The organism is Paracoccus methylovorus, from assembly GCF_016919705.1.
GTDB classification, from domain to species: Bacteria; Pseudomonadota; Alphaproteobacteria; order Rhodobacterales; family Rhodobacteraceae; genus Paracoccus; species Paracoccus methylovorus.
The window spans coordinates 726,112-780,436 of sequence record NZ_CP070371.1; the positions used below are offsets into that span (position 1 = coordinate 726,112).

The following is a 54,325-nucleotide window of genomic DNA, read 5'->3' on the forward strand; positions in this document are numbered from 1 at the left end:
CGCGGTCGTAGTCCGAGGTGGTTTCCTCGATCTGCTGGCGGATCTGCGAAACGCGGGCTTCGATCTCGGCTTTTTCACCGGAACCATCGACGATGGTGGTGTTGTCCTTGTTGATCGAGATCTTCTTGGCGCGGCCGAGCATGTCGATGGTGACATTCTCCAGCTTCATGCCCAGATCTTCCGAGATGACCTGACCACCGGTCAGGATCGCGATGTCCTGCAGCATGGCCTTGCGGCGGTCGCCGAAGCCCGGAGCCTTGACGGCGGCGATTTTCAGGCCGCCACGCAGCTTGTTCACGACCAGGGTGGCCAGGGCTTCGCCCTCGACGTCCTCGGCGATGATCAGCAGCGGTTTTTGCGACTGGATGACCGATTCCAGCAGCGGAACCATCGGCTGCAGCGACGAGAGTTTTTTCTCGTGCAGCAGGATGTAGGCGTCTTCCAGTTCCGCGATCATCTTGTCGGCGTTGGTCACGAAATAGGGCGAGAGATAGCCGCGGTCGAACTGCATGCCTTCGACGACTTCGACTTCGGTCTCCATGCCTTTGTTTTCTTCGACGGTGATGACACCCTCGTTGCCGACGCGCTGCATGGCTTCGGCGATCTGCTGGCCGATGAAGGCTTCGCCGTTGGCCGAGATGGTGCCGACCTGCGCCACTTCCGAGCTGTCGCTGACCGGACGGGCGGCGGCCTTGATCGACTCGACCACTTTCGCGGTGGCGATGTCGATGCCGCGCTTCAGATCCATCGGGTTCATGCCGGCGGCGACGGCTTTCAGGCCCTCGCGCACGATGGCCTGGGCCAGCACGGTCGCGGTGGTGGTGCCGTCACCGGCTTCGTCATTGGTGCGCGAAGCGACTTCGCGAACCATTTGGGCGCCCATGTTTTCGAACTTGTCGGAGAGTTCGATTTCCTTGGCGACCGTGACACCGTCCTTGGTGATGCGCGGCGCGCCAAAGGATTTGTCGATCACCACGTTGCGGCCTTTCGGGCCCAGCGTCACTTTGACGGCATCGGCGAGAATGTTCACGCCTTTCAGCATGCGGTCGCGGGCGTCGCTGTTGAACTTGACTTCTTTCGCAGCCATTTGCTCTGCTCCTTGAATGGGTTATCGGAAGGGGACGATCAGGCGATGATGCCCAGAATGTCGCTTTCCTTCATGATCAGCAGCTCTTCGCCGTCGACCGTAACTTCGGTGCCCGACCATTTGCCGAACAGCACACGATCGCCGGCCTTGACCGCGGGTGCGATCAGTTCGCCCGAATCCTTGCGCGCGCCTTCGCCCACAGAGACGATTTCGCCTTCGGCGGGTTTTTCTTTTGCGCTGTCGGGGATGATCAGGCCGCCCTTGGTCTTTTCGTCCGATTGGACGCGACGGACCAGAACGCGGTCATGCAGCGGTGTGAAAGCCATTGTAGAACACTCCGGTGTTTCAGGTTGCAGTGTTGCAGCTGTTGGCACTCGACATTGATGAGTGCCAATGCAGCCCATCTAGGCGCAGGCCGGCTGCCTGTCAACGGTCTGCAATCAGGAAATTTTGCCGTGAAATCTGCTTGACTGGCTTTCTGCGCCGCGGCTACGCCGGAATAAAGCAGTGGGGGCGGATGTGATGGTGGAACGGCGTCTGAAGGCCCTTGTCATTGCCGAGGCGGCAAATCCCGAGTGGGTCTCGGTTCCGCTGGTGGGCTGGTCGCTGGCCCATGCGCTGCGCGAGGTGGCGGATGTGCATATCGTGACCCAGGTTCGCAATCGCGAAGCCATCCTGCGCGCCGGTCTGGTTGAGGGGCGCGACTTCACGGCCATCGACAGCGAAAAGCTGGCGGCGCCGATGTGGCGGGCAGCGGAAAAGCTCAGCATGGGCAAGGGCGTTGGCTGGACCATGAAGACCGCCATCACCACCCTTGGATACGGTTATTTCGAACGGCTGGTCTGGCGCGCCTTCGGTCCTGCAATTCGTGCCGGGGAATACGACATCGTGCATCGCGTGACGCCTTTGACGCCAACTGCGAACAGCCTGCTTGCGCCGCGTTGCGCCCGGGCCGGCGTGCCCTTCGTGCTGGGTCCGCTGAACGGCGGCGTGCCATGGCCCAAGGGTTTCGACAGCGAGCGGCGGCGGGAAAAGGAATGGCTGTCCTATATCCGCGGGGCCTATAAGGCGCTGCCGGGTCGCGGCGCGATGCTGCGCCATGCCTCGGCCATCATCTGCGGCTCGTTGCATACCTTGGGCGAAATCCCGCAGCAATATCGCGACAAGACCGTCTGGCTGCCGGAAAACGCCATCGATCCGGCTCGCTTCAGCCTGACCGCACCTCAGCCCGGCACCCTGCCTCTGCGCGGCTGCTTTATCGGGCGGCTCGTGCCCTACAAGGGGGCGGACATGGCGATCGAGGCGGCGTTGCCCTTGCTGCGCGCCGGGCAGATGGTGCTGGATATCATCGGCGACGGTCCGCAGGCCGAGGCGCTGCGTGCGTTGGTCGACCACGAGGACGTGGCGCAAGCTGTGCGTTTCCATGGCTGGCTGCCGCATGAACAGGTGCAGGTCACCGCCGCGCAGGCGCAGCTTTTGGTGTTCCCCTCGGTGCGGGAATTCGGCGGCGGCGTGGTGTTGGAGGCGATGGCGCTTGGCGTGGTCCCGGTGATCGCCGATTACGCCGGACCCGGCGAGTTGGTTGATGACACGACCGGCTTTCGCATTCCCATGGGCTGTCGGGCCGATCTGGTGGCGGGGCTGCGCACCCGGCTGCAGGCCATTGCCGCCGATCCCACTGTCCTGCCGGGCATCGCGGCGGCCGCGCAGGCCCGCGTCATGCACGATTTCACCTGGGCCGCCAAGGCCGCGCAGGTCGAGCGCATCTGGCGGGCGGTGCTTGCCCGGAAGCCCTTGCCGCAGGAACTGCCGTTGCCGCGCTAGGCTGGCGCGCTGCGCAGCCTCGTGCCATGCTGGCGCCATGTCGAAGTCGGAACCGAATATATGCGCCTCAAGCCTTTCCTGACCGCCATTTTTGCCGCCATGTTTCTGGCCTTGCCCGCGGCGGCGCAGGAATGCGTGGGAAAGAACCTGTTCGACAGCATGCCCCCGGCTCGGTTGGCCGAACTGCGCGCGGCGGCCGAGGGCGTGCCCTATCGTCACGGCCTGTTCTGGCGCGCAGAAAAGGGCGAGCAGCACATCACGCTGATCGGCACCTATCATTTTGCCGATCTGCGCCACGCCCTGACCATGGACCGTTTCGGCCCCCAGATCGACGCCGCAGCCACGCTGTTGGTCGAGGCCGGCCCCGAGGAAGAGGCGCGCCTGACCCAGGCCATGACCTCGGACCCGACCTTGCTGGTGGATCCCGAAGGCCCGACCTTGCCCGAGCGGTTTACCGATGACGAATGGAAATCGCTTTCCTCGGCGCTGGAGGCACGCGGCCTGCCGGTGGTGATCGCCAGCCGTCTGCGGCCGTGGTATGTCGCCGTGATGCTGGGGGTCTCGCCCTGCATGATGCAAGTCATCAAAGAGCGTGGAGACGCCGGCGGGCTAGACCACTTCCTTGTCGAACGCGCCGAAGCTGCCGGGGTGCCGGTGCAGGCGCTGGAGCCCTGGGATACCGTCTTTACCCTGTTCGAGGGCATGACCCCAAAAGAAGAAGAGGACATGATCCGCGCCGCCATGCCGGCCGCCGAATATGCGGACGATTACGCGGTGACACTGGCGGATGCGTATTTCGCCGGCGATAGCTGGCTGATCTGGGAATTCGGCCGCTTCGACGCCTATGATAATTCCGGCCTGACCCGAGCCGAGGTCGATGAACAGATGCGGCTGGCGCAGGAAAAGCTGATGGATCAGCGGAACAAAAACTGGATCAAGCCGCTTGAGCAGGCAGCGGCCGAGGCGGCCGGGCAGGGCAAGGGTGTGGTCGCGGGCTTTGGCGCACTGCACCTGCCGGGCACCAGCGGCGTGTTGCGATTGCTGGAAAACAGGGGCTGGACCATCAGCCCGATCACGGTGGAGGGGATAGGCGATGGCGGATGAGCTTTGGCGCGAAGAGCGCGAATTCTGGCTGGCAGGGGTGGCCGAGGCAGCGCGCAAGCTTGACGGTTCCTGCCTGATGGCCTTTGCGTCCAAGGGGATCATGGACCGTGCCGCGGTGGTCTCTGCGCTGCAATCGGTCCCGCGTTGGCAAGAGGTCACCATGGCCGAGCGTGTCAGCATCGAAACCGACGATGTCTGCGTGCTGGCCTATCACGCCACGGCCCGCCGTGCGGGGGCTGAAACCTATCGTGCGCTCTGCACCACGACATGGATCCGCCGCGCCGGCGACTGGCGCATCCTGCAACACCAGCAAACCCCGGTCTGACGCCCGACCTTGCTGCCGGCTGCGCGCCCGTTCTGTCGGGCCGTGCAGTTATGTTTGCGCGCCGGCCCGGTGCGGTGCGGCAGCTTCGGCAGGATGTTGCGAAACCGTAGAAAGTCGCGCGATTGCGCAGGCGCGGGCGACGCAGGATTGATAGACATTGCCGGGCCGCGCCCCTATAAGGCCGGCGAAATTTCCGCCCAAACTTCAGGGGATCCCCATGATCAAGGTTTTCGGCCACAAGGCACCCGACACCGATTCGACCGGCTCGCCCATCATCTGGGCCTGGTATCTTTCCGAAGTGCGCAAGACCCCGGCCAAAGCCGTCCTGCAGGGCGAGCCGAATACCGAGGCCGGCTGGATGCTGGCGAAATGGGGCATCGACAAGCCCGAAATCATCTCGGACGTGGCTGCGGGTGACCAATGCGTGGTGGTGGACACCAATAACCCGGCCGAATTGCCCGCCTCGTTGGGCGAGGCCGATGTGATCGAGATCATCGACCACCACCTGTTGGCCGGCGGTATCAAGACACGCCTGCCGATCAACATCACCATTCGCCCGCTGGCCTGCACCGCGACGATCATGCACGACCTGATCGGCAACGACGATCTGGCCCGTGCGCCCCGTGCCGTCAAAGGCGCGATGCTGACCTGCATCCTGTCGGACACGCTGGAATTCCGCAGCCCGACCACCACGCCGCACGACCGTTTCGTCGCCGAAAAGCTTGCCAAGGATCTGGGCGTCTCGATCCCCGACTATGCGGCCGAGATGTTCGCGGCCAAGTCGGACGTGTCGTCATTCTCTGACGAGGCGCTTTTGCGCATGGACAGCAAGGAATACGAACTGGCCGGCAGGCAGTTGCGGGTTTCGGTGCTGGAGACGACCGCGCCTCAGGTGCTGCTGGATCGCAAGGACGCGCTTATGGCCGCGATGCCCGCCGTTGCCGCTGCCGATGGCGCCGAAGAGGTCCTGCTGTTCATCGTCGATATCCTGAACGAAGAAGCCACCCTTCTGGTGCCCAACGATTTCGTCAGGCAGGTCGCCGAGAAAAGCTTTGGTGCCAATGTCGCTGGCGACACCGTGGTTCTGCCCGGCATCATGTCGCGCAAAAAGCAGATCATCCCGGCTTTGGCCGTCTGACCCGAAGGGCATTCTATGACGCAGATCATCCGCTCGCTCGACGAGATCGCACTGAACTACGACGTCCTGTTCTGTGATCTGTGGGGTTGCCTGCATAATGGCGTGGAGGCTTTTCCGGCCGCCGTCGCCGCTTTGCAGGGCTTTCGTGCGAAAGGCGGGCGGGTGGTGCTGTTGACCAATGCCCCGCGGCCGCGAAAATACGTGGCCGGGCAGCTCGATCACATGGGGGTGCCGCGCGATGCGTGGGACGCCATTGTCAGCTCGGGCGATGCGGCGCAGGATGCGATGTTTGCAGGCGCCGTCGGGCGTCGCGTCTGGGCCATCGCCCAGCCCAAGGACGAAGGATTCTTTGCCGATATCCCCGAAGAATGGCGCGACGCCCCGCCGATTACCCGCGTGACCTTGGACGAAGCCGAGGGCATCGTCTGCTGCGGCCTTTTCGACGATCTGACCGAGGTTCCCGAGGATTACCGCGCCCGGCTGATGCTGGCCCGGCAGCGCGAGCTCAAGCTGCTTTGCGCCAACCCCGACGTGGTGGTCGATATGGGCGAAAAGCGGCTCTACTGCGCCGGCGCGCTGGCCGAGCTTTACGAGGATCTGGGCGGCGAATCGCTGTACTTCGGCAAGCCGCATCCGCCGATATATGATCTGGCGCGGCGCCGGCTGGGATTGGAGGACAACGCCCGCATCCTGGCCATCGGCGACGGCATCGCAACCGATATCTCGGGTGCGGCGGGCGAGGGGCTGGATGCGCTGTTCGTCACCGGGGGCCTTGGCTTTGACCAGTTCGGCCACGATGTCGAAAACCCCGATCCTGCGCGGTTGAATGAGTGGCTGGCGCTGCGCTCTCAGAACCCAGCCTATAGCATCGGCCGGCTGCGCTGAACGGTTCGGTAACAATCAGTCTTTTTGGTTAGCTCCTGCGTTATTTTGTTGCTTGATAGGGCTTTTGCTGCTATGCGGCATAAAGCCACTCAACGGGAGCATTGAATGATGCTGGACAACCTTCCGCGCGGCACGATCGTCATCGAGGATCTGGAGGTCGGGATGATGCGCTACCTGCAGAAGGTAGTGACCGACGAGGATATCCAGATGTTCGCCCAGGTCTCGACCGACCGTAACCCGGTGCATCTGGACGATGCTTATGCGCAGGACACGATTTTCGAAGGTCGTATCGCCCATGGCATGCTGACCGCCGGGCTGATCTCGGCCGTGATCGGAGAGCAGCTTCCCGGCCATGGCACGGTCTATCTGGGCCAGACGTTGAAATTCATGGCCCCCGTGCGGCCCGGCGACATGGTGCGCGCCGAGGTTGCGGTCGAGACGATCGACCATGCAAAGCGCCGTGTGACCCTTGCAACCCGCTGCCTCGTCGGCGATACGGTCGTCCTGAAAGGCGAGGCGGTCGTTCTGGCGCCAAGCCGTAAATTCGACTGACAGGGCCGGCCGCCGGCCCATCGGGGGCCCTATTGCGCATCCATCACGACTGGAAAGCCTTGCCGCTCGACGCCCGCGGGGCAACCGTCGCCATGGGCAATTTCGATGGCGTGCATCTTGGCCATCGCTCGGTGATCGACACGGCGCGCGCCGCTTGCAAAGCACCGTTGGGGGTTATCACCTTTGAGCCGCATCCGCGCGAATTCTTTGCCCCGGATGCGCCCCCCTTCCGGCTGATGAATGTGGAGTCGCGTGCGAACAGGCTGGCGCGGCTGGGCGTGGACCACCTTTACGAACTTCCCTTTGATGCGGTGCTGGCCGGGCTTTCGCCCGAGGCGTTCACGCGTGAGGTTCTGGTGGATGGGTTGGGCGTGCGCCATATCACCGTCGGTGCCGACTTCTGCTTTGGCCGCCAGCGTTCGGGTGATGCGCAGACGCTGGCGCAATTGGGTCGTGACCAGGGCTTCGGCGTCACCGTCGCCCCGCTGATCGGCGACGGCGGGGTGCAGTACAGCTCGACCGAGATTCGCAAGGCTTTGGCCGAGGGTCGTCCCCGCGATGCCGAGCGTATGCTGGGCCATTGGCACCGTGTCGACGGCGAGGTGCTGCATGGCGACAAGCGCGGCCGCGACCTGGGCTATCCCACCGCGAATATGGCTGTCGACGGGCTGCATCTGCCTGCGCTTGGTATCTATGCCGTGCTGGTCGATGTGCTGACGGGGGCGGATCGTGGCAGTTACAAGGGCGTGGCCAGTCTTGGCGTGCGGCCGATGTTCGGCGTGAACCATCCCAATCTGGAAGTGCACATCTTTGATTTCGCGGCCGATCTATACGGACAGCACCTTTCGGTGGCCCTTGTCGAATATCTGCGGCCCGAGGCGAAGTTCGACAGTCTTGACACGCTCGTCTCGCAGATGGATCGCGACAGCGCCCGTGCGCGCGAGATTCTGGCGACCCGCTGATGCGTGCGCGGTTCTGGGAACTGCCGCTGGCACGTCTCGACAAGGACGAGTGGGAGGCGCTTTGCGACGGTTGCGGCAAGTGCTGCCTGAACAAGATCGAATATGAGGACACGGGCGAACTGGCCTTTACCCGGGTCGCCTGCCGGCTTTTGGATGGCGAGACCTGCCAATGCTCCAGCTATGCCAATCGCCATGAATTCGTGCCCGATTGTGTGGTCCTGACGCCCAAGAAGCTGAAAGAGATTGCCTGGTGGCTGCCCTCGACCTGCGCCTATCGGTTGCGGGCCGAGGGCAAGCCGCTTTACGACTGGCATTATCTGATTTCTGGGGATCGCGAATCGATCCATCGTGCCGGCGCCTCGGTGCGCGGCTGGACGGTGAACGAACTGACCGTAACCGAGGACGATTGGGACGAGTATATCATCGAGGATCTTTCATGAATTTTGCCTCGGACAATGCGGGCGGCGTGCATCCGCGCATCATGGCCGCGATTGCGGCGGCGAACGAAGGCCCTGTTCCCTCTTACGGCGGCGACAGCATCACTCGTGTCGCGCAGGATCGGCTGCGCGAGCTGTTCGACGCGCCCGAGGCGGCGGTGCATTTCGTGGTCTCGGGCACTGCGGCGAATGCGCTGTCTCTGGCGCTTTTGTCGCCCGGCTGGGGCAAGGTCTTTTGCCATACCGATGCCCATGTGCAGACCAGCGAGACCGGGGCCCCGGAATTCTTCACCGCCGGCGCCAAGCTGGTTCCGGTTCCCGGTGCGGCTGGCAAGATCACACCCGAGGCACTGGCCGAGGTGCTTGAGGTCAACGGCCGCGATTCGGTGCATGCCGGCCAGAACGCCGCCCTGACCCTGACCAATGCGACCGAATGGGGCACGGTCTACAGCCCGGACGAGGTAGAGGCGCTTTCCGCCATCGCCCGTGCCGAAGGGCTGGGGGTGCATATGGACGGCGCGCGCTTTGCCAATGCGCTGGCGGGTCTGGACGTGGCGCCTGCCGATCTGACATGGCGCGCCGGGGTCGATATCCTGTCGCTGGGCGGCACCAAGAACGGCTGCATGGCGGTCGAGGCGGTGCTGATCTTCGATCCCGCGAAATCCGAGGAATTCGCATTCCGCCGCAAGCGGGCCGGCGCACTGGTTTCAAAGCATCGCTATCTGTCGGCGCAGATACTGGCATGGCTGGATGGCGATCTTTGGCTGCAACTGGCGCGTCACGCCAATGCCATGGCGCATGAGTTGGGGCTGGGGCTGGCGCGGTTGCCGGGCGTGCGGATCGACCAACGCGTCGACTCGAACGCGGTCTTTGCCACCATCCCGGCCGAGTTGCACCGCCGCGCCTGCGAGGCGGGGATCAGCTATCATCTTTGGCCGCATACCCAGACCGGGGACGGAGAAGAGCCGGTTTCCATCCGGCTGGTCTGCGGCTGGGACACGCGGCTGGACGAGGTGAACGCCGCCTTGCAGGCGCTGGCCTAAATCAGCGCCGCGCGCAGCAAGGCCAGCGCGTGTTCGACGGTGGCGGCGCGTACCTCGATGCGGCCGCGCGGACCGAAATCCACCGTTTCGGTCCTGACGCCGCTGGCGTCGGCGATGCCGAAACACACCCGGCCTTCGGGTTTGTGCTCGGACGCGCCCGGTCCGGCGATGCCGGTGACGGCCACCGCAATACCCGCCTGCGAACGCGACAGCGCACCCTTGGCCATTTCGGCGGCGATTTCCTCGCTGACGGCTCCATGTGCGTCCAGCGTTTCGGGGCGGATGCCCAACATCTCGATTTTGGCGGCGTTGGAATAGGTGACAAAGCCCCGGTCGACTGCGTCCGACGATCCCGGCACATCGGTCAGCCGCCCGGCGATCAGCCCGCCGGTGCAGCTTTCGGCGGTGGCGATCATCACGCCACGCTTGCGGGCAAGGTCCAGAACCTCGGCCGGGTCAGTCACAGCATCGGCTCCAGCACGGTATGGTAAAGCCCGGCCAGGATGACCGAGCCGATACCGGCAAACAAGCCGGCCCACAGGTCGTCCAGCATCACCCCCGTCGCGCCGCCGCGCCGGTCCGCGCGTCCCACCAGCCACGGTTTCCAGATGTCGAATAGCCGAAAGAGCAGGAAGGGCACGACGAATCCCGGCCATGCCGCAAGGATCGAGACGCCTTTTTGCGCCAGCGGGATCACGGTAAAGCTCATGGCCAGCCATTGCCCGGCCACCTCGTCGATGACGATCCACGACGGGTCCTTGTCGGCGCTTTGCCTCAGCACCCCCGGCACCGCCCAAAAGCCCAGAACCGTCGCCACGACGAAACCCGCCGGCACCAGCATGGGGTGGATCAACTCATAGGCCAGCACCCCCAGCGCCACGGCGGCGGCCGAGCCCCAGGTGCCGGGTGCGGGGCGCAGGCGGCCGATACCGAAGAAGGTCGCGATCAGCTTGTCCATGTTCAGCCTTTGATCAATGTGGCGGTGGCGATGGCGGCGATGCCTTCCTCGCGCCCGGTAAAGCCCAGCCGCTCCGAGGTGGTGGCCTTGACGCTGACCCGATCGGCCTCGATCCCGATGATCTCGGACAGCCGCAGCGCCATGGCGCCGGCATGCGGGCCAACCTTGGGCCGTTCGCAGATCAGCGTCACGTCGGCGTTCGAGATCTCATAGCCCATCTGCCGGGCCAGCATCGCGGCATGACGCAGGAAGATATGGCTTTCGGCACCCTTCCATTGCGGGTCCGAGGGCGGGAAATGCCGGCCGATATCGCCCTGCGCCATGGCGCCATAGATCGCGTCGGTCAGTGCATGCATGCCGACATCGGCATCGGAATGGCCCAGCAGCGCCTTGTCATGGGGGATTTTCACCCCGCAAAGCCAGACGTGATCGCCGCTGGTAAAGGCATGCACGTCGAATCCATTGCCAAGACGAATATCCATCGCGTCCCCCAGGATACGCTCAGCCCGGGCAAAATCCCCGGGCCAGGTCAGTTTCAGATTGTCCTCGTCGCCGGCCGTCACGGTGACGGGCAGGCCGGCGCGGATCGCGAGTTCCACATCGTCCGCCGCACCCTCGGGATGGGCGCGATGGGCGGCAAGTATTGCCTCCAGCGCGAAACCCTGCGGGGTTTGGGCACGAAACAGCCCTTCGCGGTTGGCGGTGCCAGTGACGCGGCCATCTTCGCCGCGCCATAGTGCATCCGTTACCGGCAGGGCAGGTGCTGCGGCGGGGCTGCCGGCCCTTAGCGCTGCGACCACGCCCTGGATCACCCGGCGTGAGACGAGCGGCCGCGCGCCGTCGTGGATCAGCACATGGGTTACACCGCTGCCCTGCAGGCTTTCCAGTGCCGCGCGTACGCTTTCGCTGCGGGTGGCGCCGCCCGCGACCAGCACCACGGGCCCCGAAAGCTCGGCCACCCCGCGTGCCATGTCCTCGGGTGCCAGCGTCACCACGATGCGCGAAAAGCCCGCGAAAGCGGCGATGCTGCGTTCCAGCACGCTTTGCCCGGCAAGGCCGCGCCATTGCTTGGGCGGGCCGTCGCCCGCGCGGGTGCCTCGGCCGGCGGCGGTGATGATGGCGGCATATGTTGCGGGTATCGTCATGGCCGCCAGATTTAGGCGAGCGCGGCCCCCGAGGCAATCGCCGCAAGACAGTGTTTCGTGACGGTCAAAAGACGCAGCCGGTGGTAGCCCATGGCGCGGGTTCTGCGTATAAGGACGCAACCTGCCATTCTGCCAAGGATTCCTGTCATGACCGATCCCGCCATTGCCGATCTTTCCAAGGATGCCGCCGCCCGCGCCGCGGTGGCGCTGGTCGAGCCGGGGATGCGGCTGGGGCTGGGGACCGGCTCGACCGCAGCGGTTTTCGTGCGCCGCCTTGCGCAGCGCGTGCAGGAAGAGGGCTTTGACCTGCGCTGCGCCGCGACATCGAAGGCGACGGCCGGGCTTGCGGCCTCGCTTGGGTTGAGGGTCGAGGAACTGGACGATATCGGCTGGCTGGACCTGACCATCGACGGCGCGGATGAGGTGGACCCGGACCTGAACCTGATCAAGGGCGGCGGCGCCGCGCATCTGCGCGAAAAGATTGTGGCCACCGCCTCGGACCGCATGGTGGTCATCGCCGATCAGGGCAAGGTCGTGAATCGTCTGGGCCAGTTCCATCTGCCGGTCGAGGTGATTCCCTTTGGCTGGCAAGCCACGCGCAAGCTGATCCAGCGCGCGCTGGACCGGCTGGACCTGACCCAGCGCCCGATTTTGTTGCGCAAGCGCGACGAGAGCCCGCTTTGCACCGACGAAGGCAATCTGGTGCTGGATCTTGCGCTGGAGGCTATCCCAGATGCCGAGGCGCTGGCGGTCGAACTGTCCTCCATTGCCGGGGTGGTTGAACACGGGCTGTTCCTGAATATCTGCCAACTGGCGATCATCGGCTGCCCGGACGGTTCGGTGGTGGAACTGCGGCGCGAGGACATGGCATGAAATTCGATTACGACCTTTTCGTCATCGGCGGCGGTTCGGGCGGGGTGCGCGCGGCGCGGATCGCGGCCGGCGACTACGGCGCTCGCGTCGGGCTGGCCGAGGAAAGCCGCATGGGCGGCACCTGCGTCATCCGCGGCTGCGTGCCCAAGAAGCTGATGATCTTTGCCTCGCAGGCCGGTGCGGCCGCCGCAGAATCGCGCGGCTATGGCTGGCAGGGCGCCGGCGAGGGGCGTTTCGACTGGCAGGTGTTCCACGACAAGCTTTCGCGCGAACTGGACCGGCTTGAGGGGGCCTATGGTTCGGGGCTGGCAAACGCCGGGGTCGATGTTCACATGCAGCGCGCCCGGCTGCACGATGCGCATACGGTCGAACTGGCGGACGGCCAGCGGCTCAGCGCCAAGCATATCCTGATCGCCGTCGGTGGCCGGCCGCAGCGGCCTGACATTCCCGGCAAGGAACTGGGGCTGATCTCGGACGATCTGTTCACGCTCGAGAAATTGCCCAGCCGGGTTCTGGTGGTGGGCGGCGGCTTCATCGCCTGCGAATTCGCTACCATCCTGCAGGGGCTGGGCAGCGACACGGTGCTGGCCTATCGCGGCGACGCAGTCCTGCGCGGCTTTGACGGCGAGATGCGCCGCCACACTACCGAGCAGTTGCGCACCATCGGCATCGACGTGCGGCTTGGCACCAACCCGGCGCGGCTGGAGCGCGAGGGCGCGGATATCCGCGTCAGCTTCGAGGATGGCAGCAGCGAGCTGTTCGATGCGGTGATGTTCGCCACCGGTCGCGCGCCCTACACCAAGGGGCTGGGACTTGAGGACGCAGGCGTCAAGCTGGGCCGCAAGGGCGAGATCGTGGTGGACGATTGGTCGCAAAGCTCGGTGCCCTCGATCTTTGCGGTGGGCGATGTGACCGACCGTGTGAACCTGACCCCGGTCGCGATCCGCGAGGGACACAGTTTTGCCGACACGGTGTTCGGCGCCAAGCCTCGCAAGGTCGATCACGGCCTTGTGGCCAGCGCCGTCTATACCCGCCCGCATGAGCTGGCGACCATCGGCCTGACCGAGGAAGAGGCCGAAGCCTGCGGTCCTGCCGACATCTATGTCGCCAGTTTCCGTCCCATGCGCTCGTTGTTTGCCGGTTCGGACGCGCGGGCGGCGATGAAGCTGATCGTGGACGCGGAAACCGATAAGGTGCTGGGCTGCCACATCTTTGGACCCGAGGCGGGCGAGATGATCCAGATGGTCGCAATCCCCATGGGCATGGGCGCGACCAAAGCCGATTTCGACGCGGCCATCGCCGTGCATCCGACCCTGGCCGAAGAGCTTGTGACCATGCGCAAGCCCACCCGCCGGGTGGGTGCGGCAAAAGTTGACAAACCCGTCGCATCGGCTTGATTTTCCGGCCGAAGACACCAGTTTCAACCAGACAGACATCAAGCGAGGCACGAGAGGTATGGCAGGACAAGGCCCTTGGGGCGGCGGCGGAGACGATGGCAAAGGCGGCAAGCAGCCGCCGCAGGGGGGTGGTCAGCCTCCTTGGGGCAGCCCCGGGGGGGACGAGGACGATCGGCCGCAGGGTCCGCGCCGCGGTGACCAGATCCCCGAGATCGAGGAACTGGTGCGCAAGGGACAGGATCGTCTGCGCGTGCTGATGGGCGGCAAGGGACCGGGCGGCGGCAATCGCGGCAATGGTCCGCGCGGACCGCAGGGTCCGCAGTTCTCGATGGGCCGCGGCACCTGGGGGCTGGTGGCGCTGGCTGCGGTGGCAGTCTGGGCCTTTACCTCGTTCTATACCGTCAAACCCGAAGAACGCGCCGTTGAATTGCTGTTCGGCAAGCCGGTAGGCACGGGCGAGCCGGGCCTGAACTTTGCACCGTGGCCTGTCGTTACCGCCGAAGTCGTGCAGGTTTCGGGCGAGCGTACCACCGAAATCGGCACCGGCCGTGCCGGACCGATGGATTCGGGATTGATGCTGACCCGCGACCAGAACATCGTAGACATGGCCTATCAGGTGGTGTGGAATATCTCGGACCCCGAGAAATTCCTGTTCAACCTGGCTGATCCCGACGACACGATCCGTGCGGTTTCGGAATCGGCGATGCGCGACATCGTGGCCCGTTCCGAGCTTGCGCCGATCCTGAACCGTGACCGGGGCGCCATCGCCGAGGATCTGAAGCTGGCGGTGCAGAACACGCTGAACGCCTATGAAGCGGGGATCAACGTCCTGCGGGTCAACCTTGACCGCGCCGATCCCCCGCGCGAAGTGATCGACAGCTTCCGCGAGGTGCAGGCGGCCCAGCAGGAACGCGACCGGCTGGAAAAAGAGGCCGACGCCTATGCCAACCGCGTGCTGGCCAACGCCCGGGGTGAGGCGGCCGCGGTGATCGAACGCGCCGAAGGCTATCGCGCCGAAGCCGTGAACACCGCCGAGGGTGAGGCCGCGCGCTTCAACTCGGTCTATGACGAATATGTCAAGGCGCCCGAGGTGACACGTCACCGGATGTATCTGGAGACGATGGAAAAAGTTCTGGGCGGAGCCAACAAGGTCATTCTGGACAGTGACGAGGGCGGTCAGGGCGTGGTGCCTTATCTGCCGCTGGATCAGTTGCGCAGCGGGCTTCTGGGCACCGGCAACTCCAATACCAGCGAAGGGAACCAGTGATGAACCGTGCAATCTCGCTTTTGGCGCTGCCTTTCCTGGTCGTGGTCGCCCTTTTGGTCATTGCCTCTCTCTATATCGTCGATGTGCGCGAAAAGGCCCTTGTCCTGCGCTTTGGCGAGGTGGTCGAGGTGCGCGAAGAGCCGGGACTGGGCATCAAGGTGCCCTTCCTGGACAATGTGGTTACATATGACGCGCGTATTCTGGGGCTGCCCACCTCGCCGATGGAGGTCACGCCGCTGGATGACCGTCGTCTGGTGGTCGATGCGTTCGCGCGCTGGCAGATCACCGATGTCGTGCAGTTCCGCCGCGCCGTTGGCTCGGGCGGTATCGAATTCGCGCAGCGCCGGTTGGAGCCGATCGTGACCAATGCGATCCGTCAGGTCCTGGGCTCGGTGCCTTCTACCACGGTCCTGTCGGACGACCGGACGCCGTTGATGAACCAGATCCGCGATCTGGCACGGGGCGATGCCAAGGACCTGGGCGTTCGCGTTATCGACGTCCGCCTCACCCGGACCGACCTGCCCGAGCAGAACCTGACCGCGACCTATGCGAGGATGCGGGCCGAGCGCGAGCGTGAGGCCGCGGACGAGATCGCGCGTGGTGGCGAAGCCGCCCAGCGTGTTCGTGCCGCCGCCGACCGGACCGTGGTCGAGTTGACGTCAGAGGCGCGCAAGCGGGCCGAGGTGGTTCGCGGTGAAGCCGATGCACGCCGCAACGCCATCTACGCCGCCGCGTTCAGCCGTGACCCCGAGTTCTTTGCCTTCACCCGCTCGATGACTTCTTACGAGCGGTCGCTGAAGGGCGAAAACAGTGCGTTGGTCATCCAGCCGAAGGGGCAGTTCTTCGACTATCTGCGCAATGATGGTGCGGATCGCGCCAACCCGGTGCCCGTGCCGGCCCCGGCTGCGGCAATCCCCGAGGACCCTGAGGCCGAAGAAGAGGCCCGGACCGAGGGCGCGCTGCAGCCCGGTGAGACGCCGGCGCCGACGGCGACCAACCGCGAAGGCGAGCCGCTTGGCTCAAGTGCCGGGGTGACGCTGACGCCCTTGCCGGAAGCCTTGGCCAGCCCGCCGCAGGAAGAACCGGTGGTCCCTCCGGCTGCGGTTCCGGCTGACTGATCGGGGTACCCGGACGTGCAAAAAAGAAAAGGCGGGGCGCAATCGCGTCCCGCCTTTTTCATCTGTTGGGTCCGGCTTACTCCTCCAGTCCGATAAGCTTGCTGGCCGGGGGGTGTTGCCCCTCTTCTGCGATCTCGCGTTGCCATTCGCGCCAGATGGAAACCAGCAGCGCCATCAACACCGGGCCGACGAACAGGCCAACGATGCCCATGGTCTTGACCCCTCCGATCAGCCCGAAAAAAGTCGGCAGGAACGGCAGCTTGACCGGACCGCCGACCAGAACCGGGCGGATGGTCTTGTCCACGACGAACAGTTCGCAGGTGCCCCAGATGAATAGCGCCGTCCCCGCGACAGGCGAGCCGCTGGCCACCAGATAGATCGACACCAGTGTAAAGGACAGCGGCGCACCGCCCGGGATCAGTGCCATGAAGCCGGTGATGACGCCGAAGGTGACCGGCGAGGGCACGCCGGCCAGCCAATAGGCGACGCCCAGAACCACCCCCTCGCCAATGGCGATCAGCGTCATGCCGGTCACGGTCGAACTGATGGTGGCGGGCACGACGCGGGACAGCCGGCTCCATCGGTCGGGCAGGATGCGGCGGCCGACCTGGTCGATCTGCGCCACGAACTTGTCGCCGTCGCGATAAAGCACGAACAGCGTGATCAGCATGAACAGCAGCGTCAGCGCAAGGTGGAAGGCCAGCGTCCCGGCTGTTACCGCGCCGCGATAGATCGCGCCGATATTCGAGCCGCTGACCAGTTGCACGATCTCGCTGATGCCGCCGGGGCGACCGATATAGATCTGCCAGTTCTCGTTCAGCCAGTCGCCGATTTGCGGGAGGTTGATCATCCACTCCGGTGCGGACGCGCCCGAGCTGTTGACCAGAATGGCCCAGTTGATCCAGTCCCGCAGTTCGCGAAAGGCATAGATCAGCGCCATGGCGATGGGGATCAGCAGAAAGCATACCAGCACCAGCACCAGCGCCGTTGCCGCCCCGGTGCGGCCCAGGTTCAACTGATAGGCCGCGCGGTTGCGCAACGGCCAACTGGCCAGCGCGATCACCATGGCCGCAAGCACCGGCACCAGAAAGCCGTGGAAGAAATAGATCGAGGCCGCGACGATGGCCAAAAGCAACCAGCGTGCAGCCGAGATATTGGTCAACAGGGGCGGCCGGTGCAGGCGCAGCCCGATCTGTTTCGGGTGCGGCGCGGCGGCGGGATCGTTAGGTTCCGTTGCTGTCGTAGGTTTCGGCATTTCGCCTGTCGTCATGGTCCCGATCCTGACTGCGGGCAGGTAAGCCCACCCTGCCGCAACGAGATAACATCTGGCCCCCGTCTGCAACCCGGAATGCCGCGTCCCGCCGGAATGGCCACGCATTCGCGGCTCACGATTTTGTGGGTGGGCGCCTGCGGTGCGAATGGCTGTTTTCCCGGTCCCGTGGCGCGTGACAGATCCTGCCGCCCCCGCTAATCTGGCGCCACCAAGGGGAGCCCGGGCAATGGGCTGAGAAACTGCTGGCGGCACGCGGCGCGGTGACCCTTTGAACCTGAACCGGATCATGCCGGCGGAGGAATGGGAATGATGCACCTGCCTTTTGCCGGTCTCACTGTGAGACCGCCTTGGAACGACGGTCTTGCTCAAGCCATGAGGGGCCGATGACAGAAACTTTCTTTGAATGCCTGCGCCGGGAATGCGCTGCGGATTGGGCCGACGCCACCGGGCATCGCTTTGTGCGCGAACTTTGCGCCGGAAGCATCGCGGATGCCGCGATGGCGCGCTATCTGGTGCAGGATCATCGTTTTCTGGATGCTTTCCTGACCCTGCTGGGTGGGGCCATCGCCTCGACCGACCGTTTCGAATCGCGGCTGCGTTTCGGGCGCTTCGCCGGCATGGTCTCGGGTGACGAGAACGACTATTTTCTGCGCGCTTTCGCCGCGCTTGGCGTCAGCGAGGCTGATCGTGCCGCTGTTCCCGACAGCGCGCCGACCAGCGGCTTTCAGGCGCTCATGCGTGAAGCGGCGGCGACGCGCGCCTATCCTGCCGTGCTGGCGGTGCTGAACGTGGCTGAGGGGCTATACCTCGATTGGGCAATGCAGGCACCCCGGCCGCTACCGGAAAATTTTGTCCATGCCGAATGGATCACCCTGCACGACAATCCATTTTTCTGCGATTTTGTCGCCTTCCTGCGGAATGAATTTAACCGGGTGGGGCCGCAGGCTGCCGATCAGGCCCGCGAATTCTTCCATCGGGCCGTTAAGCTTGAATTGGAATTTTTCAACGAAATTCATGATACTTAACGTAGATTTCTAGAACAATTCTATAAGGAAGCTTTGGGGGAGCCACCATAAAAAGGCCCCGGTCGCATGTTGCGTTCCGGGGCCTCGTAAAGTTGTTCAGGACGAAGGCTTATTCGTCGTCATTGCCCGGCACGTCGGCGATGTCGTCCAGCGACATGTCGCCATCGTCATCGTCGTCGTCCAGCAGATCGTCGTCCAGATCGCCGGTATCGGCGTCATCGTCCAGATCTTCCTCATCGACCAGATTGGTCTGTTCGTTCTGGCGGGCGGCGGCTTTTTCCGAGATCAGCGAGCGCGAGCGGCCGTTGGTCAGGCTTTCCACCGTGAATTCCGCGCCACAGGCCGGGCAGGTCATCGGATCATTCGTCAAATCGTAAAAGCGCGTCGCGCAATGGGGGCAAAGGCGTTTGGTGCCCCATTCCTCTTTGGGCATGGTGTTCTCTTTCTGCCGCGTTCAGCTAAATCCGCTGTCCCCTGCCACAGCCGGGGCAGGCTGTCAAAGCCTTTTCCCCCTTGCGGCCCGGTAGCGGAGCGGGGGAAACATGGGCAGAAAGTCGGCACTTCGCAAGATGCGGAAAGATATGGACAGGATATTGGTTGGAGGCGACATCCCCGTGACGCTGCGACGCTCGGCCCGGGCGCGGCGCATGACCCTGCGCGTGTCGCGTGCCGGGGGCGAGGTGGTGTTGACCCTGCCAAGCCGCACCAGCCTGTCCGATGGCCGCGCCTTTGCCGAGTCGCGGGCCGAGTGGCTGCGCAACACCCGGGCGGGCATGCCACCGCTGTCTCTGGTCGAGCACGGCGCCTTGCTGCCTGTAGAGGGGCGCAGGCGGCGCATTGAGCCCCATGACGGGCGGCGGGTGGAGCTGACAGATGAGCGGTTGCTGGTGCCCCAGGGCCGCCCCACGGGCCTGCTGGTCGAGGTTTGGCTGAAACATCTGGCGCAGGCGCGGCTGATGCAGGCCTGCGACCGTTATGCTGCGGCGCTGGGGCGTGGCTTTCGTGCGCTGGCGCTGCGCGACACCCGCTCGCGCTGGGGCAGTTGCACCCATGACGGGCGGTTGATGTTTTCATGGCGGCTGGCCATGGCGCCGCCCGAGGTGCTGGACTATGTCGCCGCGCATGAGGTGGCGCATCTGCAGCACATGGATCATTCGCCGGACTTCTGGGCCGCGACCGGGCAATTGATGCCCGATTATGCGGCCCGTCGCGAATGGCTGCGCCTGCATGGGCATGAATTGCTGGCCTGGCGTTTCAGGCCGTAATGCTGCGGCATCGGGACGGCTTGACGGCGTCCAATTTTGTGATCACAGAGGGGGCATGACACTTTCGCGCACCTCCGAAACTTCGGCCCATGAACGGCTTTACCGCAATTTGCGCCAGCGGATCATGCTGGGCGAACTCCCGCCGGGCCTGCCCCTGACGTTGCGGGGCATTGCGGCCGAGCATCGTGTCTCGATGACCCCCGCGCGCGAGGCGGTGCGCCGGCTGGTGGCGGAGGGTGCGCTGTCGCTGTCGTCCTCGGGACGGATCAGCACGCCGGAACTGTCGGTCGAGCGGATCGAGGAACTTGCCGCCCTGCGCGGGCTGATCGAGCCGGAACTAGCGGCCCGAGCCCTGCCGCGCGCCCATCAGGCCCTCATCGAGCGCATGGCCATCATCAACGCCGCAATCGGAGAGGCGGCCGAGGGGCACGACGCCATCGGCTATATCCGCACCAATCTGGAGTTTCACCGCCTACTTTACCTGCGCGCGCAGGCCCCGGCGATGCTGGCTATCGTCGAGACGGTCTGGTTGCAGCTTGGCCCCACCATGCGGGCACTCTACGGGCGCATGAAGCGTAACGAGCCCCCCCGGCATCACCGGATGATCCTCGCCTCGCTACGGGCGGGGGATGAGCCGGGATTGCGGCTTGCCGTCCGGGCGGATGTGACGCATGGGCTGCGCCACATAAGCCCCGCCTAAGGCATTTCCAGCAAAGTAGATGCCGGTAAAGCGCCGGGAAATGCGTAAATACAACGACCACAGCATTTCTGCGATTCAACGAATTGCAACGATGCTGTAGACCCAGCCGCCTAGACTTCTTCGATGCGCAACTCGACCGGCTCGCCGGCGATGACGCCGGTGCGGGGCAGGGCGGCGATGGCATGATCGATGGCATCCGGGGTGGTCTTGTGGGTGACGATCAGCACTGGCGCCACCCCCTCGCTGCGCGAGTGTCCGTACTGGCGCATGCGGTCGATCGAGATACCGGAATCGCCCAGCACGGTTGCGACCTTTGCCAAGGCCCCGGGCTTGTCGGTCAGTTGCAGGCGGATGTAATAGGCCGCCGGCACCGCCGTCCTGGCCGGTTGCGGCATCGCCAGATCCCCGGCCGGCTGGCCAAAGCTGGGCATGCGCACGCCGCGGGCGATCTCGACGATGTCGGACATGACGGCGCTGGCGGTGGGGCCTTCACCGGCGCCCGGGCCACGCAACACGATCTGGCCGACCGAGTCGCCTTCGATCACCACCATGTTCGTCCCGCCCTGCAATTGGCCCAACGGGCTGTCGGCAGGCACCAGACAGGGCGACATGCGCTGTTCCAGCCCGCGTCCGGTCATTTGCGCCACACCCAGCAGCTTGATGCGATAGCCCATGTCGGCGGCACGGCGGATGTCGTCGATGCTGACCCGCTCGATCCCCTCGATCTCGACCGCATCGAAGCTGGGCTTCGTGCCGAAGGCGATGGCCGACAGGATCGCCAGCTTATGGCTGGCGTCGATGCCGCCCACGTCCAGCGTCGGATCGGCCTCCAGATAGCCCAGTTGGCGGGCCTCTTCGAATACCGTCTCATAGGGCAGGCCGGCGCTTTCCATGCGCGTCAGGATATAGTTGCAGGTGCCGTTCATCACCCCCATGACGCGGCGGATCTCATTGCCGGCCAGCGACTCGGTCATGGTCTTGATGACGGGAATGCCTCCGGCCACTGCGGCCTCAAATCGGATGACCCGGCCATGGGCTTCGGCCAGTTCGGCGAGTTCCTGGCCATGGATCGCCAGCAGCGCCTTGTTGGCGGTCACCACGTCCTTGCCGGCCCGCAGCGCGGCCGTCACGGCCTCGCGCGCGATGCCCTCGTCGCCGCCGATCAGTTCGATGAACACATCCACATCTTCGCGCAGGGCAAGGGCGCGGGCGTCCTCTTCCCAACCATAGCCGGACAGGTCCACGTCGCGATTCTTCATCCGGTCGCGGGCGCAGACGGCGGTGATGGTGATCGGCCGGCCCGCGCGCAGGGACAGCAGGGCGGCGTGTTTCTGGATGATCTTGACGGTGCCGGTGCCGACCGTCCCAAGACCAGCAATGCCGAGACGAAGCGGAGAGGCGTCTTGCCCCTGTTTCTGGGCGGTCATGTGAAACTCTTATCTATTGACAAGGCGGTGTTAGCGGATGGCGCGGCACGTTGCAACGCGCGGAACGCTCAGGCCTCGTCGTCGCCTGCCCAATAACCCTGCACGCCGGTCGCACGCATCACCCGCAGGACCCGTGTGCCGATTTCGACCGTATCCGCGCGGATGGCATTCAGCTCGGCAATGCCCAGCGGCTGGCGCTGCACCTCTCCTTTGGTGCTCACAAAGGCCGGATGCCAGCGCGCCTTGTCCTCGGTCGGACGCCAGGAGGCATGGCAGATCAGGTTGCGCTGCAAGCGGATCAGGGACAGCCTGTCGGTGATGCGGTTGCGGTCGCGCAGCCCCGGATAGCGGCGCATGGCGGCGTCCAACTGGTCGATCAGGGTGCCCATGGAATCATCCGCGATCGAGACCATGCGGGTCAGCCAGCTTTGCAACTCCTCCTCGGTCAGGTCGTCGGCCAGCCGTGCGCGGTCAAGGGCATAAATGGTGCGCTTGATGATCTCCTCGAGCCAGCCGAAACTCGCCACGCACTGCCCCAGCGCCGCGGCGAAATCAGCCGGCAGAGTGTAATGGGTCTCGGCTGGGGCGCCTATTCTGGTCATCGTGTCATGTCCCCCTCGGAAACCTTGATTGCGGGGGACCGAAATGCACCCAGCCATCCCGCGGAGCCGCGTTTTGGCCCCTGAGATGCGTCTGCCGCCCCTTTGTACCCGCTCTCATCTTGTCCTCGCGCGGCTCCCGATGGTCGAGTTTTCCACGGTACCCTGCGCCAGACAAGACGTGGTCAAAGCATCTTTTGCAGCAGCACCAGATCCAGCCACCGGCCGAATTTGCGCCCAGCCTGCGGCAACAGGCCGACCTGCACATAACCAATGGCGCGATGGAAGGAGATACCGGCCTCGTTCTCGACCGAGACGGCGGCGATCATGCTATGCGCGCCGCCGGTGCGGGCATGATCCTCTATCGCCTCCATCAGCGCCCGGCCGAGACCCCGGCCGCGTGCGATGGGCGACAGGATCACCGAATGCTCCATGCAATGGGCGTAACCATCCCCGCCGCGAAACTGGTCGTAGCTGGCCAGCCCCAGCACTGCGCCTGCGTCCTCTGCGATCAGGAATTCACGCCCTGCTGCCCGGCGCTGCGCGATCATCCGGGCCAGTCCCGCAGGTGTTTTCTCTTCGCTGGAAAAGGTGATGGTGGTCTCGCGGATCAAGGGATTCCAAAAGCCAAGGATCCCGGGAATATCCCCCTCGATCGCAGGACGCAGCCTCATCTCACCAGCCTCCCTGGCCAACACCGCCGCCATCTCCCATGGGACGACAGGCTGCTTCTTCGTTGCCCAAATACCCATGCGACCGCGACGCTGGGACGCGGCCGCGCTTTTGTCACGCCGCCCGCGCTGCGCGGATCAGCGTCAGGATATCACGCGCAGCCGAGGGGATGTTGGTGCCCGGCCCGAAAATCGCCTTCACCCCGGCCTTCTTCAGGAAATCGTAATCCTGTTGCGGGATCACGCCCCCGCAGATCACGATGATATCCCCGGCGCCCTGTTCCTTCAGCGCGGCGATCAGCTTTGGCGCCAGCGTCTTGTGACCGGCTGCCTGCGAGGAAATCCCCACGACATGCACGTCGTTGTCGATGGCGTCCTGCGCGGCTTCCTCGGGGGTCTGAAACAGCGGCCCCACATCGACGTCAAAGCCGATATCGGCGAATGCGGTGGCGATCACCTTGGCGCCGCGATCGTGGCCGTCCTGACCCATCTTGACCACCAGCATACGCGGGCGGCGACCTTCTTCCTCGGCGAATGTCTCGACATCGCGCTGGATCTGGGCAAAGTCGTCGTCGCCTTCATAAGCCGCACCATAGACGCCGGCCAGCGTCTTTACCTCGGCCCGGTGGCGGCCGAATTCCTTTTCCATCGCCATGCTGATCTCTCCCACGCTGGCCCGGGCGCGCGCGGCCTCGACCGCTGCGTCAAGCAGGTTGCCGCCTTCCTTTGCCCGGCGCGTGATCTCGTCCAGCGCCGCCTGGCACTTCGCTTCGTCCCGCGTCGCGCGGATCTGGTTCAGCCGCGCGATCTGGGACTCGCGCACCTTCACGTTGTCGATGTCGAGGATGTCGATGGGGTCTTCCTTCGTCAGGCGATACTTGTTCACGCCGACGATGACTTCTTCGCCCCGGTCGATCTGGGCCTGACGCCGCGCTGCGGTTTCCTCGATCCGCAGCTTGGGCATGCCCGAGGCCACGGCCTTGGTCATGCCGCCCATCTCCTCGACCTCTTCGATCAGCGCCCAGGCTTTCTCGGCCAGTTGCGCGGTCAGGCTTTCGACGTAATAGCTGCCCGCCAGCGGATCGACGACATGGGTGATGCCGGTTTCCTCTTGCAGGATCAACTGAGTGTTGCGCGCGATGCGGGCGCTGAATTCGGTCGGCAGTGCGATGGCTTCGTCCAGCGCGTTGGTGTGCAGCGATTGCGTGCCGCCAAGTGCTGCCGCCAGCGCCTCATAGGCGGTGCGGACCACGTTGTTGTAGGGGTCCTGTTCCTGCAGGCTGACACCCGAGGTCTGGCAATGCGTGCGCAGCATCAGACTGCCCGGTTTCTTGGGGTCGAACTCCTTCATGATCCGCGTCCACAGCAGACGGGCGGCACGCAGCTTGGCGGCCTCCATGAAGAAATTCATGCCGATGGCAAAAAAGAACGACAGCCGTCCGGCGAACTGGTCCACGTCCATGCCCGCGCTCAGCGCCGCACGGACATATTCGCGTCCATCGGCCAGCGTATAGGCCAGTTCCTGCACCAGGTTCGCGCCCGCTTCCTGCATGTGATAGCCGGAAATCGAGATCGAGTTGAACTTGGGCATCTCGTTCGAGGTATATTCGATGATATCCGCGATGAGCCGCATCGAGGGCTCGGGCGGATAGATATAGGTGTTGCGGACCATGAACTCCTTGAGGATGTCGTTCTGGATCGTGCCCGACAGGACCGAGCGCGGATGCCCCTGCTCCTCGCCCGTCACGATGAAGTTCGCCAGGATCGGGATCACCGCACCATTCATGGTCATGGACACGGAAACCTTGTCCAGCGGGATGCCGTCGAACAGGACCTTCATGTCCTCGACGCTGTCGATGGCGACGCCCGCCTTGCCGACATCGCCTTCGACGCGGGGATGATCGCTGTCATAGCCGCGATGGGTGGCAAGATCGAAGGCGACCGAGACGCCCTGTTGGCCGGCGGCCAGCGCCTTGCGGTAGAAGGCGTTCGATTCCTCGGCGGTCGAGAAACCGGCGTATTGCCGGATGGTCCAGGGCCGGCCGGCATACATGGTCGCGCGCGGTCCGCGGGTAAAGGGCTCAATCCCCGGCAGGCTGCCCAGATGCGGCAGGTGCGTCAGATCGTCCTGGGTGTAAAGCGGCTTGACCTCGATTCCTTCCAGCGTGTGCCAGGTCAGGCTGTCGGGATCGGCGCCTTTCAGCTCTTTGCTGGCAAGCTTGCGCCAGTCTTCCAGAGCGGCTTTTGTGCATTCGGTCATCTTGCATCCTTTCCCATGGCCTCTCGGCTCTTATATGAATAAGAAGAAGAGAGGATGATGAAACTGAAACGGTTGATTTTTCTGGCAATGGTGCCGCTGATTGCGGCCATGGGGCCCAGGCCCCAGGGCGAGGCCGACGGCCATCGTCCGTTTGTCCGCGGCGAAGTGCCCGCCGCGCGTGATGAGGCCGCACCGTTCACGCATCCCAAGATGCAGGCGGGCGAGTTGACGGTGCTGTCGGCTGACGAGGCTGATCCGGCGGAATTCGTCTGGCAGGCGCGGCCGGTGGTGATCTTTGCCAATACGGCGGCCGATCCGTCCTTTACCGAGCAACTGGCCATCCTGCGCCGCGATCCGGCGCCGCTGCTTGTCCGCGGCGTGGTGGTCATCACCGATACCGATCCTGCGGCTGCAAGCCTGTGGCGGCGGCAATTGCGCCCCGAGGGGTTTTCGCTGGTGCTGATCGACAAGGATGGCCAGGTCAAGCAGCGCAAGCCGTCGCCCCGATCCGTGCGCGAGATTACGCGGGCAATCGACAAGTTCCCGCTGCGTTTGCAGGAAATCGGTCGCGCCGGGTTGCCGTGACAGGTTGAAGCCCGCAACGGGATGTTGCAGAAATCGCAATTCGTGACTATTTTCAGGACATGGGCAGTATCCTGCCCGCCAGGAAAGGAGCGGCGCATGAGCAAGTCGAATTTGCTGCAAAAAACGGAAACGAGGCCCGAGTCCAAGCCGCGCCCCGAGCCCGCGGCTGCGAATGACAGCTTTGTCGCCCGGCTGGCAAAGGCGCGGACGGCCAATGAAATGACCAACCTGATCGGATTGAAACCCATCAAAGGCCGCTCCGGTCCGAAGATCGCCTATTAAGCCGCGCGCGCATCTCGGCCAGTTCCGAGGGCAGGTTTGCGGCGATGCGGTCCGCACGCTCGCGCGTGTCACTTTCGTATAGCTCCAGAATCGTCGCATCGCCGCCGTGCAGGCTGGCCAGCAGGATGCGTATCGCTCCATAGCCGGCTTCCCGCGCGACATCGCTGAGTTCCAGATAATCCAGAAACATCTCGGCCGCCCGGTCGCGGTTGCGGCGCGCCAATGCCGGCAGCTCGGTCTCGAACGAGCGCATCAGCGCGATTTGCCGGTAATAGGTTACGACCGGGTCGATAACCAGCGCCGGCAGGATATGCACATCCTCGATGAGGGCCGAAAAGATGCGGTCGTTGGAGTTGTCCGGCAGCATCTGGATAAAGCCGTCGTCGCGGATGCGCCGCACGGTGTCCGGGATTTCGCGACTATCCAGACGCTGGTTTTCCAGACTGACGACATGGGCGCGTATCTCGGCCAAAAGCGCGCGCTGCATGTCGTCCACGCGCTCGGCGCGCAGCTTGGCGTCGCGCCGACGGTTCTGAAAGGCGACGACCCACCAGCCCGTGGCGATGAACAGCCCGGCGACAAACGCCTGCTGTGCCTGTGGGCTGAGATAGTCGTCCAAAACCGGCATGTTCCCCGATCCTTGTGCCGGGCGCTGGTATGCGCCCGGCGGTTGCATGTCACTCGAACTCGATGATTACGTCATCGACCTTAAGGCTTTCGCCCGGCTTGGCATTGACGGATTTCACGACGCTCTTGCGTTCGGCGCGCAGGATGTTTTCCATCTTCATCGCCTCGACCGTGGCCAGCGCCTGTCCTTCCTGCACCTCGTCGCCGGCCTCAACATTGATCCGCACCACAAGACCTGGCATCGGGCAAAGCAGGAATTTCGAGGTGTCGGGCGGCAGTTTCTCGGGCATCAGCCGCGCCAGTTCAGCCGCGCGCGGCCGGCGGACATAGGTTTTCAGATCCGCACCCCGGACCCGCAACCGGAAACCCGAGGGCTGGCGATCGACCTTCATCACCAAGGGCGCACCATCGACCGCAAGCCGGGCGAGCGATTGCCCCGGCAGCCAGTCGCTTTCGACACGCAGCTTGCGGCCGTCGATTTCGACGGTCGAGCCTTGCTTATCGGCGGTGATGCGCACCGGGACCTCTTTGCCGGCGACGAAGACGACCCAATGCTCGCCGACATGGCGTTCATGGTTGTCCAGCCGGCCCGAGATGCGGGCGCGCCGGATTTCCGCCACGCGATGCATGGCCGCCGCCGAGGCGGCGACGCGGGTGATCTCGGCGTCCGGCAGGGCCGCGCCCAGAAAGCCCTCGGGATATTCTTCGGCGATGAAGGCGGTCGAGATATCGCCCGACACGAATTTCGGATGGTCCATCACCGCCGACAGGAAGGGCAGGTTGTGACCGATGCCCTCGACCTCGAACTCGTCCAGCGCCAGCCGCATCTGCTCGATGGCGTCGTCGCGGGTCGGTGCCCAGGTACAAAGCTTGGCGATCATCGGATCGTAATACATGCTGATCTCGCCGCCCTCATAGACGCCGGTATCGTTACGCACCCCGGTCGCAGCCACGCGCGGCTTGTCGCCGGGATGGGCAGGCACCCATTTGTCTGCCGCCTGCAACGGGCCGGCCGCAGTCTCGACCGGCGGGCGATAGCGGGTCAGCCGCCCGATCGAGGGCAGGAAGCCGCGATAGGGGTCTTCGGCATAAAGCCGGCTTTCGATGGCCCAGCCGTTGATCTTCAGGTCGTCCTGCCGGAAGGGCAGCGGCTCGCCCGCCGCGACGCGGATCATCTGTTCCACAAGGTCGATGCCGGTGATCAGCTCGGTCACCGGGTGCTCCACCTGCAACCGGGTGTTCATTTCCAGGAAATAGAAGTTCTTCTGGGCATCGACGATGAACTCGACCGTGCCGGCGCTGGTATAGTTCACGGCTTGGGCCAATGCCACGGCCTGCTCTCCCATCGCCTTGCGGGTCGCCTCGTCCAGGAAGGGCGAGGGGGCCTCTTCGATCACCTTTTGGTTGCGGCGCTGGATCGAGCATTCGCGTTCATGCAGATAGACGCAATTGCCGTGCTTGTCGGCCAGCACCTGAATTTCGATATGACGGGGCTGGGTGACGAACTTCTCGATAAAGATGCGGTCGTCGCCAAAACTGTTCGCGGCCTCGTTCTTGGAGGATTCGAAGCCTTCGCGCGCCTCTTGCTCGTTCCAGGCGATGCGCATGCCCTTGCCGCCGCCGCCGGCCGATGCCTTGATCATCACCGGGAAGCCGACTTCCTTCGAAATCTTGACCGCCTCGTCGGCGTCCGCGATCAGGCCCATATAACCGGGCACCGTGCTGACACCGGCCTCTTGCGCCAGTTTCTTCGAGGTGATCTTGTCGCCCATGGCCTCGATGGCGGGCGAGGGCGGGCCGATAAAGACGACGCCTTCCTTTTCCAGCGCCTCGGCGAATTTCATGTTCTCGGACAAAAAGCCATAGCCGGGATGCACCGCCTCGGCCCCGGTCTGGCGGATCGCCTCCATGATCTTGTCGATCACGATATAGGACTGGTTGGCCGGGGGCGGGCCGATATGCACCGCCTCGTCCGCCATCTTGACGTGCAGCGCATTGCGGTCGGCGTCGGAATAGACGGCGACGGTCTGGATGCCCATCTTCTTGGCGGTCTTGATGACCCGGCAGGCGATCTCGCCCCGATTGGCGATCAGGATTTTCTTGAACATGTTTCTTTCCCCTGGGGCAGATCCCGAACGTGAAAAAGCCGCCCCGACGCAAAGCCGGGACGGCTGTAAACAGGTATGAGCGGCGCGCGGACGCGAGCCGTCAGATGATTGGCAAAAGCCTTATTGGCAGAGGCGCACGTCGTCGCACAGTGCGCCGGCAGCAGCGCCGATGGCCGCGCCTTTGACGACGTTATGGCCGCCGACATGGGCGACGGTCGCACCGACACCCGCGCCGATAAGACCGCGGTCCATATCGGTCGGGTTGATGTTCTGGGTGCAGCCGGCAAGGCCGACAAGGCCAAGGCCAAGCACGAAAACGATTTTCTTGGGCATTTCGCTTGCTCCGGGAGGCGGGCGACGGCACCGGGCGTCAGCCCGGGGCCGAACGTCCGGTTGAAATCAGTAGCGGCGCTGGCAGACGCCGGCGTCGTCGCAAAGCGCGCCGCCAGCCGCACCGATGAGGGCGCCGGTCGCAACGTCACCGTCGATGATCTTTGCCACGGCCGCACCAGCCAGCGCGCCGCCAGCCGCGCGCTGCGCGTCGGGGGAAAGGGTCGCGCCGCCGCCGTAGCCTTGTTCGCAGGCAGCAAGGCCGGCGACCAGAAGGGCCGCGGTGGAGAGACGCAGGATGACGGATTTTTGCATAGCGTTTTGCCTGTATTATGGACCCGTTTACGGGCCGTTGGTGATAGAGGTGCGCATAATATTGCACGCACCACACCCGGAAGAAACTGACAACGGTGTGAAAACACAAAACTACGCGGCAATCCGCCCATCCCCCGGCCGGTCATCACTTGTCGTCCTCGTCGTCCCAGTCGTCGTCTTCCCAATCGACGTCGTCCCAGTCGAACTCGGGCGCGTTCTCGGCGAAAAGCTCGGGAAAGCTGGCTTCGGCGCGTTTCATATCGACGCGCAGAAGCTGGTCATAGTCGGTGGAATCAAGCTTGCCGACCGCGATCACCTCGCGGCCAAGCAACCAGGACAACCGCCCCGCATCAAGATTGCCGCGCTGGAACGGTTCTTCGCCGAAAAGCTGGATCAATGCTGCCAGAAAGGCGGTATCGGCACGGCGGTCGGCCGGCCTGCGGTCGCGGAAACGCTCGCGACGGACCAAGGGCGTTGCGCCCTTCTTGTTGGCGCGGCGGATGGTGAACTGGAAGTCGGTGCCGGGAAGGCGGCCTGGAAAGCCACGATGCTTCAGCATGTCTTGCCCCCTTTTGGAATTGCGTCATCGCACGGGGGCCGGGCGGAACGCGGATGGCGCGGGCCGCCTTGCAGCCCGCGCACGGCCGGTGGCTTAGTTGGCGCCGTATTTGCCTTGGTAGACCGGCTCGGGCTGAACCGGGATCGGGGCGATTTCAGGCTCTTTCTTGGCGCAGGCCGCGGCAAGGCCAACGAGGACGAGGGCCAGTGCAAGCTTCTTCGACATGTTGTCGTGCTCCTGTATTGCGGGATGGTTGTGTCCCGACTGCTCGGTTGAGATTCGGCCGCCTCATGCGACCGCGGCGCCATGATAGCCAGCGCGGCGCGGGGCTGACAGGGACCGCGTAAAGCCATGCTTGCGGGTCCGCTGCGCTGTGGCAGGCTTGCATCAGGGCGCAGAGAAAGGAACATCACCACGGTTCCCACTCACAGGTGTCGCGATCGGGCGGCAGGTGGAATGCCTCGAAGATCTGAACCACCTCGGGGTCGAAGCTGCCAAAGGGGGTCTCGCGGTCCGCCAGGCTGATGATGATCTGGCTGGGTCGTGGCGCGGGGGTTGCGATGCGGGGCAGGGCCCAGTTCTCGCACAGCCAGACGATATCCTCGTGCACCGGGTCCTGAGCCAGCACGTCGGGCGCTGCGGGCAGAACCGGGGCGCCGACCAGCGCGTCGGCTGCTTCCTCGTCGGCCTCGGGGGGGAGGTCCGCCTGCGTCATATCGTCCAGCGTGGCGGGATCGATCAGGCCGTCATCCGGTTCGGCGCCGGTGATTTCGCCACTTTCGGTGTCGATGTCGATCGGCCCCCGCATCTCGTCCTCGACAAAGTCCGAAGCCGGGCCGCTGGTTACCGGGACGCGCTGCGCCAGGTCGGGCATGACGAAACGAAACCGATAGGTCAGGCCGAACCCGCCGGCATTGTCGTGCCGCGTCTCTTGCCAGCGCACCACGGAGCCCGAGGGAAGAAGAATGTCGGCCGTGGACCCCTGCGCGATGGCAATGCCGGTTGCCCCGACCAAAGCGGCCGGAGGCATCAGCGCAAAGCCGATCGCGGTAAGTCTCGACATACTTCCTCCCTTGGTTTTCATACTGTTACAGCGGGATGTTGTCGTGTTTCTTCCACGGGTTCGACAATTTTTTGCCACGCAGGGACGCGAATGCCCGAGCGATGCGACGGCGCGTCGAACGTGGCTGGATCACTTCGTCGATAAAGCCTTTCTCGGCGGCGACGAAGGGGTTGGCAAAGCGGTCCTCGTAATCCTTGGTGCGGCTGGCGATCTTGTCGACATCGCCCAATTCGCTGCGATAAAGGATCTCGACCGCGCCCTTGGCGCCCATTACCGCGATTTCCGCCGTGGGCCAGGCATAGTTGAAATCGCCACGCAGGTGCTTGGACGCCATGACGTCATAGGCGCCGCCATAGGCCTTGCGGGTGATGACAGTGACTTTCGGCACCGTCGCCTCGCCGTAGGCGAACAGCAGTTTCGCACCATGCTTGATGACGCCGCCATATTCTTGTCCCGTTCCGGGCAGGAAGCCGGGCACGTCCACGAAGGTCAGGATCGGAATTTCGAACGCATCGCAGAAGCGGACGAAACGCGCGGCCTTACGCGAGCTGTCGATGTCGAGGCAGCCGGCAAGGACCATGGGCTGGTTGGCGACCACACCGACGGTCTGCCCTTCGATGCGGATGAAGCCGGTGATGATATTGCCGGCGAAATCTTTTTGAATCTCGTAGAAATCCCCCTCGTCCGAGACCTTCAGGATCAGTTCCTTCATGTCATAGGGCTGGTTGGGGTTGTCGGGGATCAGCGTGTCCAGGCTTGCCTCGACCCGGGCCGGATCGTCGAAGAAGGGCCGGGTCGGCGCCTTTTCACGATTGTTGAGCGGCAGGAAATCGACAAGGCGACGGATTTCCGACATCGCCTCGACATCGTTTTCAAAGGCGCCGTCGGCGACCGAGCTTTTCTTGGTGTGGGTCGAGGCCCCGCCCAGTTGCTCGGCCGTGACCACCTCGTTCGTCACCGTCTTGACCACATCCGGGCCGGTCACGAACATATAGCTGGTGTCCTTGACCATGAAGATGAAGTCGGTCATCGCCGGCGAATAGACCGCGCCGCCCGCGCAAGGTCCCATGATCACCGAGATCTGCGGCACCACGCCAGAGGCCATGATGTTGCGCTGGAACACATCCGCATAACCCGCGAGCGAGGCTACGCCCTCTTGAATCCGCGCGCCGCCCGAATCGTTCAGCCCGATCACAGGGGCGCCGTTCTGCACCGCCATGTCCATGATCTTGCAGATCTTCTGCGCATGGGTTTCCGACAGCGAGCCGCCGAAGACGGTGAAGTCCTGCGAGAACACATAGACCATGCGGCCGTTGATGGTGCCCCAGCCGGTGACGACGCCGTCGCCATAGGGGCGGTCTTCCTCCATGCCGAAATCGGTCGAGCGATGGCGGACGAACATGTCGAACTCTTCGAACGAACCCTCGTCCAGCAGCAGTTCGAGCCGTTCACGCGCGGTCAGTTTGCCGCGCGCGTGTTGTGCGTCGATGCGCCGCTGCCCGCCGCCCAGCCGCGCATCGCGGCGGCGCGATTCCAGTTCGCCGAGGATGTCCTTCATGAGCCGTCTCCCTTTGGGTTTGGCGCAAACTATCGGGTTGGCCTCGATGCGGGAAGCGGAAAGGCGAATATTTGCAAAATATGCTAGCGAACTTAGCTGCAAATAGCAAAGTAGCTAAAACCCTTGACGACGGCATAGGCAAGAGCCATGCCGCTTGCATGGGACTCGTGATTGATCTTCCGGCCATCGCGGCCAATTGGAATGCGCTTGCGGCAAGAGCGCCGGGCGCTCGGGCGGCGGCGGTTGTCAAGGCCGATGCCTATGGGTTGGGTGCAGACCGCGTGGCGCCGGCGCTTTATGCAGCGGGCGCGCGGGATTTCTTTGTCGCCCTTGCATCCGAGGGGCGGGCGATCCGGCCGCTTTTGCCTGACGATGCGCAGATTTTCGTGCTGTCGGGCCATATGGAGGGCGCAGATCTCTCTGGGCTGATCCCGGTGCTGAACAGCCCCGAGCAGTTTTTCCGCGACCGTGCCCTGCGGCCCAAGGGGCCATTCGGCATCCAGTTGGACAGCGGCATGAACCGGCTGGGGCTGGAGGCTGGCGAATGGGCGGCCATCCGCACCGAGGCGCTGGCGGCTGGTCCCGCGCTGGTCATGTCGCATCTGGCTTGCGCCGATGAGCCGGATCACCCGGCCAATGCCCAGCAACTGGCTGCTTTCCGGGTGATGACCGAGGGCGTGACCGCGCCGCGTTCGCTGGCGGCAACCGGGGGCATCTTGCTGGGGCCCGAATATCATTTCGATCTGGTTCGCCCGGGTATCGGACTTTATGGCGGCCAGCCCTATACTGATGCGCGCCCTGTGGTCTTGCTGGCTCTGCCGGTGATCCAGATGCGCGAGGTCAAGCCGGGCGAATCCGTGGGTTACGGCTATGCCTGGGTCGCGCAGCGTGTCTCGCGTGTGGCGACGGTGGCGGCGGGATATGCCGATGGGCTGGCGCGGGCACTGGCGCGTGAGGGCGGGCTGAAGCTTTGGGCCGGCGATATCGCAGTGCCGGTGATCGGCCGCATCTCGATGGACCTGATCACCGTCGATGTGACCGACCTGCCTGACGTGCCCGCGACACTGGAGGTCCTGAACCCGCGGCAGGGGGTTGACGATCTGGCGGCGCTTTCGGGCACGATCGGCTATGAGATCCTGACCTCGCTGGGACGGCGCTACGAGCGGACCTGGCTGTGAACCCAGTCCGGCTGACGGGCAGGGCGGTGATCGGGCTGACCCGCGCCACGGGGCGGGTTGCGATATTCGCCGCACAAGGGCTTGCCCGCGTCGGACGACATCCACGGGAACTGGCGCGGCAGATCGTCCAGATCGGCTGGCTGTCGCTGCCGGTGGTCGGGTTGACCGCGCTGTTTACAGGTGCGGCGCTGGCCTTGCAGATCCATTCGGGGGGTGAACGGTTTCAGGCCTCGGACGTAGTGCCCGCCATCGTTGCCATCGGCATGGCGCGCGAACTTGGCCCGGTGCTGGGCGGTCTGATGGTGGCTGCCCGTGTCGCCAGCGCCATTGCGGCGGAACTGGGCACCATGCGCGTGACCGAGCAGATCGATGCGCTGGTCACGCTTTCGACCGATCCGGTGGGCTGGCTGGTTTCGCCCCGGCTGTGGGCGGCGCTGCTTTGCCTGCCCGTGCTGATCGGCGTGGGCGATATCATCGGCATCATGGGCGGCTGGCTGATCGGGGTGCAGGCGCTGGGGTTCAACTCGACCATCTACCTGTCCAATTCCTGGGCCTATCTGGAAAGCTGGGACGTGGTGTCGGGCCTGCTCAAGGGCGTGGTATTCGGGCTGATCGTGGCGCTGTCGGGTTGCTGGTTCGGCATGACGGCTGCGGGCGGCGCGGCGGGCGTGGGACGCGCGACGACCAATGCCGTTGTTGCGGCCTCGGTCGGCATCCTTGCCGCCAATTTCGCGCTGACGGGGCTGTTCTTCTGATGCTTTCGGTGCGCGGCCTGACAAAAAGCTTTGGCGCCAAGCGAGTGCTGGACGGGGTGGATCTGGACCTGGCGACGGGCGAAAGCCTTGTCGTGATCGGCGGTTCGGGCACCGGAAAATCGGTGCTCTTGCGCTGTATTCTGGGGCTGGAGACGCCCGACGCGGGCACGATCCTGTGGCAGGGTGCACCGCTCGCGCAGCGCCGGGCCGAGTTCATGGACCATTTCGGCATGCTGTTCCAGAATGCAGCGCTGTTCGACAGCCTGCCGGTCTGGCGCAACGTCGCCTTCCGGCTGCTGCGAACCATGCCAAAGGCGCATGCGCGCCGCATTGCCTTGGAAAAGCTGGCCCGCGTCGGGCTGGGTCCCGAGGTCGCGGACCTGCATCCGGCCGAGCTTTCGGGCGGGATGCGCAAGCGTGCCGGTCTTGCCCGGGCCATCGCCGCCGATCCGAAAGTGATCTTTTTCGACGAGCCGACGACAGGTCTGGACCCGATCCGGGCGGCGGCGATCAACATGCTGATCCGCGACATTGTCGATGAAACCGGTGCCACCGCCATCACCATCACCCATGACATGAGTTCGGTGCGCAGTATCGCCGACCGGGTGGCACTGCTGGATCGCGGCCGGCTGCGCTGGCAAGGGACCGTGGACGAGATGGACCGGGCCGGGGATGATTATCTGGCCGATTTCATCGCCGGCCGCGCCCGCCCGATGGCTTGGGGGCCGGGATGATGGACCCGGAAAGGATGATGACCGATTTTTTGCCGAATTTCGTGCAAAACGGCAATACCGGCGGCGCACCCCTTGTGCGAATCCCGCGCAATTGCAACCATGACTTACTGAGTATCTCACCTCGGAGACGAATTTGGGTCTGACCCCTACGCATCCCGCGACCGCGACCCCCGGCGAAACCTTGCTGGAATTCCATGACAACAGGCTGTTGATCGATCTCTGCGGCCCGCATGACCGCCATCTGGCGCGGATCGAAGAGGCGCTGAAGGTGCATATCCTGCGACGCGGCAATCTGCTGTCCGTGGTGGGTCCGGTCGATGCTCAGGCCGAGGCGGCGCAGGTTTTGCGCGCGCTTTACGCAAGGTTGGAGCAGGGTCGTCCGGTCGAGATGGCCGAGGTCGAGGCCGCACTGCGCATGGGCAGCGAGACGGTGACCGAAGGTCCGACCCCGGCCGAGCAGTTGGAGATGTTCCAGACCGGTCCGATCGAACTGCGCACCCGCAAGAAGACCGTCGAGCCGCGCACCGATGCGCAAAAGGAATATGTCCGTGCGCTTTTTGCCAATGAGATGGCCTTTGGCATCGGTCCCGCCGGTACGGGCAAGACCTATCTGGCGGTGGCCGTGGGCGTGACCATGTTGATCGGCGGCCATGTGGACCGGATCATCCTGTCGCGCCCCGCGGTCGAGGCGGGTGAGCGGCTGGGTTTTCTGCCCGGCGACATGAAGGAAAAGGTCGATCCCTACATGCAGCCGCTTTATGATGCGCTGAATGACTTCCTGCCCAGCAAGCAGATGCAGAAGCTGATGGAGGAAAAGCGTATCGAGATCGCTCCGCTGGCCTTCATGCGCGGCCGCACGCTGTCGAACAGCTTTGTGGTGCTGGACGAGGCGCAAAATGCCACGACCATGCAGATGAAGATGTTCCTGACCCGGCTGGGCGAGGGGTCGCGCATGGTGGTGACCGGTGACCGCACCCAGATCGACCTGCCGCGCGGCATCCATTCCGGTCTGGTCGACGCGGAAAAGATCCTCAAGGGTATCAAGGGCATCAGCTTCAGCTATTTCACCGCCAAGGACGTGGTGCGCCATTCGCTGGTCGCCCGTATCATCGAGGCTTACGACGCCGAATCCGAGGCGGCACTGGCGCGTGGCGAGGTCGTGGACGACCGTGGCCCGCATAACCCGCGCCGCGAACCACGACTGGCCAGCAGAGGACCGGGCGATGCCTGATAGTGCGGAGGCGTCGGAAGAGGCGCTGGAGATCGTCGATATCGTGCTGGAGGACGACCGCTGGGAGGATGCCGGCCTGCCCGCCATGGCCGAGCGCGCCGCCCATGCGATAGGCGAATGGCTGGAGCTGGGCGCATTCCAGATCGTGGTGATGGGGTGTGACGATGCGCGCATCGCCGGACTGAACGCCGAGTTTCGCGGCAAGCCAAAGCCGACCAACGTGCTGAGCTGGCCCTCGACCGAATTCGAGCCGCGCCAGCCCGGCACGCATCCCGATCCGCTGGAGGTGGAGGAGTTGGGAGATATCGCCATCTCCTACGACACCTGCCAGCGCGAGGCAGAGGCACAGGGTAAGCCCTTCGCCGATCACGCCATGCATCTTCTTGTTCATGCCATGCTGCATCTTGCCGGCTATGACCACATCGACGACGAGGATGCGGAAACCATGGAGGATACCGAGCGCTCGATCCTGGGCAAACTTGGTATCCCCGATCCTTATCTGGAACCTGACACATGAGTAACGATCGAAGTCCCGACACGCCCGTCTCTGCCGAACCTGCCTCATGGGCGGATGGCACGGGCGGCGACGGGCGTGACCTGCCGCAATCGCGCGGCTTTCTGGGGCGCATTCTTGGCGCATTCGGCGGCGGCGAGTCCGAAACGGATAGCGCCGAGGCCCGTGACAAGGGGCCGACCGCACCCTCGACCAGTGTTCTCGGCATGGTCAATCTGCGCCGCATGCGCGTCGACGACGTTGCGGTGCCCAAGGTGGAAATCGTCGCCGCTCCGGTGACCGCCACCCTTCCGGAACTGGTCGAGATGTTCCGCGAACATGGTTTTTCCCGTATCCCGGTGTTTCGAGGCACGCTGGACAGCCCACTGGGGCTGATCCATCTTAAGGATCTGGCGCTGAAATACGGCTTTGGCGCCAAGGCTCCGGTCAAATTCGCCCTGCGCCCGATGCTGCGGCCTTTGCTTTATGTGCCCCCCTCGATGCCCATCGGCGTGCTTTTGCAGCAGATGCAGCAAAAGCGCATCCACATGGCGTTGGTCATCGATGAATATGGCGGCGTGGACGGGCTTGTCACCATCGAGGATCTGATCGAACAGGTCATCGGCGAGATCGAGGATGAGCATGACGAGATCGAGGGTGGTCTGGTCATCCAGGAAAAACCCGGCCAATGGTTGATCCAGGCCCGCACTCCGCTGGAGGATGTCGAGGCGCAGACCGGCCTGCGCCTTGCTACCGACGAGGAAGAAGATGAAATCGACACGCTCGGCGGATTGATCTTCATGTTGACTGGTCGCGTGCCGGTGCGCGGCGAGGTGATCCCCCATGAAAGCGGCGCCGAGTTCGAAATCATCGATGCCGATCCGCGCCGGGTCAAGCGGGTGCGCCTGCGGCTGCCCCAGCAAGAAGCGCCGCCAGCCGAAAACGAAGGCTAGCCGCGTCAGAGCGCCGCAAAGGCCGGCGCATGGGTGATGCGGCTGCCGGCGGGCAGTCGCGGCCCCAGCACCATCAGGTTCGGCCCGGCATAGGGCGAAGTCAGATCGGCAGGCGTAAAGCCGAAACGAACATAATAGGTCGGATCGCCTAGCACGACGATGGTGTGATCTTCAAACGCAGCCAGAGCGGCGCGCACCAGCGCCTCGCCGATGCCCCGCGATTGGACAGCAGGATGGGCGGCCAGCGGGGCCAAGGCCAGCGCCGGCCCCGTGGCCCGCAGCGGTGACAGGGCGACATGGCCGACGACGGTGCCCGCGGCCTCGGCCACCAGCGACAGTGCCAGATCGCCCGCGGCACGCAGCGCGTCCAGCAGGCGCGCCTCGGCGGGGCCATCGAAGGCGCAGGTCAGCAGTTCGGTGATCTGCTGATGGTCATAGCGCAGTTCGGGACGAATGCGGGGCACGACGTTCTCGCGTTTCAGGTCGCGGGTGATGCCCCGGCTTTCACTTGCCCAGCGACTGCCTTTCAGCCGGCTGCGATGCGCCTCGAAGGCATGATCGCTGGCATAAAGCTCCTGCACCTCCCAGATCAGCGGATCCTCGGCCTGCTCAAGATCAAACCGCAGGTTGCCGGGCTCGGCCCGGCTGAGCCGCGCATGTTCCGTCAGCAGATCCATCGCCAAGAGCATCTGCGCCGCATCCTTGCAGATCAGCCGGCCGCTGATCGAGACAAGCGGCTGTTCAAGCGGGATCTCTTCGCCACCCAACACGGGCGGGGGGGCGTGGTTGTGATTCTGTCCGCAGGCGCAACTCATGGCCAGGTCCTTGTCATAAGCGGTTGTCGCAATGGGCAGGCCGAATGCCCAAGCGCATCCTGTTCCTAACCGTTAGCTGCGATAACCTATCGGGCCGCATGAGCCCGGCTTTGTCAATTTCTCAGGCGCGTTTACATGCAATCTGAAGCAGATTTTTCAGCCACCGCACCGTAACGAATGAAAAAGGGCGGCGCATTGGCCGCCCTTTGGGTCATTCCCACTCGATCGTGCCGGGCGGTTTCGAAGTGATGTCATAGGTGCAGCGGTTGATGCCCTTGACCTCGTTGATGATTCGCGTGGCGGTCTCGCCCAGGAACTCGTGGCTGAAGGGATAGTAGTCAGCCGTCATGCCATCGACGGAATTCACGGCGCGCAGCGCGCAGGCATAGTCATAGGTGCGCCCGTCGCCCATGACGCCCACGGTGCGAACCGGCAGGATGGCGACGAAAGCCTGCCAGATGTCGTCGTAAAGCCCGTGTTTGCGGATCTGGTCGATGAAAACCGCATCGGCCTTGCGCAATATCTCCAGCTTTTCGCGGGTGATTTCGCCAGGGCAACGGATGGCAAGACCGGGACCGGGAAAAGGATGGCGGCCGATGAATTTCTCGGGCAGGCCAAGCTCGCGCCCAAGTGCGCGGACTTCGTCCTTGAAGAGTTCGCGCAAGGGTTCGACCAGCTTCAGCCCCATCTTCTCGGGCAGGCCACCGACATTGTGGTGGCTCTTGATCGTCACCGAAGGGCCGCCGGAGAAACTGACCGATTCGATCACATCGGGGTAAAGCGTCCCCTGCGCGAGGAATTCGGCGCCCTCGATCCCGTTCGCATATTTCTGGAACACGTCGATGAACAGTTTGCCGATCGTCTTGCGCTTGACCTCCGGGTCCGAGACGCCCTCCAGCGCCGACAGGAACATCTCGCTCTCATCGGCGTGGATCAGCGGAATGTTATAGGTGTCGCGGAACATCGTCACGACTTCCTCGGCCTCGTTCAGTCGCAAGAGCCCGTGGTCGACAAAGACGCAAGTCAGCTGGTCGCCGATCGCCTCATGGATCAGCACTGCCGCGACCGAACTGTCGACGCCGCCCGAAAGCCCGCAGATTACCCGTTTGTCGCCGACTTGGTCGCGGATCTTGCGAATCGCTTCCTGACGATACGAGGCCATGGTCCAGTCGCCGGTCAGTCCCGCCAAGCGGATAAAGTTCTCCAGCATCCGGCGGCCATTCGGGGTGTGATGCACCTCGGGGTGGAACTGGACGGCAAAGAACTTGCGCGTCTCATCCGCAATCATGGCAAAGGGGGCGCCTTGCGAGGTCCCGATCACCTCGAAGCCCGGCGCGAGCTGTGTGACGCGGTCGCCATGGCTCATCCAGACCTCTTCGCGGCCGGCGTCGAACAGGCCAGAGAAAATGCCGTCGCTCTTGTGGCCTTCAGCAGGGGTGATGAAGGCACGACCATATTCCGCATGATGGCCCGATTCGACCCGCCCGCCCAATTGTTCCATCATCACCTGCTGGCCATAGCAGATGCCAAAAACCGGCACCCCCATGCTGAACAGGCTCTGCGGGGCGCGTGGTGAATTCGCTTGGGTTACCGAGGCAGGGCCGCCCGACAGGATCACCGCCTGCGGGGCGAAGTTTTTCAGGAAGGCGTCATCGACCGTGTTGAACGGGTGGATTTCGCAATAGACATTCAGTTCGCGCAGGCGCCGCGCAATCAGCTGCGTGACCTGTGAGCCGAAGTCGATGATGAGAAGGCGCTGGTGCTGGGTCATGGCAAGGCTTTAGGCTGCGGCATGGCGCTGCGCAAGGGGCAGGCTCTGCTTGGGTTGAAAGGTGGCATGGGTATTTGGGCAACGAAGAAAACAACGCCGGCTCCCTGGAGGTTGAGCAGGCGCGCCGTCATCGCGGGGCAGGATTTCTTCGTTGCCCAAATACCCATGCACCCGCGAAGAAAAAGCTGTCAGCGCCAGAGAGTGCCTAGCGCCTCGACCGGCCCCGGCTCTGCCCAGATCTCGGCGCCGAGGGCGATAAAATCTGTCAGGGGCGCGAGTTGCCCGATGAGAGCGGGTGTCAGTGCACCTTCAGCGACGACCGGAATTTCGATCATCTCGGACCACCATTCGAACAGATCGAGCGGCACAATTTCACCTTGGCCAAGCGCCGTGGCACCGCAAGGGCCGAAGCTGACGTAATCCGCCCCGGCCTCGGCCGCGTTGATGCCGTCATGACGCGAGGTGCCGCAGAAGGCGCCGACAATGGCATCCTGCCCCAGTTCCTTGCGCGCATGGCGGATGCCGCGCGAGCCATTGGTCAGGTGCACGCCGTCCAGCCCGTGCCGTTGCGCCAGTTGCACATGATCCTCGATCACCACCGCCACGTCATGGGCATGGGCGATCTCGCGCGCGAGATCGGCGATTCGTCCCAGTTCGTCCTCGGTTCCTGCGCCCGGGATGCGCAAGCATGCGATGGGGAAACGCTCCATGACCTCGGCCAGCATTGGCCCCAGCGTGGAAGCGGTCGCGCCGACCGGGGTAATCAGGTAAAGTTGCGGCGAGTTGGGCTGGTCTGTCATGGCGCTGTCATCCTCGTGTTCCAACAGCAGATAGCGCAGCATCGCGCGCCTTGCCAGTGGGTGCGGGGAAGGATATGGCCGCGGCCATGGAACCCGCCATCATTCTTGTGCGCCCGCAGATGGGCGAAAACATCGGCGCGGCCGCGCGCGCCATGCTGAATTTCGGTCTGACCGACATGCGCCTGGTTGCGCCGCGCGACGGCTGGCCGAACCCGAAAGCCGTAGCCATGGCCTCGGGGGCGGCCGGTCGGGTGCTGGACCATGCGCGGGTATTTCCGACGTTGGCCGAGGCCATGGCCGATGTGGATTACGCCTATGCCACTACCGCGCGCGGGCGTGAGCTGACCAAGCCCGTCCTGACCCCCGCATCGGCCATGGCGGACGCGCGCGACCGGGTCGTGCAGGGCGGTCGCGTCGCGCTGATTTTCGGCCCCGAGCGCGCAGGGCTGGAGAACGAGGACGTGGCGCGGGCCAGTGCCATTATCACCGTGCCGGTCAATCCCGATTTCCCCTCGCTGAATCTTGCGCAGGCGGTGCTGCTTGCCGGCTATGAATGGGCGCGCGACAGCCTGCCGGCCCAGCCCGCTCCGCACGGCAGTCGCCCCGATGGCGAGGCGCCGGCCACGCGGCTGGAAATCGAAAAGCTGGCCGATCATTGGGAGGAGCGGCTTGGCGAGGCCGGTTTCTTTTTCCCGCCCGAAAAGGCACCGGCGATGAAACTGACGCTACGAAATCTGTGGTCGCGGCTGCTGCTGACGCGCGCCGACACGCGCATCTTTCACGGCATGCTGAGGCAGTTGATCCGCCGCGGCTGATTGATTTCCGGGCGCGCAGGGGCCAAGGTCGCGCCCGATCGAGAAGGAAGCTGACATGGCAAGACGTCCCGTCTTTCAGGAAGTCACCGAGACGACCCCGCGCGCGACGCCGCCCGCTGGCGGCATGATCGACGCCGGCCACAAGGGCGCACGCGGGGCAATCCGCATCTGGTTGATCGTATTGTTTGTTCTGGTTGCGGCGATGATCGCGCTTGGCGGCGCGACGCGGCTGACCGGCTCGGGCCTGTCGATCACCGAATGGAAGCCGGTGACAGGGGCGATCCCGCCCATGGATCAGGCCACCTGGCAGGCCGAGTTCGACAGATACCGGCAGATCCCGCAGTTCGAACTGGTCAATTCCGACATGGATCTGGCGAGCTTCAAGCAGATCTACTGGTGGGAATGGTCGCACCGGCTGCTGGGGCGTCTGGTGGGGCTGGTCTGGGCGGCGGGCTTTGTGTTTTTCCTGGCAACGAAGCGCATTCCGACCGGCTGGACGCCTCGGCTGCTGCTCTTGGGCGTGCTGGGCGGGGCGCAGGGTGCGATCGGCTGGTGGATGGTCTATTCGGGGCTGTCGGGCGAAATGGTGCGGGTGGCCTCTTATCGGCTGGCGGCGCATCTGGGGCTGGCATTCGCCATCCTCGGCGTGATCGCCTGGTATGTGCTGGCGCTGTCGCGCAGCGAGGCGGCGCTTTTGCGGGCGCGCCGGGCGGGCGAGGCAAGGCTTTTCTCGATGACCACCGGGCTGATGCATCTGGCATTCGTGCAGATCCTGCTGGGCGCGCTGGTTGCGGGGATCGACGCGGGCCGCATGTATACCGGCTGGCCGACCATGGGCGGAGAGTGGATCCCGGCCGAGATCTGGAACGCCGCGCTTGGCTGGCGCAATTTCTTTGAAAATCCGGCACTGGTGCAGTTCATCCATCGCATGACCGGCTATCTGCTGGCGGTTTTTGCGGTGGTGGTGTTCCTGCGGGCCCGCCGCTCGCCGCATCCGGTGACGCGCGGCGCCTATGTCGCCATGCTTGTCATGCTTGCGGTACAGGTGCTCTTGGGCATCATGAACGTCCTACATGCCTCGCCGCTGCCTTTGGCACTGGCGCATCAGTTCGGTGCCGTGGCAGTGTTCACGCTGATCCTGCGTGCGCGCCACCATGCACGCTATCCTTTTGAAACCTCGGTCCGGGGAACTGTCCGATGAGCGCCTTCGACAATCTTCTCGCCTTCCAGCGCCAGACCGAGGCCCTGTCCTCGGTCGCCGAGCGGCTTGCCTGGGACCAGGAAACCGTCATGCCGCGGGGCGCTGTCGAGCAGCGGTCCGAGGAAATGGCCGCGATGGAGGCGGTGCTGCACGAGCGCCGCACCGATCCGCGCATCGGCGAATGGCTGGACCACGCCGAGCCCGAGGATGACGAGGACGCCCGCATCATCGAACTGATTGCGCGGGATTATCGCCGTGCCTCGCGCATTCCCGCGCGGCTGGCGACGGAACTGGCGCGGCAAACCTCGCTGGCGCAGGGCATCTGGGCGGATGCGCGGGCCAAGGATGCGCCCGAGGACTTTTTGCCGGTGCTGAACGACATCCTGATGCTCAAGCGCGAAGAGGCTGCGGCACTGGCCGATGGCGGCGATCTTTACGACGCGCTTCTGGACGATTACGAACCGGGCACGACGCAAGCCGAGATCGCGGCGCTGTTCGATGCCATGCGCCCAAGGCTGGTGGCGCTGCGCGAGGACGTGCTGGGCGCCGAGTTCCAGCCTGAGCCGCTGGACGGCCATTTTTCGCAGGAAACCCAACTCCGTCTGGCGCGGACCTGCGCCACCGCCTTTGGCTATGACTGGACACGGGGGCGGATGGATATCGCCGTGCATCCCTTCAGTTCAGGGCGCTGGCAGGACAGCCGCATCACCACGCGGGTTGTCGAGACAGACCCGTTCAACTGTCTGTATTCGACCATTCACGAGGTCGGCCATTCCAGCTATGAGCAGGGCATCGACAGCGACCATGCCTTTACGCCGCTGGGCCGCGGGGTCTCGATGGGCGCGCATGAAAGCCAGAGCCGGATCTATGAGAACCAGCTTGGCCGCAGCCGCGCCTTTACCGGCTGGCTGTATCAGCGCATGTCGGATGCGTTCGGCGGGTTGTCCGTGCCCGACGCCGACGCTTTTTATGCCACCGCGAACCGCGTCACCCCGGGATTCATCCGCACCGAGGCGGATGAGGTGCAATACAACCTGCACATCATGCTGCGCTTCGACCTTGAACGCGACTTGATTGCGGGGAGGCTGGATGTCGAGAATCTGGTCGAGGCGTGGAACGCCCGTTTCCTCAAGGATTTTGGCGTCGCCGTGGACCGGCCGGCGAATGGCGTGTTGCAGGATGTGCATTGGGCGGTGGGGCTTTTCGGTTATTTCCCGACCTATGCGCTGGGGAACGTCTATGCCGGCTGCCTGCATTCCGCCCTGCGCGCCGCTGTTCCGGATCTGGACGAAGCGCTGGCGCGCGGCGAGGCCGATCCCGCGGTCGAATGGCTGCGCGAAAACGTGCAGCGCCATGGCGGGCTTTACCCGCCGCGCGACCTGATCGAGCGTGCAAGCGGCACCGATATCAGTGAAAAGCCGATTCTTGACTATCTGGAAGAGAAATTCTCGGCCATTTACAAGCTTTAGGGTCGGAATGGGTATTTGAACAACGAAGAAGCCGCGGCAGGTTTGGGTCGGTCGCGGCGTTCGGCCGGACTTTCCAAGACGGGTGATTTCCTGTATGAGCCGCCTTGACCCCAAGGACAGCACGGCATGAGTGACCAAGCCAGCAAGCCCGCCCCGGCGGCGAAAAAGCTTTTTATCAAGACCTATGGCTGCCAGATGAACGTCTATGACAGCCAGCGCATGGCTGAAGCCATGGGCTCGGAGGGTTATGTCCTGACCGAAAATCAGGCCGAAGCCGACATGGTTTTGCTCAATACCTGCCATATCCGGGAAAAGGCGGCGGAGAAGCTTTATTCCGACCTTGGGCGGCTTAAACCGCTGAAGGCCGAAAGGCCCGACCTGAAGATCGGCGTGGCCGGCTGCGTGGCCCAGGCCGAGGGCGCGGAGATCCAACGCCGCATGCCGCTGGTCGATCTGGTCGTGGGACCGCAGGCCTATCACCGGTTGCCCGCCATGGTGCGCGCGGGTGGTGGGGTTGACACGGAATTCCCCGCCGAAGACAAGTTCGAGCATCTGCCGAAACCTGCTGCCACCCGTCGTGCCCCGGCGGCATTTCTGACCGTCCAAGAGGGTTGCGATAAATTCTGCGCCTTTTGCGTGGTGCCCTATACCCGTGGCGCAGAGGTGTCGCGTCCGGTTTCGCGTATTCTGGCCGAGGCGCGCGATCTGGTTTCCCGCGGCGTGCGCGAGATCACGCTGTTGGGTCAGAACGTCAACGGCTGGCATGGCGAGGGGCCGGAAGGCCGGGAGTGGGGTTTCGGCCGGTTGATCCGGGCGATTGCGGAAATCGACGGGATGGACCGGATTCGCTATACCACCAGCCATCCCAACGACATGGCCGACGACCTGATCGCGGCACATCGCGACGAACCCAAGTTGATGCCTTATCTGCACCTGCCCGTGCAGTCGGGGTCGGACCGTATCCTCAAGGCAATGAACCGGCGTCATACCGTGGATCAGTATCTGCGGCTGATCGAGCGTATTCGCACTGCGCGTCCCGACATCATGCTGACGAGCGACTTTATCGTCGGTTTTCCTGGTGAGAGCGAAAAGGACCACAGCGACACGCTGTTCCTGGTGCGCGAGGTGAATTTCGGCACAGCCTTCAGCTTCAAATACTCCCCGCGCCCGGGCACCCCCGCCTATGAGCGGCCCGAGGTCGAGAGCACTGTCGCCGATGCACGCTTGCAGGAATTGCAGGCGCTGCTGACCAGTCAGCAAAAGGCGGCACAGGAAAGCATGGTCGGGCGGGAAATGGGCGTGCTGTTCGAAAAGCCGGGTCGTAATCCGGGCCAGATGGTCGGCAAGTCGGACTATCTGCACGCGGTCTTTGTCGAGGCGCCGCAGGCCAAGGTGGGCGATCTGGTGCGCGTGCGCATCACCCATAGCGCCGCGAACTCGCTGGCGGGTGTGCTGGCGGCCTGAGTGAGAGGGCCCGCGGCGCAGTTGGGCGGGCGCAGCTCCCTCACCGGTGGCGTCATACTGTATCTAGGTAAAGCTCGACGGTTTCCTCGTCCGAAAGCTCGGCCATATAATGCAGTTCCTGCCGCTTGGTCATGACGAAATTCTCGATCAGATGCGCGGGGAAGATGCGGCTGATCTGGGGCGAAGTGGCAAATGCATCGATTGCCAAGCCCCAACTTCCGGGAAGCTGTTCCAGACCCTGTTCATAGGCGTTGCCCCGGATCGGTGGCGGCGGCTCGACCTTGTCTTCGATCCCGTTCAGGGCTGCCCCCAGCACCGCCGCGACGGTCAGATAGGGGTTCACGTCGCCGCCCGCGACGCGATGTTCGATCCGCCGTGCCTTGGGTCCCGATGAAGGGATGCGGATCGCCGACGTGCGGTTCTCATAAGCCCAGCCGATACCTGTCGGCGCATGGGCATTGGGCACCAACCGGTCATAGCTGTTCTCGTGCGGCGCAAACAGCAGGGTCGAGCCGGGCATTGCGGCAAGGCAACCCGCCACGGCGTGGCGCAGCACCTCGGACCCTTCCTCGCTGCCGTTGTCGAACACATTCCTGCCCTGTTTATCCAGAACCGAGAAATGCATGTGCATGCCGGAACCGTTCCATTCCTCATAGGGTTTGGCCATGAATGAGCCGGCAAAACCGTAGCGCCGTGCCAGCCCCTTGACCAGCAGCTTGAACAACCATGCATCGTCGGCTGCTTTCAGCGGATCGGCCTGATGCATCAGGTTGATCTCGAACTGTCCCGGCGCAGCTTCCGAAATTGCCGTATCGGCCGGGATGTCCATCGCTTCGCAGGCATTATAGAGCGCGGTGAAGAAGCGGTCGAATGCGTCCAGCGCACGCAAGGACAGCGTCTCGGCCCCTGTGCGGCGCTTGCCGGAACGGGGCGAGGGCGGCACGCGCAATTGGCCGCCGGAATCGTCGATCAGGAAAAACTCCAACTCGGTCGCCACCACCGGCGTCAGGCCGGCGGCCTTGTAACGCTCGACCACGCGGGCCAGTGCTTGCCGAGGATCGCCCTCATAGGGGCGGCCGTCCAGATGGAACATCCAGATCGGCAAAAGGCCGGTCGGTGCCTCAAGCCAGGGCATGGGCATGAAGCCGCGATCGGTGGGGAGAAGCAGCCCGTCAGGATCGCCGGCCTGAAAGACCAGCGGGCTGCCTTCGACATCCTCGCCCCAGATATCCATGTTCAGCACAGAGAAGGGGAATTTCGTGCCCTCGGTCAGGATCTTGTCGGCAAAGCGCGCCGGAACGCGCTTGCCGCGCGCCATGCCGTTGAGGTCAGCCGCCGCTACGCGGATGGTTTTGACGTCGGGATGCTCGTGCAGCCATTCCATGAATCACCTGATGAGATTGGGCCTGTAACGAAATTTCTTCGCCGCGCCCGGAAGATGGCGGTTCAGCCTGCGGTTCACGATGCCGAACAGCACGATCAGGCAGATCGTCAGCAATATGAAATAACCCGCCACGATCGGATAGGCGATGAAGGGATTGAAGGTCTTGTCGGCGAAATAACTGGCATAGTATAGCGCGTCGCCCCGCTGCTGATAGGCCGGGAAGCCCGAAAAGAACACCAGCGTGGTGGCGTGAAACAAAAAGATCGCCTCATTTGTATAGGCCGGCCAGGCCAGCCGCATCGCCGTCGGCCAGACCACGCGACGATAGCGGGTCCAGCCGGACATGCCATAGGCATCCGCTGCCTCCAGCTCGCCCTTGGGCAGATTGCGCAGCGCGCCGTAAAATATCTCGGCCGAATAGGCGGCGGTGTTCAGCGTCAGCACCAGAAGCGCGCCTGCCCAAGCCTTGGTCAGCCAACTGGTCTGCACGGTGATGCCGAACACGTCGATACCAGCGCGCGGCAATTGCACCAGCATCTCATAGGCCAGGAAGAACTGGATGAACAACGGACTGCCCCGGAACAGAAAGACGAACCATTCCGCCGGCTTTTTCGCCCAAGGACTGTCACTGGCCTTGGCCACGGCCAGCAGATTGGCCAGAAAAAAGCCGATCATCAGCGACAGCATTGCGAAATAGACGTTCCAGATCAGTCCCGAACCGATCAGCGTGATCTGCTCGCACAGGGTAAATTCACTGCGCGGCAGCAACCGCTCGCCAATGCCAAGGGCACGCAAGCCATAGTTTTGAATGGTTTGCAGGCATTCGTTCATGTGGCGGCCTTTCGCATCGCCTCGCCGGCGGCGGTGGCCTGACCTGCCGAAAGCCGCGTGCGGAGCCGGTCGAATATCCGTTCCGAACCCCAGGTCATCAGCAGGTAAAACACCAGAATGGCGAGGAAATAGTAAAGCCGCCAGTCCGGATGCGGATAGGCATAGGCACTGGTCTTGGCACCGCCGAGTTCCCGCGCCCAATAGACGATATCCTCGATCCCCAGCACGAACAGAAGCGGTGTGGCCTTGATGAGAATCATCCACAGGTTGGCCAGCCCCGGCAGGGCATAGGTCCACATCTGCGGAATCAGGATGCGCCGGTTCACCTGTCGCTGGCTCATGCCATAGGCCTCGGCGGTCTCCAGTTGTGCGCGCGGCACCGCATTCATTGCGCCGTAAAGTACATTGGAGGCGAAGGCACCGAAGACCACGGCAAAGGCGATCACGGCCAGAAGGATTCCATAGGCCTGATGCACCCATTCGGGTGAGGTCGAAAGCGGCAGTTTGGCGGCGGCGCAGACGACGAATTCATTGCCCTGCCGCACCGGCACCGAGGGGTCGCAAAGCACGCGTGAGCGCATCCATTCGAATGCCTGGTCCAGCGCGATGGGCACGAAAAGAAAGAAGATGATGTCGGGCACGCCGCGCACCATCGAGGTATAGATGCGCCCGACCCAGCGGACCCCCGCGATGCGCGAGCGCGAGGCCATGGCACCCAAAAAGCCGAACAGCAGCGCTACTGGTGCGACGATCGCCAGAATCAACAGCACCGTTGCAAAGCTGGCATAGAACAGCATGTGGTTTCCGGTCGTCAGATAACATGACAACCAGCCAAGGCCCTGAAGGGCAGAGAGATCGGTGCAATAGGAAAACATCGTGCCGCCGTTCTGGCCGCCGCGGCACCAGCCGCGGCGGCATCCGTCATGTCACTCGTAGGTTTCCGCGTTCTCACCGAAATAGGTCTTGATCAATTCGTTGAGGCTGCCGTCCTGCTTCATCGTGTCGAGTGCCGCGTTCAGCTTTTCGCGCAGCTCATTGTCGGATTGACGCACGCCGATCCCGATGCCTTCGTCCAGCCGGACCTGTTCGCCGACAAACGTCAGATCATTGCTGTCCTCGACAAAGGGGCGCATGACTTCGTGATCGCCGAAGGCGGCATCGGCCTCGCCATTGCGAACGGCCGCGAACACCTGGTCGATGTTGGGATATTCAAGCATCGTGGCCTGCGTACCGGCGATATAGGACGCCTGAATGGTGTTGATCTGAACTGCGACGACACCTGTTTCAAGATTGGCGCCATCGTCGAGCGCGACATATGAGGACGGCGCCGGTGGCAGATAGTTCTGGGTGAAGGCGATGACCTGCTTGCGCTCGTCGTTGATGCTCATCGCAGCCATGATCGCGTCGTAGTTCGAGGAAACGAGGTTGGGAATGATCGAATCCCAATCGTTCTTGACCCATGTGCATTGCAGTTCGGCCCGCTCGCACAACTCATTGCCCAGCTTGACCTCGAATCCGTCCACTTGGCCCTGATCGTTGATGAGGTTGTAGGGAGGGTAGGCGCCCTCGGTGGCGATGCGCACCGTTTGCGCCATGCCCATGCCCGCGGTCAGCGCGAAAGCTGCGGCGGCAAGCATCAGTTTTTTCATGCTTCACTCTCCTGTTGGGTTCTCATTCGGCCATGGTCGCGCTCAGGAACTGGCGCAGTCGTTCAGAGCGCGGCGCACCGAAAAGCTGTGCGGGCGGCCCCTCTTCCTCGATCCGGCCTTGATGCAGGAAGACGACGTGATCGCTGACATCCGCCGCCAGCCGCATGTCGTGGGTGACAAGCAGCATCGTGCGATGCTCGGTGGCCAGGTCCTTGATGACGCGCACCACCTCTTGCTGCAATTCGGGGTCCAGCGCGCTGGTCGGTTCGTCGAGCAGCAGCGCACGGGGTTCCATGCACAACGCGCGGGCGATGGCGGCGCGTTGCTGCTGGCCGCCCGAAAGTTGCGCGGGCCAAGCGTCGACCTTGTCTCCGATGCCAACCTTGGCAAGCAATTCGCGCGCCCGCGCCTCGACCTGCCGGGGGTCGCGCTTGAGGACATGGACCGGCGCCTCCATGACGTTTTGCAGGATGGTCATGTGCGACCACAGGTTGAACTGCTGGAACACCATGGACAGGTTGGTGCGCAGCCTCGTCACCTGCGCCCGGTCGGCGGGCACGCGGGCCAGTCCGGTTCCGCGCCACTTTACCGCCTCGCCCTCGAACAGGATTTCGCCCTGCTGGCTGTCCTCTAGCAGGTTGCAACAGCGCAAGAGGGTGGACTTGCCCGAACCGGATGAGCCGATGAGGCTGATGACATGGCCCCGAGGGGCGGTCAGGCTGACGCCACGGATGACCTGAAGCGGGCCATAGGCTTTATGCACGTCCCTTATTTCTATCACCGGCACCCGGGCCGGATCGCGCGCCGGATCAAGGGCCGCCGTGGTGGTTTCTGTCTGGCTCATGTCGATATGAGGCGATATTTGCAACGGGATTGCAACGCTTTCGTCATTGGCTTTCTGGGCAGGGTCGGACCGTTGATCACGGGAAAAACAGGCTGCGCGGGCAGGGTTGTGCGGGGGTGCGGATTCACTTGTCAGACAGCCCCAGTTCGTCCAGCGCCCTTTGCCTTGCCAGCGCAGAATCGCGGTCATTCACGCCCAGCAGCCCGGCGACCAGCCGCACCAACGATTCCTCTTCGGCATCGCGGCGACCGTCGGCATAGGCGATTTCCCACATGGCGGTGATGATCTCTTGCCGGTCCTGCAGTTCTACGCGTTCTTTGATGGTGCGGGTAAAGCGGACGGTGTCGGGGGCCTCGGCCTCGATCATCTCGGCGGCTGCGCGCCGCTCGGCCGCCTCAGCGGCGTCCAACCCCCGGCGGCGGGCCAGCACATGGTCGATACGGTGCTGCTCGACCTCTCCGTAATGATCGTCGGAACGGGCCAGCCGCACCAGCAACGAGGCGACGGCAACCTCGGCATCCTGCCCGCTGAGGTGCGAGGGATCCAGGCGGTCAGTGAAAAGTCGACTTAGAAGATTGCGAAACATGACCGGATATTAGGGTTTTTTCGCGGCGCAACAATATCCCACGGCATAATTTGTCAGACAGGTTCCCAGCCCTCGACGATGACGAGATCCACGATCGAGCAGGGCTGCCGCAATGCCAGCGCAGTTTGGTATTCCGGGCTGTCATAGCAGGCGCGGGCAGTTTCCAGATCGGCAAATTCGATGACAACCGCGCGGGGACGAAGCTGCCCCTCGACCACCTCTTGCGGGCCGCCGCGCACCAGAAATCGCCCGCCGTATTTGGCAAAGGCGGCAGCATTCGCCTGCCGATAGGCTTCATAGGCGGCGGGATCGTCAATCGTGACATGGCCGATCCAATAGGCTTTGGGCATGACTGCTTTCCTTGCGTATGATCCCGTGGATCATGCCGCGCCGATGCGTCGCCGCAAGTCCGATCTCACTTTAGTAACGTTGCGGCACATAGAGTTCGGGGGGCAGTACTTCGCGCTCGTAATCGGGGTTAAAGACGCGATCGGGCAAGCTGATCTCTTCCTGCGTCACCGGTGCATAGGGAATCATCGTCAAAAGATGCGCCATGCAGTTCAGCCGCGCGCGCTTTTTGTCGTTGCCGGGAACGATATACCAAGGTGCCTCGGTGATGTTGGTGCGCTCGAACATCTCTTCCTTGGCCTTGGTGTAGTCCTCCCACCGGACGCGGGCTTGCAGGTCCATGGGCGACAGTTTCCATTGTTTCAATGGGTCGTGGATACGCATCAGGAAGCGCATCTGCTGTTCCTCGTCGGTGATAGAGAACCAGTATTTCACCAGCCGGATGCCCGAGCGGACCAGCATGCGTTCGAATTCGGGCACGTCGTCAAAGAATTGCTGGACCTGGTCCTCGGTGGCGAAACCCATGACGCGTTCGACCCCGGCGCGGTTATACCAACTGCGGTCGAACAGGACAATTTCCCCCCCGGCCGGCAGGTGCGGGACGTAGCGCTGGAAATACCATTGGGTCTTTTCACGGTCCGAAGGCGCGGGCAGGGCGACCACGCGGGCAACACGCGGGTTCAGCCGCTGGGTGATGCGCTTGATCGCACCGCCCTTGCCAGCGCTGTCGCGGCCCTCGAAAATGACCACGACCTTTTCCTTGTGATGGGAAACCCAGTCCTGCAGCTTGATAAGCTCGGCCTGAAGTCGCAGCAGTTCGCGAAAATAATCGGGGCGGGGCATCTGGTCGGGATGGGTGTGCCGATAGATGCGGGCGATTTCCTGTGAAAGGACCGCATCCTCCAGCTCGATCTCGTAATCTTCGTCGAGCGTGTCCTGAAGCTCGGCTTCAAGCCAGTCCTTGGGCGTTTGGTCCTGCATGGCGATCTCCTGCTTTTCTTGCCTGCGATCTATCCTCGCAATGTGACGATCCGGTGTCGTTTATTGGAACAGCCGCGCACAGTCGCGCGTCAGGCCAAAGGCAAAGCCGCCCCCGCTGGCATCGGCCACCGTGCCGCACCAGCGTCCCTCGCTGGAAAACAGGCTTTTGCTGCCTTTGGGGCGATAGACGATCCGCTTGCCGGTGACGTCAAACAGGTTCAGCGTCCCTGAACCGTTCGGGGCGTAATAGCCTACAACAGCCCCATCCGCCGTAAAGATCACCCGCTTCTCATTGGCGGGATTGCGGGGCGAATTGGCATAGGCCGAAGCTCTGTTGGCCGGGCTTGCGGTCGAGTTCGCGGCGGCATTCGGCGAGTTTGCCGTCTTGGCAGGTGAATTCTGCGGCGCGCCGGGCCCAAGGTCAAAGGGCAGGCGCGTCTGGTCAAGCAGGAACAAGGGCGCATCTGCCAATGCAGGTGCGGTGCAAAGCGTCAAGATCAGGGCTGTCGGCAACAGTCGGGCGCGCATGTCGGAACCATTCATCTGATCCCGACACTATGGCGCGTCGGCGTGGTTCAGACCAGTCGCTCGTTATCCATCGCGGCGCGAACGAAGCCGGCGAAAAGCGGTGCGGGCTCGAAGGGTTTCGACTTGAGTTCCGGATGCGATTGCACGCCGATGAACCAGGGATGATCACGATATTCGACCGCCTCGGGCAGCCGCCCATCCGGCGACATGCCGGAAAAATTCAGCCCCGCCGCCTCAAGCTGTTCGCGGTATCGCGCGTCCACCTCGTAACGGTGACGGTGGCGGTCCTCGATCTCCAGCGCGCCGCCGTAGATTTCCGAGATTTTCGAGCCGGGCGTCAGCACGGCGGTATAGGCGCCCAGCCGCATGGTGCCGCCCTTGTCGTCCGTCAGCTTGCGCTGCACGGTGTAATTGCCCTGCACCCATTCCTTGAGGTGATAGACGACGGGGGTGAAGCGGGTCTTGCCAGCCTCGTGGTCGAATTCCTCGGAGCCGGCGTCGGGCATGCCGGCGATATTTCGTGCCGCCTCGATCACCGCCATCTGCATGCCCAGACAGATGCCCAGATAGGGCACCTTCTTTTCACGCGCGTATTTTGCGGCGGTGATCATGCCTTCTGTGCCACGCTCGCCAAAGCCGCCCGGGACGATGATGCCGTTGTAGCCATCCAGAAGATGCGCGCCTTCGCCCTCCAGCTTTTCGCTGTCCACCCAATCGGCCTTGACGCGGACGC

The 54,325-nt window shown here is 63.8% G+C and carries 60 protein-coding genes and 1 riboswitch (2 of these 61 running past the window's edge); of the genes, 28 read left to right on the plus strand and 32 right to left on the minus strand.

Annotated elements, in window-relative coordinates:
- Positions 1-1,087: the 5' portion of a chaperonin GroEL gene (gene groL / locus JWJ88_RS16725; protein ID WP_205296818.1), read on the minus strand. 551 nt of this gene lie to the left of the window's left edge; the window shows 1,087 of its 1,638 coding nt (coding positions 1-1,087); it begins with the start codon at positions 1,085-1,087; its stop codon lies off the left edge, out of view.
- Between the two features lie 38 nt (positions 1,088-1,125).
- Entirely contained in the window at positions 1,126-1,413 is a 288-nt protein-coding gene (locus JWJ88_RS16730; protein ID WP_205296819.1) for a co-chaperone GroES, read from the minus strand.
- 196 nt (positions 1,414-1,609) lie between these two features.
- On the opposite strand from JWJ88_RS16730, the gene JWJ88_RS16735 reads away from it, so the two are divergent.
- The 9 genes from JWJ88_RS16735 to JWJ88_RS16775 all read left to right on the plus strand — a co-directional run bounded on the left by JWJ88_RS16735 (position 1,610) and on the right by JWJ88_RS16775 (position 9,357).
- The gene (locus JWJ88_RS16735; RefSeq protein ID WP_205296820.1) at positions 1,610-2,911 is read left to right on the plus strand and encodes a glycosyltransferase family 4 protein; all 1,302 of its coding nucleotides are present in this window, start codon (positions 1,610-1,612) and stop codon (positions 2,909-2,911) included.
- Positions 2,912-2,971: 60 nt separating this feature from the next.
- Positions 2,972-4,015, plus strand: a complete 1,044-nt coding sequence (locus JWJ88_RS16740; protein WP_205296821.1) for a TraB/GumN family protein — start codon at positions 2,972-2,974, stop codon at positions 4,013-4,015.
- Positions 4,005-4,340, plus strand: coding sequence for a nuclear transport factor 2 family protein (locus tag JWJ88_RS16745; protein ID WP_205296822.1), 336 nt, complete (start codon positions 4,005-4,007; stop codon positions 4,338-4,340). The genes JWJ88_RS16740 and JWJ88_RS16745 overlap by 11 nt, the downstream gene beginning before the upstream one ends.
- A 217-nt stretch (positions 4,341-4,557) precedes the next feature.
- Positions 4,558-5,478: a manganese-dependent inorganic pyrophosphatase gene (locus JWJ88_RS16750; RefSeq protein WP_205296823.1), complete on the plus strand. Its 921-nt coding sequence runs from the start codon at positions 4,558-4,560 to the stop codon at positions 5,476-5,478.
- A 15-nt stretch (positions 5,479-5,493) separates the two neighbouring features.
- Positions 5,494-6,363: a TIGR01459 family HAD-type hydrolase gene (locus JWJ88_RS16755; RefSeq protein ID WP_205296824.1), complete on the plus strand. Its 870-nt coding sequence runs from the start codon at positions 5,494-5,496 to the stop codon at positions 6,361-6,363.
- 108 nt (positions 6,364-6,471) lie between these two features.
- On the plus strand, positions 6,472-6,915 hold the full coding sequence (locus JWJ88_RS16760; RefSeq protein ID WP_205296889.1) for a MaoC family dehydratase: 444 nt from the start codon (positions 6,472-6,474) through the stop codon (positions 6,913-6,915).
- A gap of 32 nt (positions 6,916-6,947) precedes the next feature.
- The gene (locus JWJ88_RS16765) at positions 6,948-7,877 is read left to right on the plus strand and encodes a bifunctional riboflavin kinase/FAD synthetase (protein WP_205296825.1); all 930 of its coding nucleotides are present in this window, start codon (positions 6,948-6,950) and stop codon (positions 7,875-7,877) included.
- Positions 7,877-8,317: a YcgN family cysteine cluster protein gene (locus JWJ88_RS16770; RefSeq protein ID WP_205296826.1), complete on the plus strand. Its 441-nt coding sequence runs from the start codon at positions 7,877-7,879 to the stop codon at positions 8,315-8,317. Before JWJ88_RS16765 ends, JWJ88_RS16770 begins: the two co-directional genes overlap by 1 nt.
- Positions 8,314-9,357 (plus strand): threonine aldolase family protein, encoded by a 1,044-nt coding sequence (locus JWJ88_RS16775; RefSeq protein WP_205296827.1) that lies wholly within the window; start codon positions 8,314-8,316, stop codon positions 9,355-9,357. The genes JWJ88_RS16770 and JWJ88_RS16775 overlap by 4 nt, the downstream gene beginning before the upstream one ends.
- Here the strand turns inward: JWJ88_RS16775 and JWJ88_RS16780 are convergent.
- The 3 genes from JWJ88_RS16780 to JWJ88_RS16790 are packed head-to-tail and all read right to left on the minus strand — an operon-like array spanning position 9,354 to position 11,460.
- Positions 9,354-9,773, minus strand: coding sequence for a CinA family protein (locus tag JWJ88_RS16780; protein ID WP_240200377.1), 420 nt, complete (start codon positions 9,771-9,773; stop codon positions 9,354-9,356). The two genes, JWJ88_RS16775 and JWJ88_RS16780, sit on opposite strands and share 4 nt — an antisense overlap.
- Positions 9,774-9,817: 44 nt before the next feature.
- Positions 9,818-10,315, minus strand: a complete 498-nt coding sequence (locus JWJ88_RS16785) for a phosphatidylglycerophosphatase A family protein (RefSeq protein ID WP_205296829.1) — start codon at positions 10,313-10,315, stop codon at positions 9,818-9,820.
- A 2-nt stretch (positions 10,316-10,317) separates the two neighbouring features.
- Positions 10,318-11,460 carry a bifunctional 2-C-methyl-D-erythritol 4-phosphate cytidylyltransferase/2-C-methyl-D-erythritol 2,4-cyclodiphosphate synthase gene (locus JWJ88_RS16790; protein WP_205296830.1) on the minus strand — a complete coding sequence of 381 codons (1,143 nt, stop codon included), beginning with the start codon at positions 11,458-11,460 and terminating at the stop codon, positions 10,318-10,320.
- Positions 11,461-11,607: 147 nt separating this feature from the next.
- Between JWJ88_RS16790 and rpiA the strand changes: the two genes are divergently transcribed.
- The 4 genes from rpiA to hflC are packed head-to-tail and all read left to right on the plus strand — an operon-like array spanning position 11,608 to position 16,115.
- Positions 11,608-12,333 (plus strand): ribose-5-phosphate isomerase RpiA, encoded by a 726-nt coding sequence (gene rpiA, locus JWJ88_RS16795; protein WP_205296831.1) that lies wholly within the window; start codon positions 11,608-11,610, stop codon positions 12,331-12,333.
- Positions 12,330-13,730, plus strand: coding sequence for a glutathione-disulfide reductase (gene gorA / locus JWJ88_RS16800; protein ID WP_205296832.1), 1,401 nt, complete (start codon positions 12,330-12,332; stop codon positions 13,728-13,730). The genes rpiA and gorA overlap by 4 nt, the downstream gene beginning before the upstream one ends.
- A gap of 58 nt (positions 13,731-13,788) precedes the next feature.
- Entirely contained in the window at positions 13,789-14,997 is a 1,209-nt protein-coding gene (gene hflK, locus JWJ88_RS16805; protein ID WP_205296833.1) for an FtsH protease activity modulator HflK, read from the plus strand.
- A complete protein-coding gene (hflC, locus tag JWJ88_RS16810) occupies positions 14,997-16,115 on the plus strand; it encodes a protease modulator HflC (RefSeq protein ID WP_205296834.1) in 1,119 nt (372 codons plus the stop codon). Before hflK ends, hflC begins: the two co-directional genes overlap by 1 nt.
- A gap of 76 nt (positions 16,116-16,191) precedes the next feature.
- Here the strand turns inward: hflC and JWJ88_RS16815 are convergent, their stop codons facing one another.
- Positions 16,192-17,385, minus strand: coding sequence for an AI-2E family transporter (locus JWJ88_RS16815; protein ID WP_205296835.1), 1,194 nt, complete (start codon positions 17,383-17,385; stop codon positions 16,192-16,194).
- A 204-nt stretch (positions 17,386-17,589) separates the two neighbouring features.
- Positions 17,590-17,706: riboswitch (TPP riboswitch) on the plus strand.
- 65 nt (positions 17,707-17,771) lie between these two features.
- Between JWJ88_RS16815 and JWJ88_RS16820 the strand changes: the two genes are divergently transcribed.
- Positions 17,772-18,413 (plus strand): TenA family protein, encoded by a 642-nt coding sequence (locus JWJ88_RS16820; protein ID WP_205296836.1) that lies wholly within the window; start codon positions 17,772-17,774, stop codon positions 18,411-18,413.
- A gap of 109 nt (positions 18,414-18,522) precedes the next feature.
- Here the strand turns inward: JWJ88_RS16820 and JWJ88_RS16825 are convergent, their stop codons facing one another.
- Positions 18,523-18,846 carry a TIGR02300 family protein gene (locus JWJ88_RS16825; RefSeq protein ID WP_205296837.1) on the minus strand — a complete coding sequence of 108 codons (324 nt, stop codon included), beginning with the start codon at positions 18,844-18,846 and terminating at the stop codon, positions 18,523-18,525.
- A 148-nt stretch (positions 18,847-18,994) separates the two neighbouring features.
- On the opposite strand from JWJ88_RS16825, the gene JWJ88_RS16830 reads away from it, so the two are divergent.
- Both JWJ88_RS16830 and JWJ88_RS16835 read left to right on the plus strand, forming a co-directional pair.
- Entirely contained in the window at positions 18,995-19,678 is a 684-nt protein-coding gene (locus tag JWJ88_RS16830; RefSeq protein ID WP_205296838.1) for a M48 family metallopeptidase, read from the plus strand.
- Between the two features lie 55 nt (positions 19,679-19,733).
- Positions 19,734-20,378 carry a GntR family transcriptional regulator gene (locus JWJ88_RS16835; RefSeq protein ID WP_205296839.1) on the plus strand — a complete coding sequence of 215 codons (645 nt, stop codon included), beginning with the start codon at positions 19,734-19,736 and terminating at the stop codon, positions 20,376-20,378.
- Between the two features lie 110 nt (positions 20,379-20,488).
- Here the strand turns inward: JWJ88_RS16835 and JWJ88_RS16840 are convergent, their stop codons facing one another.
- The 4 genes from JWJ88_RS16840 to scpA form a co-directional block, all read right to left on the minus strand.
- A complete protein-coding gene (locus JWJ88_RS16840; RefSeq protein WP_205296840.1) occupies positions 20,489-21,805 on the minus strand; it encodes a homoserine dehydrogenase in 1,317 nt (438 codons plus the stop codon).
- Positions 21,806-21,873: 68 nt separating this feature from the next.
- Positions 21,874-22,407, minus strand: a complete 534-nt coding sequence (locus tag JWJ88_RS16845) for a hypothetical protein (RefSeq protein WP_205296841.1) — start codon at positions 22,405-22,407, stop codon at positions 21,874-21,876.
- Between the two features lie 182 nt (positions 22,408-22,589).
- Positions 22,590-23,078 carry a GNAT family N-acetyltransferase gene (locus JWJ88_RS16850; RefSeq protein ID WP_205296842.1) on the minus strand — a complete coding sequence of 163 codons (489 nt, stop codon included), beginning with the start codon at positions 23,076-23,078 and terminating at the stop codon, positions 22,590-22,592.
- 112 nt (positions 23,079-23,190) lie between these two features.
- Entirely contained in the window at positions 23,191-25,335 is a 2,145-nt protein-coding gene (scpA, locus tag JWJ88_RS16855; protein WP_205296843.1) for a methylmalonyl-CoA mutase, read from the minus strand.
- 54 nt (positions 25,336-25,389) lie between these two features.
- Here scpA and JWJ88_RS16860 point away from each other — a divergent pair, with 54 nt between their 5' ends.
- A complete protein-coding gene (locus tag JWJ88_RS16860; protein WP_407673906.1) occupies positions 25,390-25,920 on the plus strand; it encodes a DUF4174 domain-containing protein in 531 nt (176 codons plus the stop codon).
- Positions 25,921-26,016: 96 nt separating this feature from the next.
- Positions 26,017-26,202: a hypothetical protein gene (locus JWJ88_RS16865; protein ID WP_205295614.1), complete on the plus strand. Its 186-nt coding sequence runs from the start codon at positions 26,017-26,019 to the stop codon at positions 26,200-26,202.
- Here the strand turns inward: JWJ88_RS16865 and JWJ88_RS16870 are convergent.
- The 8 genes from JWJ88_RS16870 to JWJ88_RS16900 form a co-directional block, all read right to left on the minus strand.
- The gene (locus JWJ88_RS16870) at positions 26,168-26,830 is read right to left on the minus strand and encodes a hypothetical protein (RefSeq protein WP_205295615.1); all 663 of its coding nucleotides are present in this window, start codon (positions 26,828-26,830) and stop codon (positions 26,168-26,170) included. The genes JWJ88_RS16865 and JWJ88_RS16870 overlap by 35 nt on opposite strands.
- 49 nt (positions 26,831-26,879) lie before the next feature.
- Positions 26,880-28,937 carry an acetyl-CoA carboxylase biotin carboxylase subunit gene (locus tag JWJ88_RS16875; RefSeq protein WP_205295616.1) on the minus strand — a complete coding sequence of 686 codons (2,058 nt, stop codon included), beginning with the start codon at positions 28,935-28,937 and terminating at the stop codon, positions 26,880-26,882.
- Positions 28,938-29,057: 120 nt separating this feature from the next.
- Positions 29,058-29,270 carry a hypothetical protein gene (locus tag JWJ88_RS16880; protein WP_205295617.1) on the minus strand — a complete coding sequence of 71 codons (213 nt, stop codon included), beginning with the start codon at positions 29,268-29,270 and terminating at the stop codon, positions 29,058-29,060.
- Positions 29,271-29,336: 66 nt separating this feature from the next.
- A complete protein-coding gene (locus JWJ88_RS16885) occupies positions 29,337-29,582 on the minus strand; it encodes a hypothetical protein (protein WP_205295618.1) in 246 nt (81 codons plus the stop codon).
- Between the two features lie 145 nt (positions 29,583-29,727).
- Positions 29,728-30,141: a hypothetical protein gene (locus JWJ88_RS16890; protein WP_205295619.1), complete on the minus strand. Its 414-nt coding sequence runs from the start codon at positions 30,139-30,141 to the stop codon at positions 29,728-29,730.
- 93 nt (positions 30,142-30,234) lie between these two features.
- The gene (locus JWJ88_RS22020) at positions 30,235-30,366 is read right to left on the minus strand and encodes a hypothetical protein (RefSeq protein WP_256439728.1); all 132 of its coding nucleotides are present in this window, start codon (positions 30,364-30,366) and stop codon (positions 30,235-30,237) included.
- Positions 30,367-30,550: 184 nt separating this feature from the next.
- The gene (locus JWJ88_RS16895) at positions 30,551-31,204 is read right to left on the minus strand and encodes a DUF6497 family protein (RefSeq protein ID WP_205295620.1); all 654 of its coding nucleotides are present in this window, start codon (positions 31,202-31,204) and stop codon (positions 30,551-30,553) included.
- Between the two features lie 25 nt (positions 31,205-31,229).
- Entirely contained in the window at positions 31,230-32,762 is a 1,533-nt protein-coding gene (locus tag JWJ88_RS16900; RefSeq protein ID WP_205295621.1) for an acyl-CoA carboxylase subunit beta, read from the minus strand.
- Positions 32,763-32,920: 158 nt separating this feature from the next.
- Here JWJ88_RS16900 and alr point away from each other — a divergent pair, with 158 nt between their 5' ends.
- From alr to JWJ88_RS16930, 6 genes are all read left to right on the plus strand, one after another.
- Positions 32,921-33,940 carry an alanine racemase gene (alr, locus tag JWJ88_RS16905; RefSeq protein WP_240200267.1) on the plus strand — a complete coding sequence of 340 codons (1,020 nt, stop codon included), beginning with the start codon at positions 32,921-32,923 and terminating at the stop codon, positions 33,938-33,940.
- Complete coding sequence (locus JWJ88_RS16910; RefSeq protein WP_205295622.1) at positions 33,937-34,695, plus strand: MlaE family ABC transporter permease; 759 nt, start codon at positions 33,937-33,939, stop codon at positions 34,693-34,695. Before alr ends, JWJ88_RS16910 begins: the two co-directional genes overlap by 4 nt.
- Entirely contained in the window at positions 34,695-35,429 is a 735-nt protein-coding gene (locus JWJ88_RS16915; RefSeq protein ID WP_205295623.1) for an ABC transporter ATP-binding protein, read from the plus strand. The genes JWJ88_RS16910 and JWJ88_RS16915 overlap by 1 nt, the downstream gene beginning before the upstream one ends.
- 133 nt (positions 35,430-35,562) lie before the next feature.
- On the plus strand, positions 35,563-36,660 hold the full coding sequence (locus JWJ88_RS16920; RefSeq protein WP_205295624.1) for a PhoH family protein: 1,098 nt from the start codon (positions 35,563-35,565) through the stop codon (positions 36,658-36,660).
- Positions 36,653-37,177: an rRNA maturation RNase YbeY gene (ybeY, locus tag JWJ88_RS16925; RefSeq protein ID WP_205295625.1), complete on the plus strand. Its 525-nt coding sequence runs from the start codon at positions 36,653-36,655 to the stop codon at positions 37,175-37,177. The genes JWJ88_RS16920 and ybeY overlap by 8 nt, the downstream gene beginning before the upstream one ends.
- The gene (locus tag JWJ88_RS16930; RefSeq protein WP_205295626.1) at positions 37,174-38,106 is read left to right on the plus strand and encodes a CBS domain-containing protein; all 933 of its coding nucleotides are present in this window, start codon (positions 37,174-37,176) and stop codon (positions 38,104-38,106) included. The genes ybeY and JWJ88_RS16930 overlap by 4 nt, the downstream gene beginning before the upstream one ends.
- Positions 38,107-38,111: 5 nt before the next feature.
- Here JWJ88_RS16930 and JWJ88_RS16935 read toward each other — a convergent pair whose 3' ends face one another.
- The 3 genes from JWJ88_RS16935 to JWJ88_RS16945 form a co-directional block, all read right to left on the minus strand.
- On the minus strand, positions 38,112-38,921 hold the full coding sequence (locus JWJ88_RS16935; RefSeq protein ID WP_205295627.1) for a GNAT family N-acetyltransferase: 810 nt from the start codon (positions 38,919-38,921) through the stop codon (positions 38,112-38,114).
- A 211-nt stretch (positions 38,922-39,132) separates the two neighbouring features.
- Entirely contained in the window at positions 39,133-40,692 is a 1,560-nt protein-coding gene (gene guaA, locus JWJ88_RS16940) for a glutamine-hydrolyzing GMP synthase (RefSeq protein WP_205295628.1), read from the minus strand.
- Positions 40,693-40,880: 188 nt separating this feature from the next.
- Entirely contained in the window at positions 40,881-41,492 is a 612-nt protein-coding gene (locus tag JWJ88_RS16945; RefSeq protein WP_205296892.1) for a thiamine phosphate synthase, read from the minus strand.
- A 74-nt stretch (positions 41,493-41,566) separates the two neighbouring features.
- Between JWJ88_RS16945 and JWJ88_RS16950 the strand changes: the two genes are divergently transcribed.
- The 4 genes from JWJ88_RS16950 to miaB all read left to right on the plus strand — a co-directional run bounded on the left by JWJ88_RS16950 (position 41,567) and on the right by miaB (position 46,441).
- Positions 41,567-42,307 (plus strand): RNA methyltransferase, encoded by a 741-nt coding sequence (locus JWJ88_RS16950; RefSeq protein WP_205295629.1) that lies wholly within the window; start codon positions 41,567-41,569, stop codon positions 42,305-42,307.
- A gap of 55 nt (positions 42,308-42,362) precedes the next feature.
- Entirely contained in the window at positions 42,363-43,508 is a 1,146-nt protein-coding gene (gene ctaA / locus JWJ88_RS16955; RefSeq protein ID WP_205295630.1) for a heme A synthase, read from the plus strand.
- On the plus strand, positions 43,505-44,977 hold the full coding sequence (locus tag JWJ88_RS16960; protein ID WP_205295631.1) for a carboxypeptidase M32: 1,473 nt from the start codon (positions 43,505-43,507) through the stop codon (positions 44,975-44,977). Before ctaA ends, JWJ88_RS16960 begins: the two co-directional genes overlap by 4 nt.
- A gap of 126 nt (positions 44,978-45,103) precedes the next feature.
- Entirely contained in the window at positions 45,104-46,441 is a 1,338-nt protein-coding gene (gene miaB / locus JWJ88_RS16965) for a tRNA (N6-isopentenyl adenosine(37)-C2)-methylthiotransferase MiaB (protein WP_205295632.1), read from the plus strand.
- A 52-nt stretch (positions 46,442-46,493) separates the two neighbouring features.
- Here the strand turns inward: miaB and JWJ88_RS16970 are convergent, their stop codons facing one another.
- The 10 genes from JWJ88_RS16970 to JWJ88_RS17015 form a co-directional block, all read right to left on the minus strand.
- Complete coding sequence (locus tag JWJ88_RS16970) at positions 46,494-47,825, minus strand: glutamine synthetase family protein (RefSeq protein WP_205295633.1); 1,332 nt, start codon at positions 47,823-47,825, stop codon at positions 46,494-46,496.
- A 3-nt stretch (positions 47,826-47,828) separates the two neighbouring features.
- Positions 47,829-48,656 (minus strand): ABC transporter permease, encoded by an 828-nt coding sequence (locus tag JWJ88_RS16975; RefSeq protein ID WP_205295634.1) that lies wholly within the window; start codon positions 48,654-48,656, stop codon positions 47,829-47,831.
- Complete coding sequence (locus JWJ88_RS16980; protein WP_205295635.1) at positions 48,653-49,531, minus strand: ABC transporter permease; 879 nt, start codon at positions 49,529-49,531, stop codon at positions 48,653-48,655. Before JWJ88_RS16980 ends, JWJ88_RS16975 begins: the two co-directional genes overlap by 4 nt.
- A gap of 51 nt (positions 49,532-49,582) precedes the next feature.
- Positions 49,583-50,305 (minus strand): transporter substrate-binding domain-containing protein, encoded by a 723-nt coding sequence (locus JWJ88_RS16985; protein WP_205295636.1) that lies wholly within the window; start codon positions 50,303-50,305, stop codon positions 49,583-49,585.
- A gap of 22 nt (positions 50,306-50,327) precedes the next feature.
- A complete protein-coding gene (locus JWJ88_RS16990) occupies positions 50,328-51,149 on the minus strand; it encodes an ABC transporter ATP-binding protein (protein ID WP_240200268.1) in 822 nt (273 codons plus the stop codon).
- 124 nt (positions 51,150-51,273) lie between these two features.
- The gene (locus JWJ88_RS16995; protein WP_205295637.1) at positions 51,274-51,735 is read right to left on the minus strand and encodes a tellurite resistance TerB family protein; all 462 of its coding nucleotides are present in this window, start codon (positions 51,733-51,735) and stop codon (positions 51,274-51,276) included.
- Between the two features lie 53 nt (positions 51,736-51,788).
- Positions 51,789-52,085, minus strand: coding sequence for a DUF1330 domain-containing protein (locus JWJ88_RS17000; RefSeq protein ID WP_205295638.1), 297 nt, complete (start codon positions 52,083-52,085; stop codon positions 51,789-51,791).
- Positions 52,086-52,155: 70 nt separating this feature from the next.
- Positions 52,156-53,064 (minus strand): polyphosphate kinase 2, encoded by a 909-nt coding sequence (gene ppk2, locus JWJ88_RS17005; RefSeq protein WP_205295639.1) that lies wholly within the window; start codon positions 53,062-53,064, stop codon positions 52,156-52,158.
- Positions 53,065-53,124: 60 nt separating this feature from the next.
- Positions 53,125-53,592 carry a hypothetical protein gene (locus JWJ88_RS17010; protein WP_205295640.1) on the minus strand — a complete coding sequence of 156 codons (468 nt, stop codon included), beginning with the start codon at positions 53,590-53,592 and terminating at the stop codon, positions 53,125-53,127.
- A 47-nt stretch (positions 53,593-53,639) separates the two neighbouring features.
- Positions 53,640-54,325 carry the final stretch of a CTP synthase gene (locus JWJ88_RS17015; protein ID WP_205295641.1) on the minus strand. The gene runs 958 nt beyond the window's last position, so only the last 686 of its 1,644 coding nucleotides appear in the window; the start codon falls outside the window, past its right edge; the stop codon is at positions 53,640-53,642.

Coding starts and splice junctions, on each gene's coding strand:
- JWJ88_RS16730 (WP_205296819.1), bottom strand. CDS start 1,413: ATGGCTTTCACACCGCTGCATGACCGCGTTCTGGTCCGTCGCGTCCAA.
- JWJ88_RS16735 (WP_205296820.1), top strand. CDS start 1,610: ATGGTGGAACGGCGTCTGAAGGCCCTTGTCATTGCCGAGGCGGCAAAT.
- JWJ88_RS16740 (WP_205296821.1), top strand. CDS start 2,972: ATGCGCCTCAAGCCTTTCCTGACCGCCATTTTTGCCGCCATGTTTCTG.
- JWJ88_RS16745 (WP_205296822.1), top strand. CDS start 4,005: ATGGCGGATGAGCTTTGGCGCGAAGAGCGCGAATTCTGGCTGGCAGGG.
- JWJ88_RS16750 (WP_205296823.1), top strand. CDS start 4,558: ATGATCAAGGTTTTCGGCCACAAGGCACCCGACACCGATTCGACCGGC.
- JWJ88_RS16755 (WP_205296824.1), top strand. CDS start 5,494: ATGACGCAGATCATCCGCTCGCTCGACGAGATCGCACTGAACTACGAC.
- JWJ88_RS16760 (WP_205296889.1), top strand. CDS start 6,472: ATGCTGGACAACCTTCCGCGCGGCACGATCGTCATCGAGGATCTGGAG.
- JWJ88_RS16770 (WP_205296826.1), top strand. CDS start 7,877: ATGCGTGCGCGGTTCTGGGAACTGCCGCTGGCACGTCTCGACAAGGAC.
- JWJ88_RS16775 (WP_205296827.1), top strand. CDS start 8,314: ATGAATTTTGCCTCGGACAATGCGGGCGGCGTGCATCCGCGCATCATG.
- JWJ88_RS16780 (WP_240200377.1), bottom strand. CDS start 9,773: ATGATCGCCACCGCCGAAAGCTGCACCGGCGGGCTGATCGCCGGGCGG.
- JWJ88_RS16785 (WP_205296829.1), bottom strand. CDS start 10,315: ATGGACAAGCTGATCGCGACCTTCTTCGGTATCGGCCGCCTGCGCCCC.
- JWJ88_RS16790 (WP_205296830.1), bottom strand. CDS start 11,460: ATGACGATACCCGCAACATATGCCGCCATCATCACCGCCGCCGGCCGA.
- rpiA (WP_205296831.1), top strand. CDS start 11,608: ATGACCGATCCCGCCATTGCCGATCTTTCCAAGGATGCCGCCGCCCGC.
- gorA (WP_205296832.1), top strand. CDS start 12,330: ATGAAATTCGATTACGACCTTTTCGTCATCGGCGGCGGTTCGGGCGGG.
- hflK (WP_205296833.1), top strand. CDS start 13,789: ATGGCAGGACAAGGCCCTTGGGGCGGCGGCGGAGACGATGGCAAAGGC.
- hflC (WP_205296834.1), top strand. CDS start 14,997: ATGAACCGTGCAATCTCGCTTTTGGCGCTGCCTTTCCTGGTCGTGGTC.
- JWJ88_RS16815 (WP_205296835.1), bottom strand. CDS start 17,385: ATGACGACAGGCGAAATGCCGAAACCTACGACAGCAACGGAACCTAAC.
- JWJ88_RS16820 (WP_205296836.1), top strand. CDS start 17,772: ATGACAGAAACTTTCTTTGAATGCCTGCGCCGGGAATGCGCTGCGGAT.
- JWJ88_RS16825 (WP_205296837.1), bottom strand. CDS start 18,846: ATGCCCAAAGAGGAATGGGGCACCAAACGCCTTTGCCCCCATTGCGCG.
- JWJ88_RS16830 (WP_205296838.1), top strand. CDS start 18,995: ATGGACAGGATATTGGTTGGAGGCGACATCCCCGTGACGCTGCGACGC.
- JWJ88_RS16835 (WP_205296839.1), top strand. CDS start 19,734: ATGACACTTTCGCGCACCTCCGAAACTTCGGCCCATGAACGGCTTTAC.
- JWJ88_RS16840 (WP_205296840.1), bottom strand. CDS start 21,805: ATGACCGCCCAGAAACAGGGGCAAGACGCCTCTCCGCTTCGTCTCGGC.
- JWJ88_RS16845 (WP_205296841.1), bottom strand. CDS start 22,407: ATGACCAGAATAGGCGCCCCAGCCGAGACCCATTACACTCTGCCGGCT.
- JWJ88_RS16850 (WP_205296842.1), bottom strand. CDS start 23,078: ATGAGGCTGCGTCCTGCGATCGAGGGGGATATTCCCGGGATCCTTGGC.
- scpA (WP_205296843.1), bottom strand. CDS start 25,335: ATGACCGAATGCACAAAAGCCGCTCTGGAAGACTGGCGCAAGCTTGCC.
- JWJ88_RS16860 (WP_407673906.1), top strand. CDS start 25,390: ATGATGAAACTGAAACGGTTGATTTTTCTGGCAATGGTGCCGCTGATT.
- JWJ88_RS16865 (WP_205295614.1), top strand. CDS start 26,017: ATGAGCAAGTCGAATTTGCTGCAAAAAACGGAAACGAGGCCCGAGTCC.
- JWJ88_RS16870 (WP_205295615.1), bottom strand. CDS start 26,830: ATGCCGGTTTTGGACGACTATCTCAGCCCACAGGCACAGCAGGCGTTT.
- JWJ88_RS16875 (WP_205295616.1), bottom strand. CDS start 28,937: ATGTTCAAGAAAATCCTGATCGCCAATCGGGGCGAGATCGCCTGCCGG.
- JWJ88_RS16880 (WP_205295617.1), bottom strand. CDS start 29,270: ATGCCCAAGAAAATCGTTTTCGTGCTTGGCCTTGGCCTTGTCGGCCTT.
- JWJ88_RS16885 (WP_205295618.1), bottom strand. CDS start 29,582: ATGCAAAAATCCGTCATCCTGCGTCTCTCCACCGCGGCCCTTCTGGTC.
- JWJ88_RS16890 (WP_205295619.1), bottom strand. CDS start 30,141: ATGCTGAAGCATCGTGGCTTTCCAGGCCGCCTTCCCGGCACCGACTTC.
- JWJ88_RS22020 (WP_256439728.1), bottom strand. CDS start 30,366: ATGTCGAAGAAGCTTGCACTGGCCCTCGTCCTCGTTGGCCTTGCCGCG.
- JWJ88_RS16895 (WP_205295620.1), bottom strand. CDS start 31,204: ATGTCGAGACTTACCGCGATCGGCTTTGCGCTGATGCCTCCGGCCGCT.
- JWJ88_RS16900 (WP_205295621.1), bottom strand. CDS start 32,762: ATGAAGGACATCCTCGGCGAACTGGAATCGCGCCGCCGCGATGCGCGG.
- alr (WP_240200267.1), top strand. CDS start 32,921: ATGGGACTCGTGATTGATCTTCCGGCCATCGCGGCCAATTGGAATGCG.
- JWJ88_RS16915 (WP_205295623.1), top strand. CDS start 34,695: ATGCTTTCGGTGCGCGGCCTGACAAAAAGCTTTGGCGCCAAGCGAGTG.
- ybeY (WP_205295625.1), top strand. CDS start 36,653: ATGCCTGATAGTGCGGAGGCGTCGGAAGAGGCGCTGGAGATCGTCGAT.
- JWJ88_RS16930 (WP_205295626.1), top strand. CDS start 37,174: ATGAGTAACGATCGAAGTCCCGACACGCCCGTCTCTGCCGAACCTGCC.
- JWJ88_RS16935 (WP_205295627.1), bottom strand. CDS start 38,921: ATGAGTTGCGCCTGCGGACAGAATCACAACCACGCCCCCCCGCCCGTG.
- guaA (WP_205295628.1), bottom strand. CDS start 40,692: ATGACCCAGCACCAGCGCCTTCTCATCATCGACTTCGGCTCACAGGTC.
- JWJ88_RS16945 (WP_205296892.1), bottom strand. CDS start 41,492: ATGACAGACCAGCCCAACTCGCCGCAACTTTACCTGATTACCCCGGTC.
- JWJ88_RS16950 (WP_205295629.1), top strand. CDS start 41,567: ATGGCCGCGGCCATGGAACCCGCCATCATTCTTGTGCGCCCGCAGATG.
- ctaA (WP_205295630.1), top strand. CDS start 42,363: ATGGCAAGACGTCCCGTCTTTCAGGAAGTCACCGAGACGACCCCGCGC.
- JWJ88_RS16960 (WP_205295631.1), top strand. CDS start 43,505: ATGAGCGCCTTCGACAATCTTCTCGCCTTCCAGCGCCAGACCGAGGCC.
- miaB (WP_205295632.1), top strand. CDS start 45,104: ATGAGTGACCAAGCCAGCAAGCCCGCCCCGGCGGCGAAAAAGCTTTTT.
- JWJ88_RS16970 (WP_205295633.1), bottom strand. CDS start 47,825: ATGGAATGGCTGCACGAGCATCCCGACGTCAAAACCATCCGCGTAGCG.
- JWJ88_RS16975 (WP_205295634.1), bottom strand. CDS start 48,656: ATGAACGAATGCCTGCAAACCATTCAAAACTATGGCTTGCGTGCCCTT.
- JWJ88_RS16980 (WP_205295635.1), bottom strand. CDS start 49,531: ATGTTTTCCTATTGCACCGATCTCTCTGCCCTTCAGGGCCTTGGCTGG.
- JWJ88_RS16985 (WP_205295636.1), bottom strand. CDS start 50,305: ATGAAAAAACTGATGCTTGCCGCCGCAGCTTTCGCGCTGACCGCGGGC.
- JWJ88_RS16990 (WP_240200268.1), bottom strand. CDS start 51,149: ATGAGCCAGACAGAAACCACCACGGCGGCCCTTGATCCGGCGCGCGAT.
- JWJ88_RS16995 (WP_205295637.1), bottom strand. CDS start 51,735: ATGTTTCGCAATCTTCTAAGTCGACTTTTCACTGACCGCCTGGATCCC.
- JWJ88_RS17000 (WP_205295638.1), bottom strand. CDS start 52,085: ATGCCCAAAGCCTATTGGATCGGCCATGTCACGATTGACGATCCCGCC.
- ppk2 (WP_205295639.1), bottom strand. CDS start 53,064: ATGCAGGACCAAACGCCCAAGGACTGGCTTGAAGCCGAGCTTCAGGAC.
- JWJ88_RS17010 (WP_205295640.1), bottom strand. CDS start 53,592: ATGCGCGCCCGACTGTTGCCGACAGCCCTGATCTTGACGCTTTGCACC.